Raw genomic sequence first — 57,671 nt, 5'->3', positions numbered from 1 at the left:
CTTTGAATGCCTGAAATCCCCTATGTCCGTGCTGGTTACCTCAGTGCACCCAGACGGCAATCGTCCTGATTTATTGAAGACGAGAAACTTGCCCGCTTTATTATGATTGGACATCCAGAAGTAGTACCAAAGTTCGTTTGTGTTGTTTTTAGATGTTTCGGACTCGAAACCACAACTTATGCAACGAAGTGATACTAAGAGGTCAAAGTATTTTTGATGTCGGGAAGACGTTATGATTCCTTGCTCTATAGCTTTATTTATTGGTAGCCTGCTGGACTTCCACGCTTGAACATAGTCAGGCTCGACTGCCTGAAGCGATCTGTCGCGAGCAAGCATATCTGCAAGTTCTGCCAATTTATTCTTTTGGTCACGATATAAGGTCCTTAACCATTCGTCAGATGGGCTGTACTCATCCGGTGTGCCTAATGGATTGGCGCGATAACCGCGCACGATATACCAATTTGTATTAATGGGCACAGCAACCCATCTGTGGTTTTTATCTCTAGGTACAAATGAGTCTATGCTACCTTGTTTAAGCGAATTTTTCGGAATGGAACCATCTTTGGAGTACACAATCCATTCTGCTAGCTGCTGACCAGTTAACGATTGCCACATTTGAAACCAAATCTCATTACCGGAAGTTGGTAGACGGCGCCCTATTTCAGAACCGTACGATACAGACACGCACTGACATTGATCAAGTAGCGTTAGGTACTCGTTGTAGCGCTTTGTAGGCAAAATTGTATCTTTTCGCGATGGTAGTTCTGGATAGTCCGGTATCCAAATATCATTGATATGACAGAAGCTCACTCTATTAATGGCTTTTTCCGATGCAAGCATTTCTTTGACTTTTTCAAAGATCGATTCGTTCTGTTGGAAAATCTGCTTGAGCTCAGATGCATTCTTCATGCTCGTGAGTTGAGGTTCGGCTCGACGTGCAATTTTGAACAGTTTTATTGACGCATAACCAGGCACTAGGTCGGCAGCAAAAGCTGGCTCTTCCACTATCATCTTTGAATTCACAAATTTAGTAATGCGTAAATCTGTCTTACCACCATGTACCTCTGTGATGCCTTGTGATAATAGCTTGGTCTTGTCGAATAAATATACCCAAGGGTAACAGGCATTTTTATACGGGTCGATATAGGGCTTGAGTAGCCTGTGTTCAATGTGCGTAGAATTTGAGTGACCAAAGTATTTCAACAAGCTGGCATTCAAAGCCGACTCGTCAATGTTGGTTTGAACATTATTGGATTGATTAAAATCGTTTTCGGATTCGGAATCAAGCCTGCTCAACTGCCAGAAGCCTATGGAAGTACAGCAAGTAAAGCAAAGCGCAACGATTGCTGCAAAAACGCCATATAAAAAAATTTGTGCATTACTCATTTGAAGTGTTGTTTCAGATGAGTCAAGGTATTGAGGTGACATGTTTAGTCCTATTGCGCAGTAATTATCGAATCTTCCAAAAATACGCCATCGTCAGTGGGACATATGTGGCATCTGAGTTGTAGTTTGTCTATGGGATCCAGTTCAACATCGGCTGCTCCATATTCGTAGCGTTCGCCTACTGAATGTTTAATTCCTGGCAAAATAAAGCGCTGTCGCATTATATCCACTCCAAAGTTCGTTGTAGCACCACCGTTAGTCCTATAGGCGGCGATTCTACTGGAGCCAAGCGGTACTGAACAAATGAACTCATCTGATGGGTCAACCCTATCCCGAAGGATAGTTCTAATATCAGGACCGGTCATGAGCAGTCCTAGAAGAAAAACCAATGAAACCGGCAAAAGAACACAGCAGCCAATGACTTTCAGAACTTTTGGTAGTGTTGAGGCAGCAAAGAAAATAAAGAGTATCGTTGGACAAAGGAACAGGGAGTAGTATAAAAACGAATTAAAAGCCGGGTTGATGAAACTGTAACCAGAGCTTAGAGCGATAACTAGTGTTAGCAATGCTGACGTCCATCCCAAGATCCCAATTGTTGCAATTTTGGATATGTGTCTTGCGATTTGAGCAGCATTGATAGGTTTCATGACTCTTTAAACATCTCCAATTAGCGTGTTATGTGGCTAAAACTGAATTGTGCGACATAGATACCAACCATCTTGAATTTCTCGGTACGCTGGTCCACCACCGAGACTAGGATTGTCGTGCCAAAAACCAAACAACGATGAATCCTTCAGGCTGGAAACCAACCGTTTTGGAGGGTGCGAAAGATGAGCGTATCCTTTCGCATCACCAGCTAGATTAGTGGCTACTACGAAAAGAACATCGTCATTATCAAAGCGCTCTACTCCATAGCGCAGTCCTAATGAGTCGAACAGCTCGCGGTAAGTTTGCCATCTATCCTTGGGCATGCCTCCAACCCAAGCAGGGCCAAGATATTCTCTAGTAATTTTGCCAAAATCTTCATCTTCGTTGGACATTTCGAGAAGTTTGAGAAGAACAGGCTTTTTCTTTTGAAACTGTGAAATAAGGTCACTGTCCGATGGAAGGGAACAAAGAGAAAACGAGCATGTGATTAACAGTACCACTGCAACGATGACACTCATTGCACCTAGCCAACCAAAGAAAAACATTCTCCAACCGTACATAAGTTTTTCTTTGAATTGCTCTGAATTAAATTTGTTCATGGTGACGCTTCTATTGTTCCGAGCTGTTGAGGGTCCATTAGATGCTATATTCTAAGTGCATAATCTTCATGGCATCAAATGATAAATCAAATAAAACACTCATTACCATTTGGCGCCGCTTTGGCAAGCACATTTGAGCCGTCCCAATTTCAATTCGTCTCCAAATCTGGATGGCTTCGGAAGGTTGAGTGATGTGAGACGACTGAATCGCAAAGTTAATATGGTTTTGTGGCTTTTACTGTGTGGTATCACGACACTGCTGTTGTTACGAGTCCTAGGACTGCCACTATTGTCAACATATCTGAAGGTACCGCCCGCTGATCTATCGACCATAGAGTCTGAGTCGCATGGTTCTGGTCTTAGGAATGCGAGGCTTGAAAAGATATCAAAGTGGATGCAATTGGCGGTGTTAGCTGCAGAGGATCATCGATTTTATGAACACCGTGGAATTGATTCGCTAGGATTGATCAGAGCAGGAATTGACAATATAAAAGCCGGAAACATGATCGAGGGTGCGTCAACGATTAGCCAGCAGTTGGCAAAGATCGGCTTCTTGGACCAAGAAGAGCGCACAGCAAGGAGAAAATTCAGTCAGTTGATTTTGGCGGTGGAGCTCGAAGATAGGTATACAAAAAAACAAATTCTGGAAGCATATCTCAATACCATCTATTTTGGTCGTGGCGCTTACGGAATTGAAGCTGCTTCAAAGTCATATTTTGGGGTGCCAGCAGCGAATCTGTCTATAGCTCAGTCAGCATTTTTGGCTGGATTGATCCGATCTCCTTCAATACTCAGTCTCAAGGAGAATCTTCCTGCTGCGAGAGCCCGACAGCATCAAGTTATACGAATGATGACCGAATACGGATACATAAATAAAGAGCAAGCAACGCAGGCAAATCGCGAGGTTCTTTTCTCAAAACGACTACAGGCTGAGGTTAACTATGTGCTCTCAAACGCGCTCGCCACCGCCAATGGCGCCTAGACATGTTCAGAATCTATTCCTAAAGATCCTCATTGTCCAATTTGCTAATATACTGAAATTCGGTAAACACGCTCGGTCCATACTTGTTGAGCGGATCAAATTTCTTTGCCAAACACCAAGGAGAAGCTACTTAAATGACGACAAGCACCATTGTGGCAGCAAAGACACCTTGCTTCTTTCCTGTTTCAAGATTTAAATTGACCGTTATGTCGGTCTGCACCCTCAACTTTTATTTGTTGTGGTGGACGTTTAAAAATTGGTTGTATGTCAGCAACATCAAGAAAAAGAAAGTTCTGCCTTTCATGCGATCTTGGTTTAGTCCGCTGTATTTGCATTCGTTGCTGCTAGAAATTCGTGATACTGGCACATCGATGGGATTTGCGGAAAGCTTTTCTCCTATTCGTATCTATGTAAGTTGGCTTATCATTTTTTTGGCTGGAGTAATTGCAGAATACTTGGAAAAGATGCCGACTGTGATGGCTGACACCAAGTTAAATACGATGCTTAGTCACTCGACAATGATTTTAGATTTTGTGGGGTTGCTTGCTTTTGTCCCACTATTATTCGTTCAGAAGTACATTAACGATCTCAATCTCACGGCAGATCCTAATTGTGAAATCAACAGTAAATTCACTAAAGGGAATTGGGTGCTGATTACCATTGGTTGCTTATCTATAATTCTGAGTCTGCTCAGCTCATGCTTTCCAGAGAGCCAATGTCCGTAACCCTAACTCGGAAAACAAGCACGTCAAACTCGGCAGAATCCGATCAGGCGAGGAGTCTATCTGTGAATCGTATTTCGTTCGTATTTATGCTGATAGGAATAGGTGTGCTACTCCTGCTAGCGAAGCTTGTCTTCGTCCGACAATTTATCGAGGCACGTGTGATTTCAACAGACAGAATGCGACCGGCCCTAATGCGGAATGACCGGGTTGTCTTTGAAAAGATGTCGCGGATATTTGGCTATGCGCACACTCGTGGAGAAATTGTAAGTTACTATGTGGATGAGCCATCGCAAAGCCCCATATATGTGCCTGGCCGCCTTACGGGCTTGCCCATGCTACCCCACGAGGCAGTTTATGCGCTAAGAGTAGTAGGACTGCCGGGAGACGAAATAGAATTCGTCGGCGGTAAAGGCGTTGTACTAAATGGAAAGAACTTCGTCGAAAACCAATATGGCAATGAGGCTAGGCAACCTGCTAATAAGTTCGAAGAATACGGAACCGGCTCTTCCATCAAAACAGGGGAGAAGAAAAGCATTCGCGTCCCTACCGGAAAGCTTTTGGTCTTGGCCGACAATTCAAAACTCGACGAGGACACTCGGTTATTTAGTCTTGTGAAGGAGGAACGAGTGATCGGTAGAGGTTGGTACAGGTGGTGGCCCAGTTTCAAACCACTATCAAACGGATGGCTCGACTTCAATGAGGACGATGCAACTGAATCGGAGGATAGCATGAAGCTGGCTGGCTTTGCGGCTGCCCATGCTATCTATTGTGTTGCTGACGGGGAGGACTTGATTCCATTTGTCATGTCTGAATCCAAGAAAGGCAAAAAGATGGATCGCTTAGCATGTCCCACCATGGAGGAGGGCATAAAAAAGGGAGAGCAGTGGCTGATTCAAAACCCCTCTCGCGCAACAAATGCAGTGTTAGCGTTCAATGCGTTTATCACGTTAGATAACAAGAAAAGGGATACCGTCGTGGTTAGAGTGCGGGAATATGCCAGCAAAAATAAAAACAGCGCAAATGGCGTTGAGATAATTATTCCGTTTCAGCGAAAAACAGCCAAACAAGAGTTTGTCGTATTTGCACCAGTTGTGGATAGTGGTCAAAACAGACAAGATCTACAGATTCTCATGGAAAGATTCGGTTCGGGAATCGAACAGCACACGAAAGCCGCAGAGATATGGGTGTCTCATCTGGATAAGTCAGCGAAATGAGCCATGTACGTCTGTAATTTCTTCGTAATTACCACATGTCTGTTTCATTAGCATTTTGCTAGGCTGCTCCCATCTGGAGTAGCAATGTATCCCTTCGAATCAAGCGACTGCCCAACCGATGTGGAAAAAGGCTTGCTGGAAGTAAACCAGCGGGCTAATCACGAGTTTCTTCTTGCGGATTCGCTGGACAAACCAGCGGCAAAGCCTGAGCACAAGCCCAATTTGCTTGAGCGAATTGCTGCAGCTAAGAATCGCTTCTTTGAAAAATTGGCCGGTATTCCTGACGTTAGGGTCTCCGAAGACCATACCGCCCAAATTCATACCAGCATGGAGTATGCAGTCTTGGTCGACAAGACAACTGGTCCTTTATGCACTTTCTTTTATCGCGAAACGGATGACAACGACAAGAAAATGAAAGGCGAGATGGTCGAGCTTGCACGCTCTCTCGGTGGCGGCGCGACTTTTGCCCTGGTCAGCAGCGAAGAAGGCAAAGACTTTATCAAAGCGTGTGCCCTAATGGATAAGCTGCCTGCATTTGCAATAGCTGACAAGAAATTTCCGTACATTCACCTATACATGAGCAGGAAAGATACAACTAGCTTCAAAGAGCTAATTGATAGATATGAGCGTGGAGAGCTGAAGCTCGAGGACTAACTATCTCTTTTCAGAGCTGTCGCCTTTTCCTTCAGACTTATCATCACCAGCTGCAACCTTTTCGGCTTTCGGTTTCTTCGCCGGCGTCTTATCAAAGTGGACTTCTTCACCATCAAGAATGGTCGTGATGGTGTCGCCTTCTTTGAACTTGCCTTGCAAGACTTGCTCAGCAAGCGCATCTTCCAGATAACGCTGGATAGAGCGACGCAACGGACGAGCACCGTAAGTCGGGTTGTAACCGTCTTTGGCAATGAAGTCCTTGCACTCGTCGGTGACGACAAGTTCCATGCCTTGCGACTTGATGCGGCTTTGTAGGTCTGCCGACATAAGGTCGACGATGCGACGGATTTCTTCCTTGGTGAGCTGTTGGAATACGATTATCTCGTCGATACGGTTTAAGAATTCCGGACGGAATGTCTTCTTCATCGAATCCATTACCAATTCCTTGATCTTCTTATAACGCTCGGTGTGCTCGATGTCCTTAGCAGCTTGCTGGAAGCCAACTTGCAGAGCAGTCTTATCAATAAACTGAGCTCCAACGTTGGAGGTCATGATGATAATTGTGTTCTTGAAGTCAACCGTGCGTCCCTTACTGTCGGACAAGCGTCCGTCATCAAGGATTTGCAGCAATACGTTGAATACATCCGGATGGGCTTTTTCAATTTCATCGAAAAGAACCACGCTGTACGGCTTGCGACGTACGGCTTCGGTTAGCTGGCCACCTTCCTGGTAGCCGACGTATCCTGGAGGAGAACCGATCAATTTAGATGTGGTGTGATGCTCCATGAATTCGGACATGTCTATACGAATGAGAGCATCTTCGGAGCCGAAGAAATAGCCGGCAAGAGCCTTAGCCAATTCGGTTTTACCGACCCCTGTCGGACCGGAGAAGATGAAGCTACCAATAGGACGCATTGGATTTTTCAGTCCGACGCGAGCTCTGCGGATAGCCTTACAAACAGCTTCAACAGCCTCGTTCTGACCAATTACGCGCTGGTGCAGAACATCGGACATATGAAGTAGTTTCTCGGATTCGCCTTCTGTTAGCTTCAACAGAGGAATGCCTGTCCAGGAGCTTACAACGTAAGCAACTTCTTCGCCGTTAACAGTTGGTTTTTCTGTCTCTTGCTTGGCCTTCCATTGTGTTTGGATATCGCGAATCTTTTCAGAAAGTTTGGTTTCTGATTCACGCAACGAAGCGGCCTTTTCAAACTCTTGGTTGCGAATAGCCATTTCCTTATCACGACGAACTTTACGCAATTCGCGCTCAACTTCCTTACCTTCAGGCGGCAAAGAGCTGGCACGCAAACGCACGCGGGAAGAAGCTTCGTCAACTAAGTCGATAGCTTTATCCGGCAAGAATCTGTCGCTTATGTATCTGTCGGAGAGCTTAGCTGCTTGATCAATTGCCTCGTCGGAAATGATTAAGCGGTGGTGCTCTTCATATTTAGGACGTAATCCGCGCAGAATTTCAATTGTTTCGTCCACAGACGGCGGATCGATGATTACCGGCTGGAAGCGGCGCTCAAGAGCAGCATCGCGCTCAATGTGCTTACGGTACTCGTCCATTGTTGTGGCACCGATACATTGTAGTTCGCCACGGGCAAGTGCCGGCTTCAAGATATTTGCCGCATCAATTGCACCTTCGGCAGCTCCTGCGCCAATTAATGTATGCAATTCGTCGATGACCAGCATTACATTGCCGGCCGAGCGAATCTCATCCATTATCTTCTTCAAGCGTTCTTCGAATTCACCACGGTATTTTGTACCGGCAACCAGAAGTCCGATATCCAGCATGACGATTTTCTTGTCCATGAGAATATCCGGCACATCAGCATTGGTGATGCGAATTGCCAGTCCCTCAGCGATAGCTGTTTTACCAACACCTGGCTCACCAATTAGAACCGGGTTGTTTTTGGTGCGGCGTCCCAAAATTTGGATAACGCGCTCAATTTCCTTTTCACGTCCAACAACCGGGTCCAGCCTATTTTCGCTGGCAGCCTGGGTCAGGTTCATGCCGAATTCATCTAATGTTGGGGTCTTCGAGCGTCCAGTGCCGGTTTGTGCTCCACCACCGCCGCCGCCTGTTGTGGCAGCGCTTGTTTCACCCAAAAGTCTAATGACGTGGCTGCGGACTTTAGTAAGGTCGACGCCGAGATTTTCCAAGACGCGGGCGGCAACGCCTTCGCCTTCACGAATTAGTCCGAGTAGTAGGTGCTCTGTACCTATGTAATTGTGACCAAGTTGTCTGGCTTCATCCCAGGACAACTCCAAAACTCTCTTTGCTCGAGGTGTAAATGGAATTTCGACAGCTACAAATCCGGAGCCGCGACCGATTATCTTCTCGACTTCGACGCGAGCGTCCTTTAAATTGACGCCCATCGACTTCAAAGTCTTGGCGGCAATTCCTGTGCCTTCGCCGATCAGCCCTAAAAGAATCTGCTCGGTGCCCACAAAATTGTGGCCTAACCGGCGCGCTTCTTCTTGCGCGAGCATGATGACCTTAATGGCCTTTTCGGTAAACCTCTCAAACATGTTGGGCAGAGCCTCCCTAACGTCCTCTAATGTGATTCCATTCTAACAGACAGTCTCTCTCGTCAACTGTTCGGCAATCCGCTTGGAATAAGCGTCTTACTCACGGCATTTAGCAACTTGGAAATCATGAAAACCTGTTTCAAAGCGATCTTCATTTTTCCTATCCACAACGCTGAATTTGACACTGGAAGGCGTGTTTCGCGAGCCGCGCTAATTGGAGAATGATTATCAAGTACTCACATCAGGACACATCCAATCGAATTTTGCCGCCGTTGCGTGGTCGAAAAGACCGCCCCTCTTAGCTTTATATTTAATTTTCCTTGACAATTAGATCTAATAATTCGTAAGTTCAAATACCAGATCCACAACTAATTCAATAAGAACTTCTAGAACAACCCGAAAGAAGTAACCACCCAAGTTTTCAAACAAGCGACAAGCATTTTGCGTGTTGCTTGTTTTGCCGTGGTCTGGAACAGCTTTTTATTTTTACGGAGGTCAACCTATGAATAATGGGTTAAGAGATTCATCTGTGACATTTATCACAGTGGTGTTCGCTGCTGTTTTCGGTCTTGCCTGTTTCACACTGGAAGCAACACCCACAATTACTTCATACAGCTTGCCGGCATGCGTGCAATACGACATGACTCGCGGCGAGAACATTACCTCCGCATGGGATGAACACATGATGGAATACCCTGAACGGGTACAACCACAAGTGGTGTTGCTGCTGAGGGAGACATCAAAAGAGCGCGGACTGGAAAGCGATCTGAGAGAACTGGCCGGCAGCGTTGCCAACGAAATGAAAAATCAAGGCAAGTACAAAGGCGCCGTTGAAATTTTCCAGGAGCTACTCAACACACAAAAAGCTCTCGGCAAAAGCGGCATCTCTCTTGTCGACACGTACAACGATTTGGCCGACACATACACCGCGGCTAAAGATTTCGCCCACGCAGAGGAAGCTCTACAGACGGCTCTTAAGTTGACAGAAGAATTCGGTCCGCCGGATCTTCCTACAAAAGTAACCGTCAAGGTCGAAACCCAATCGTCGGACAATTACGAAGTTGCTCGCTGCTTGGACAGACTTGCTGACTTGCAAAAAATCCAAAAGAACTACCAGAAAGAATTGGAGTTGCGAGAAAGAGCACACAACATCCGAGTATCCATCTATGGCAAAAACAGTTATTTCCTTGTCGAGTCGTATTACAACTTGGCAGATTTAGCTTTTCGACTCGGAGACAAGACCAAAGCGGTAACGCTATACGTTGAAGGTCTGAAAATAGTCGATCGCAATCATCCCGCAGGCTCTCAAGCGCGACAGCTCCGCCAACAAATCAGGGACCTCTGTCAAGAAACTACAAAAAATCCTGAGACTCCGAAAAAATAGTCTCAACGATATAACTCTATGAGGCGCGGCTTTGGCTGCGCCTTTTTAATTGGAGAAATAGCTATGAGAAGCTTGGTTAAAAAATCAGGCATCGCGCGCGCTTTGGCGTTCGCATTGGCGATGCTTACACTAACAAATTTGTCTCCTGCGTTTGCCGAAGACCCAATGTTGTTTGATAACAACCAAGCTTCTCAGATAATTGCTGACGAACGCACGGTTGATTATGCGGCAATGCGCGCAGACCTGGACGAACGCGCCAAGGCTCTTGCCGATTCAATTCAAACAGCACAACAGCTAAATCTAGATGTGCCGATGGCTGAAGTGAAGAAAACACAGCAGCAAGCTCAAGCACACCAGAAAGCATTCAACGATGCGGCTGCTGCAAATCAAGCCGACAAAGCCCGCAACGAATACAGACAAGCGCGCAGCACATTTGCTCTGTCCTACGGCATGTCTATGCCGAGCAGAGCGGTTGAAGCTCGCTGCATTTGGCTTGACCGCGGCACAATTGTCGGCACCAAAGACGCCAAAGGCATGACCGACTTGTTCAACACAATGGAACAAGCGCACTTCAATGTTGTGTATTTCGAATACAACAACGGCGGATATGCCATGTGCGACAGCGACTTACTGCCCAAGTATCCCAAGCTTGCCGCCGGATACGACCCGCTTGCATGTGCTCTGCAAGAAGCACGCAAGCGTGGCATGGAATTCCATGTCTGGGCAAGAGTTTTTGCTGTAGGCAATCGAGGTCTCAACCCCATGCTCGGCAAACCAGGTGATTATCCTGGTCCTGTCATTGAAAAGCATCCGGATTGGGCCTTGCGTGCTTCCAACGGTTCTGTCTTTCCTCCTCAGGCTGACAAGGAAACTTGGATAAGCCCTGCCAACATTCCCGGTTGCGAATTTCTCAAGGCGATGATTCTCGAAGTATCCCGCAAGGATATCGATGGACTTCAACTCGACTACATTCGCTTTCCTTTCCAGAAAGTCGGCACAGAAGTTGGATACGACAAAGCCAGCCGAGCTGCGTTTGAAAAAGAAACGGGTTTGAACTTGTCCAATCTCGATGATCAGACAAGAAAAGCCTGGCAAGCCTGGAAAACTTCCAAGGTCAACAAATTTGTGCAAGACATTTCTTTGACTCTCAAAAGAGCCAAGCCGGGTCTTGTTGTTTCCGCTGCTGTTTATGCATTCAGACGTGAATTGCGCCTGAGCATCATTCAGCAAGACTGGGAACCATGGACTCAAAATGGCTGGATTGACACCCTCAATCCAATGACTTACGACGAGTCATTAGATGTCTTCGTTGCTGATTCCAAGTTTGTCAAACGCTCCGTTGGCAGTGGTTGCTTTGTCTACCCAAGTGTTCCCTACTTCCGTATTGCAGACGGAGTAGGCGTAATCGATCGCATAGACGAATCACGCAAAATGGGTGCACTCGGTACGACAGGTTTTGCGACGGCCCAGTTGGATGTTGAGAAAATCAAATATCTCAAACTGGGACCTTATCGCAAACCGGCAATTGCTTCGCCGCATTTGCAGCCAGTCCGAGGCACACAACTGATGTTTGATGAATTCGCCGCGTGCATTTACAAATGCTCCGGCGGAACTTGCAAACAAGTTTTGGCCACCCAAGAAGAGGACAGCCAGATTCTTACGCAAGTCGAAGAAGTTCGACAAGCACTCTTGCAAGTCAACGACTCCAGCAAATCCCAAGACTTGGATGCCGTTATGGACAAAGTCGAAGAGTTGCAAAAGTCCGTCAACAAATGGTTGAGCCTGGAATCAATGGTAAAGCGCAGCCTGCGAGTTGACTACTTGACCAACTCGCTTAATGACGTCAAATCGGTCCTTACCTTTGCCATCCAAAAAGCAAAGCTAAGGGAGCAATTGACACCGACGACAGCGCTACCGGATCAAGACTAAGTCAATGCAGCAGAGTAAATACTCTGCTGCATTTCCCTAACTAGCCGCTATTGCAACGTGCGTGGCGGCAATTCGCTTCCACAGGAGTAAAAAACACTAAGCCGACTCTTCGGTTAAACACCGATCTGCAAAACCACTTTGGAGAACATCAAAATGTCAAAGAGAAAAACACTTTCCAAGTCTCGACATATGATGCCCACACCAAGGCAAGTAGAAGGACCATATTTCCTTCTAGATTCGCCAAGGCAATCACACATGGCTCCGCAAGGAGTAATGGGCATTCTTCATAGATTATCCGGACAAATTTTTTCCACCGATGGATCAATTGTCCCGAACCCAACCGTGCATGTATGGCTAGCCGATCCCGACGGCATCTACGACAATCAAGACGCAAGTGGCAATCCGGTAGACATACCGCCATCACAACACACTTATCGAGGACGCGTAAAAGCTGATTCACTTTTACTGAGCAATTCCTATTCGTTTACTTTCCTTCGTCCCGGCAATTATCCTATTCCCGAGGAAGGACTGGAGGCACGACCAGCTCACGTACATATCCTTGTCGAAGCAGAAGGATACTCGGAGCTAATCACACAACTTTACTTCCAGGACGACCCGTACAATCAATTGGACATCAAACGACCGGGCTTCTTCAAGCCGGAACTCCTAGTCCATTATTTACCGGTAGTTAGCTTCTTATTCGCCGACGCTCAAGTTGGTGTTTTCAATTTTGTCATGCGCAAGCTGATGCCAAAACCAAATCTCAAGCGCGCACGAGAAATGAACATCGATAGACTTGTCGACCAAACGATGATTCTAGCTGCTTGCGAAGTTGGCACTTTGCCGGAAAACATGAAGAAAATCGCGCAAGCCTATGAAGACGCCGCCTACCTCGGCGTCGGCATGGACAGATTCACCCAGATGATAAACAAGAAGCTGGGCAACAGCAGACTGCACATTCATCTGGAAAGCAAAAAGATCTCAGGACGCGACACCAACTTACGAAGCGGCCATTGGCGATTCCACAAGGCCAAATTTGTCGTAACGGTGAAGGAGAAGAATGAAGCGCCCGTTGTAGAAAGCGCTTTGCTTCGATTCTCCACACTGGAATCCCTGTAGGAAGACTTTGCATGTCTTTCATACTTACAGACTCAGAGTATCTCGCTGCTAAAAGGGAATTGACCAAACTAAGCAGCCAGGTCATCAAACAGAGTCAAAAATACAAACGAGACGGCATCAATCGCAAAGAACGCAAGCGGCTGATGACTCCTGATATGAGAAAGCTAAAAACAGCAAGAAAAGATATTGCTGTTTACGAGCAACTCAAAGAAGGAAAGCTGCCAAAACTTTTCGAGTTCGTCGGACTCGGACAACAACTAGTCTGCCTGCGAATAGCCCACGGCTTATCACAGGTGGATTTGGCAGCACTTCTAGGCGAAGAAGCTCGCAAAATTCAAAGCGACGAGCAAACGGCATACCAAAACGTAACCGTTGCCTACATGCAACGCGTAATGGGTGCCCTAAATGCAAAAGCTCGCCTTTCTGCGAAGCCGCCTAAGAAATCGAAAAAACAATAGCAACAACGAATTTGCAAGGAGTCAAATTATGAACATTGCAAAACTACTTCTACCTCTGACAATGATTTTTGCCTTGAACGTTGGCAGCGTTGAACCCGCATCGGCTGATAACGGCTGTTACAACAACTCTGGTTGTTACGACAACTATTCCTGCCCTGGTTCATATCGACGCTATCCATACTGGACTCAGCGTGGATACTACCAGCCAATTCAATGCGGCCAACGTCGCCGCCATCGTCAATTCCGAATGAAGCGATACCGTCACTTCAATTACAGACGACATCGCCACAGCCATTGTCGCTAACGACATTTGTCGGCATCGCCACACACATTGTCGCTAATCCTGGTCCTTGTAGGGGCGCATTGCATGCGCCCCTATTCACTTTTCCCACTTAGGAGACCCCGATGAACAATAACCTTAAACCCATACAGATTGAAGCGCTGAAACGCGCCTGCATGAGTTCAGCAAAAGCGCAAGCTGCCGAACATGGATTTGAGTCATGCAAAACGCTTTGGGAAGCAATACTAAATGCATTCTTCGGCAAGTACTCGATTAAATTCGATGACTTGTTTGCAGAAGACATAGAATTTCTAGAGCTCTACCGGAAATATCTCAAGGAAGATGGTGATTCTGTCATTTGGACTGACGTAGTTGACCAAATAATTGTCCGCCGCGAGTTCCTCAGACACAATGGCAAAATGAAGATCTTAGAAGACTGTTTAACGCTCAGCCGCCACTACTTGAACGCGGCTAATTACGATCAGGCAATTAAGTTCTCGTCCCAGATAATTCTCAACGAGTTGTCGTGGCTATTGCAATCATCTTTTTCCAAACTAGATCGTGCAGAACCAGCAATAGACCTGTTGCTTACCGCTCACGAAAGAAAAAAACAAGCTGCGCCCAAATTCTATGAAGGTAACTATCACATCGACGGCATACCGCCAGCACAAACCCTGCTCGAAAGGAGTTTCCAGGGATACAACAACTTACGTCACTCATACGATGCGTATGACTTGTTAAAAACAACACGCCATCTCGCCAGACTGCACCACCTAACGGGCAACCCTAAAAAAGCAGTTGAATGCCTGGCGTCTACGTGCAATGCACTTAACGACCCTTCCAATGAAAATGCTGTTCTCCCCGATAATTTGAGGGGCCATAGAGCAGGAATAAAAGATCCAAGTGAATTGCCGGCATTGTGGTTGTACTTGGCCAATATTCAACTTGAATTACGGAAGCCCACAGATGCAGCTGATTCTTGCCGCCATGCGGTGAGGATCTGTGAAAAATACATGACTATTCTCACTGCCTGGTTTGAAACAAATATGATTAGCAAAGAATGGAAGAAATACCTGGAAGGCAAACGAGATGGTCTTGATGACTATCGATTCAAAGATTTTCCAGTACACGAACGGCTGCAAGGTCTTAAATCGGAGGCCGAGACGCTCATACAAAATATCAAAGACACGGGTGAAAACGATGCATGATCTCATACTCACACCAATGCAGCATATGCTTTGGTTCGGTAATTTGTTCGACAACTACTGCAAGAAAAACGGAAAGATAACTTCTACCTGGGTGCCTGTCGGGACAATGCGAGGAATACTGGTCGCTTTTCTTCGCGAAAATCAACAACCCATACCCCGAAAAATCCATAGACAAATACTTTCCAACCAAGCAACACTTGTCTCAATACGCACCAAGAAGGAAACGGAACACAAACGCTACACCGTGTTTTTCAAAGATCTGCCACCGTATCTAAAATTGCAAACAACGCAAGATACTGAAGCAGACTTTCTCACATTCGTCGCCTTCAAAAGCTATCTCTACACTAAATTCAGCAAAATATTCACCAGCGGATTGATAAGCGATATTAGCGGCAAGGAATTTCCACTCTGCAATATTCGCTGCCATCCTGATATTGTCCCTTTCCTGCAAGGACTGGACATTGTTGATTCAGTAATAGAAGACAGCGTGCTTGAAGATGCAACCAGCAAAATCAAAAAAGGTTTTCTCGATGTCTACTGCGAGACAGGCTCCGAAGGCTTTCACTGGATTGTCACCGAATATGCACACCGGCAAAATCCATATGCAGATCAAGTGCATCTAAAAGACGGCGACCACTTAACCATTCTCGATGACTCCGATGCCATTGTCTGGCAAGGACAAATCAAATACGACTGGGAAGTTGGTTACAAACCATACCCACGCAATCCCAAAAACGGACAACAACAAGCACTCGGCTGTTGGGTAAATGGCATTCAAAAAGATTTCGCTCCCGATGACTGGGCAAATCTATTCTTCCGCGGACAAGGTCCTCAATCAGGCAAACGTCCTTACCGGGCAATTGTCGTCACAACATAAATCACGGAACGATTAACAGAAAGCCTCCGGACATTCTTCGGGGGCTTTTTTCGCTCCGCCTGCGCCTATCTTGCTTTAAAAATCCTGTCAACAACAGCACTACGATCTATTTTGAAATGCTCGGCCACTCCATTAACTATGGACAAGAGAGTACCAATTCGTAAGTTACTATGCGCAGGAATCGTAATATGATGCTCGCCACTCTGAGTCATAGTTAGCCGAATGTGGCTGCCGGTTTGTCGTGTAACAGTGTAACCAAAGACACTAAGAGCTGCAGATCCTTACCGGAAACGTCACGCGGCAGCCTCATACGGCAAGCAATTCTTCTCTTACAAAATGCAAGCGAATCAGTTTAGGCAACTTATCGCTTTCAAAATGGCAGTGCACAGCATCTAGAATGCTGGATTTCAGATCAGTCAAATTTTCCGATTCCGTGAATATGGATTCACCTATGGCTTTGGCCGTATAGCCGCCTTCTGGAGCTTCTTCGATTAGGAAAGTTATTTCTATCATTTTATTCGACCGTTCTATCTATTTTCAGCATACCCCTATTGTTTTTTTGTACAGACTTACTATTTCTTTTAGTATAAACCACGGGTGCTAATTTCGCATAATGCGAAACACAACTTGCGAAATAAAACAGGTACTTTACAACCAAGCTTTGTTGTTCACTTGATGTCATCTACGATATTTAGTCAGAATTGATGTATAAGTAAATAATGGCAAAGATACTATTGGTTGAAGACGAAGCCGACCTTTCGGGTCCGATAAATGACACACTGACACGCGAAAAGCATGTCGTTGAAGTTGTGGCCAATGGCGACGAAGCACTGGAGTGCTTACGCTTGTATCAATACGACCTAATAATTCTTGATTGGATGCTACCCGGCGCCAGTGGATTGGATATTTGTCGCAAGTTTCGTTCTAACAAAGGGACAACTCCAATTTTGATGCTTACAGCTCGGGCATCGCTGGAAGACAAAGAAGCTGGTCTCGATTGCGGCGCTGATGATTATCTGACTAAGCCGTTTCATTTGCGAGAGTTAGTCGCACGCGTGAGAGCCTTGTTGCGCAGACCGGCGCAAACAGCAGGGACAATAATTACTATTGGCTATTTGACTCTTGATCCTCTTGCAAAAACCATCACCAAAAACGACAAACCATTACACTTGCTGCCTAAAGAATATGCACTACTTGAATTTTTCATGCGGCACAGCAATCAAGTATTTAGTGCGGAGGCTCTCGTTGACAGAGTATGGCCGTCTGATTCACTGATGTTGCCGGACACAGTACGTACCTACATCAAAAATTTGCGCAAGAAAATTGATATGCCAACGGGCGAATCAATGATTAGCACTGTTCACGGCATGGGTTATAAATTCGAGGCGCGGTAATGTTTAAGAGCCTTAGATTTAGACTAACGTTGCTGTTTGTGTTGTTGTCCACAGTTATCTATGGTCTTTTAACAACCCTTGGATTTGTCTATTTCAACAACAAACTGGATGAAGCTCTCACCAGAGAACTTGTGTTGCTAAGCACTGAAATAAGACCTGGTATTGACCTCAGCGGACCCACACCAAAAATTATGCGCTGGGAAAAACATGTCTTGGATGAGCCATTCGAAAGATCGGCAACCATACAATTATTCGATGCCAATGAAAAATTAGTCTATGACTACGGTTTGCACGGCACACCCATTCTTATAAAAGATCAGGGAGAGATTGTCGATCAAGCACAAAAGATGAAGGTCTATTCGCGCGCGCTCTTCAACGATCGCGGAAAACTCTGCGGCTATTTGCAGGTGCAGTTACCCACCACAGAGAGAGACAGACCGGTCACCCACTTCCTATTCATGTTATCGTGGGTTGCACCCTTACTTCTAGCCAGCCTTGCTTTTGCCGGTTATGCGTACGCAGGGCGAGCTGTCGCACCAATTGAGAAAAGCTTCGACGTGCTCAAGCGATTCTTGCTTTATGCCGGACATGAATTGGCTACTCCTGTAAGTATTATTCAAATCAATAGCGAGACACTAGAGGAAGAGTTGTCCGAGAAATCCATTGCTCCCAAGCAGATTCCAGTTATTCACCGCGCAACCGAACGTATGGACTCAATCATCAAAACACTGACACTTTTGGCAAAAATGGAAAGCCCTGAATATAGACCGACTATCGAAAAATTCAAATTCGATGAATTAGTTCGTCAGACAATCGCAGAGTTTGAGGCACTCTACAACGAAAAGGGTATTATCCTACAGTGCGGTGAACTCAATGCGCTTTACTTTGAGGGTGATGTTGTTGCTCTTCGATTGCTCGTGTCTAACTTGCTCAAGAACGCGCTCAAATATTCCAAGCCGGGGTCTGTCGTAACTGTCAGTCTTACATCGCGCGAGCGCAAAGTGGTTTTAACCGTAGCTGATACCGGCATAGGCATTCCCAAGAATGAGCTGCCTTACGTGTTCGATCACTTCTATAGAGTAAACAGCTCTCTTGGATCAGGAGATGGATCAGGTCTTGGATTAGCAATCGTCAAATCAATAGCTCAAGCACACAATGGCGAGGTAACCGTGGCCAGCACGGAAGGTGAAGGATCTGCGTTTACTGTTACCCTTCCCGGTCGTGCAATCTTGCCGCCATTTGTTATTGCCTCGACATCTAAATAAGTAGAAGAAGCAGAATAACCCCATTCACTCAAAGCCTTCCAAGTGCCGCCTGGTGGCGCTTTCGGGATTTAATCTTGGTTTTTGAAGACTTCCACAAAACTTCCACACATCAACGATAAATTGAAAACACGAAGCAAGGGGAGGCAACAAAGAAAAAACTAAAGGTCAAGGGACGTTAGGGTAGTTTTTAAGAAGGAGGCTTAAAATGTTTTTTTTGAGAGACGTGCTAATTCTTAGCGGAAAGCATCCGTTTGTACCGGATGTAACGTCATGGGGGCATCAGGAAAGATACATCCTGGCCGGTAACTCCACCACTTCCCTCAAAGAACTGGCCCAACTTTCTACTGATACCTCGGTGAAAGTCCGCAAGCAAGTAGCAGAAAATCCCAATACTCCAGTGGATATATTAGAAAGATTAGCCGTTGATCCACATTGGGATGTGCGTCTAAGTGTTGCAGAAAATCCTAACGTTCCTTCACCCTTAGTGTTAGCTCTTTCACTAGATCAACATGATGATGTCCGTTATGCCCTAGCCGAGAGCTATACAACTCCGGCCAACATACTCCAATCTTTAACCGCAGACGATAATCCATACGTTGCCAGCCGCGCGGCCCAAACGCTGTCTGTGGTAGCCCAACCAGCTTTGGGGTGCGCGGCATAAGTTTGGGTTCCGGCAGCCAAGCCTGGATTACGCGACGAACTGGCCCGTGCGTCGCTAACCCGCCCCCCCTGGCAGAAGCTGCAGAAACCAATCCCAAGAGAACCACCTTCCCTAAGGGTGGTTCTCTTCTTTTTTGTGTGTTAGGCTAACCTTCCACATTTTCAAAATTCAGTTCGCAAGAGGAAGTCTCAGTGCCAGCGCAATACAATTTGTTTTCGCCACTTACTATTCGTTCAGTCACACTTCCTAATCGCGTAGCAGTTTCACCGATGTGCCAGTACTCATCGGAAGACGGCAAAGCAACTGACTGGCACCTTGTCCATCTAGGTAGCCGCGCTGTAGGCGGTGCCGGCATGGTGATGGTTGAAGCAACAGCAGTAGAAGCACGTGGTCGCATAAGTCCAGCCGATATGGGAATTTGGGACGACATGCACATTGAGCCGTTGGCGCGTGTAGCGAAATTCATCACCGAACAAGGATCTGTTCCTGCAATTCAAATAGCTCACGCTGGACGCAAAGCATCAACGCCAGTGCCTTGGGAAGGTAACACTCCGCTGTCGCCTAACAATGGTGGATGGCAAACGATTGGACCAAGCGCAATTCCATTTTCCGAACAGTACTCCACTCCGCAAGAGTTGAGTTTGGAAGGAATCAACACCATCAAGAAAGCATTTGTGGCGGCAGCAAAGCGGTCGACTAAAGCGGGTTTCAAAATTATTGAAATTCACTCAGCACACGGCTATCTATTGCATTCATTTCTTTCGCCGTTGAGCAACCAGCGGACGGACTCATATGGCGGCGGATTGCAAGACAGAATGCGTTTGTTACTGGAAATCGCCACTGAAATTCGTCAAGTAATACCTGCCGATATGCCGCTGTTTACGCGCATTTCCGCTACCGACTGGGCCGATGGTGGCTGGAATATTGATGAGGCGGTTTTATTGGCAAAAGAGTTAAAGGACAGAGGAGTTGATCTTGTCGACTGCTCATCAGGTGGTCTAGTTTCCTATGCAAAAGTTCCTGTTGAGCCAGGCTATCAGGTACCTTTTGCCGAACGGATAAGACACGAGGCAAAGATACTTACAGGAGCTGTTGGTTTAATCACGACTGCGCAACAAGCAGATGACATCATCAAAGATGGTAAAGCCGATTTAGTTCTTCTAGCACGTGAAATGTTGCGCGATCCGTACTGGCCGCTACACGCTGCTTCCACTCTCAAACAAAAAGGAAATTGGCCCAAGCAATACTTGCGAGCCACATAAATTACAGGTATAACAAGTTGAAGTTAAGGAGTCACTACAAATGTCATTTACAAAAGTTGCAAAAACAAGCGATGTTGCTGAAGGTCAAGGCAAGTGCGTTGTTGTGGGCGGAAAAAACATTGCCCTCTTCAATGTAGGCGGAACATACTACGCCATCGACGACGCCTGCCCACACAAAGGCGGTCCGCTGTCTGAAGGTACATTGAACGGCAACAACGTCACCTGCCCGTGGCACGCAGCTGTTTTTGATGTAACAACTGGCGCGCACTTAAGCGGACCAGGCGCAAGCAACGTCAATGAATACAAATGCCGCGTAGAAGGCGATGATGTCGAAGTCGACGCTTAGTTCGCGATAGAGCCGTGAGCAGTGGTTTCTTGAACATCACTAGCCGTGGTGTATATTTCCGGCTTTTCCAAATGCATATTCAGCCATCTGTCAACGACGACTTCCAAATCCGGCTGCACGTGCGACGTCATAAATAGGATATGTCCGCGGTTTTCCGCCCAATGCAAAGTTCTATCATTGCACTTTATGCGGGACATAAATTCTTCTGCTGCCGTAGCTTGAACCATTTTGTCCAATGTTCCTTGAATTACAAGAATAGGCACATTGTTCTTGATCTCATCAGCATACGGTAGAGTTGTCTTAATCACTTTCCTGCAGGATAAAAGTTCTTGCGGACTCAACGACTTGCGCATTAGCGGATCTGCCAGATAATCCGATGTGATTTTTGGATCGTCGGCAAGATAGTTAATAGCATACTTCTTTAACGATAATTGCTTACTCGGATTGACGACTGTGTTTATGCACATCTCGGTCATCAGTTTTGCCGGTGCAGAATGATGACGACGAATTGTCGGAGCAGACAAGATAAGTCCATCTACCAGTTCAGGACGCTTTGCCGCCATGCGTACAGCATAGTTCGATCCCAAGCTTTCACCGAACCAGAAAATCTTCGTGGTCGGATACTCAGAGCGAATTTCTTTCATCGTTTGAAGTAAATCAACCTCTGCTTTTTCATAGTCAGCTACAGGGTCAAAGTCCGGAACATCTTTATCGTAATAACGACGTCCATGTCCAACTAAATCAGGTGACAATACTATGTAGCCTTCTGAAGCCAAATATCTCGCAACGGCATCAAACACACCACCGTGCAAGCTGACGCCATGAATGGTTACCACTACCCCTTTGGGGGATAGGTTGGCGTCGCGCCATTCATATATAGGGCGATGATCTTCATTGCCCAGTTTCACAAAATCCTGGCGAACAACTTCAGCCTTACAAGGAATACCAGACAAGCTGAACGTTGCGGCCAAGCATGTAGCGAAGACTCCATTTAACGCTTTAGTGAACACTTCCCGGTCCTCTCAAAGATAGTCGAACCTATCTCTTGAATACCCTATTCAGCTATACAAAACCGGGTTTCAAAGTGGAATTTTAAGATATGTGTCTACCGGGCTCCCGAAAGCAGGCGCCCGTTTGAAGATGGCTTGGGGACCACCCCTTGACTACCAAGCAATTATCTGACGATCTCTGAGCAATTTGCCCCTCGGTCCGTTATCTGGCAATGTGGCCAAATATACCATTGTGTCCACACCCTCTTCGACATTGCGCGTGGCATTTGGTCCGCCCATTTCTGTTTTCACCCAACCTGGGCACACAGAGTTGATCAAAATATTGGTGTCCTTAACCTCATAGGCAAGAATGGCGGTCAAGCTATTGAGTGCTGTTTTGGAAACCCGATAAGCCGGCCAACCACCACTCATGTAAGACAGCTGCCCCATTCCCGACGAGACGTTGACTATGCGTCCGTAATTGTTCTTTTTCATGAGCGGAATGAATACCTGACAAAGCCTGAGCACACCAAAGACATTGCTCTCCATGGTCTGTCTGAAAGTTTCTAATTCTGCCTTTAAAACAGATGGGTATTCATCACCGTTGTTCTTGCGATCAATCATGACACCGGCATTGTTCACAAGAATATCCAGCTTGCCATGCTCCTTCTCAATGAAGTTTTTCAGGGCTGAAATACTCTCTTCAGAATTAACATCCAATTGATGAAACGTCACCGGCAAACCGGCAGACTTTAATTCGTCGGCGGCGGCTTGTCCTTTCTTGGCGTCCCTACTTGTAAGGATTACATCGATGCCTTTTTTCGCCAGTTGACGGCAAGCTTCAAAGCCTAACCCGCGATTGCCACCGGTTACTACAGCTAGGCGCTTCATTTGCATTCCCTTTCAAATCAGTTGTATTTATTCTATTACTTCTTTTGCAGAGAGCAATCAGTGGTTAACTCATAATACAAATGATTTGTGCCGGGCACTTCCTTCATGCACATGCCGTCGGACATGTCATTTTCACGATTATTTGTAATCTTGGCAATGACAGCTCCCGGCGGAAAATGGCTTACATAATAAGCTGCCCAGCGCCTGGGATCATATCCTTTCGGCGGCTGAATTGCCGACCCGTAATTTATAAAGCGAACATGCTGTAGTTGCTTATGGTATTTCATTACGTCTGCCGGTGAAGCCATTCCCAAGGGGAGTTCACCACCATGGGCCAGCTTAGACAGCCATAGAGCTTTGTCATTGGGATTAACAGCAGCTGAAAGCTCGTCTGTATTTTCAGCAACTTTGTCAGCCATGAGAGCGAATGTGCGCAAACCATAGTCGGAGGCACAAAGAACAATCTTATTGAACTTTTCCTGCGGCTTTGTCTGACAGCTATTCAACATTCCGCGAATCCACATGGACTCGATTTCCGGCTCGGCAAATTTACTGTGAACAATTACGTTCATGGATTTCGGCCCGCCGAGGATTTTTTCACCACGTAGTTGAAGCTCGTTGCGCCAGGTACCAAATAGACTGTACTTCACATTGCGATCATCGGCAGGATACCCAAGCATGTGTCCATTGGATGCCCAGGAAAACAATTCCACCGGATGAGCGCCGTGTCCAGCTACGTCACAAGCCTGTTCGATATCGGTGTTAAAATCGCCACGCTTCCTTGATTTCAATTCGCCGACTTCGATCTCTGAAGCCTGTCCAACACCACCTGTAAATCTAATGCTGTATCCAGGCGCGAAAAGATCAATTTTGTCGGTGTAGCCATTGGCCAGCGACGCGTTCAATTCAGCGAAGTACTTCTCTTCGCTTAACGTCTGAATTTCGTCTGTTTTCATACCCATGCATTGTGGGCCTGTTCTCCAGCCGATACTTTCGACTTCGCCCCTGGTCGCCCGGCAACCTCTATCAACCTTGAAGCGCTTGTATATTTTGCCGCGGGTCACTTCAACTTCTACGGAGCCGTCTTTTTCCACATAGTTAGGCTCGTCTGCAAACCCGGTAACTCGTCCTTGTTTGTCCAAAACAGGCTTACGTTCGGTAGTAAAAAAAACAGGCACCACCACTTCACCCTGACAGACTTCGCTCTGCAGACCGGCAGAATTCACCGACTTCTTCTCCAGATTATCTTTGGCAGAGCCGGTATCGCCTTGAGTCTTGGTTTTGGCGCCGTGGCAACCACAACCGTCTTTAGCATGCGCTAGAAGTCCGGGAGCGCGATACTCTGCTAAATCGGCAGAGCCGGCGTCTTTTGCAGAAACTTCCTGCGTTGCCGGCACATTTTCCAACGGAACTTGATTTGACATGGATTAAAACCCGCATCTGATGTAGCTTTTCAGACGCTCATAATTTAATCTGCCCGCCTCTAATCGGCAATGGTGGAACCACTAGTTCGCCATTTAATACGGGCGCATGCAATGCGCCCGTATTAAATTACGTCAAAGCGGGATGAGAGAATCCTTTTTCTCGCTCTTTAAAAAATCGAAGAACATTGCCTTTAAATCAAGCCCATTGCGCTCATTGAGCGGTTCGAAAGGACCAACTCGCGTGGCTATTGCTTCCACCTTGCTGCGCCTTAGAGGATGACCTTCAATGTCATAAACCTTAATGGAATCCCTCACGCGCATGAGGTTTTCACCAGCCGGCAGTCTGGTTGAAATGCTTTCTTGTTGATAGGCAGAGACTATCTCCGAACCAGCCCGACTAACAAGAGTGACGACTGATCTGACACGCATCACCATGCCATCGTCGCCCACGTAGAGGTATTCGATGTTGGTTATGTGGTGGTAGCTAACAAAATCCTTGCTCAGGGCCTTGTTTATCAGCGGAGTCAACGGCAAATCCCAAATGCCGCCTTGACTGTCCTTTTGTTTGCCGAATCTTTCTTCGGCAAGGTAGTAAGAAAATCTGTTTTTTGCTTCCCACTCTTTTTTTGTCTTGTAGTTAAATTGGTAAATCAACGAATGTTGTTTGCTTTGCCAAACACCCGCCAACCAATCGGGAATGTGATACCACTTGTTAAGCGGCTGAACTTTAGCCGGTGCAACGTCATCAAACCTGGCTCCGGGACGGTATTGTGCATCCAGAGGCGGCAATCCGGAACTGTGGTCGGATATTCCTTCCAGCACTTTAGCTGATGAGGACCAACCAAAAGACGCCGTGTAAACAAGCACAGCGAAACAAATAACAGCGTTACGAATTTTCACTTGCGTCCATTCTTAGATACTAGGTGTACGATCGCGCCCAAAATTGCACCCAGTAAAATAGCCACCGGAACACTGATTGCTAAGGCGATGAGCGCTCCTTTGATACCGTGAATTTCGCGCTTCAATCCTCTTACTTCAGATTGAAGCAAATCGACCTGTCCGGCCAGATTGGTAACCGGAGTTGAAAGGGAAGTGACACCGTTGTTCAAATTGGCAACTTTGTCGTAAAGCTGGTTAACGCCACCCTCTAATCCTTTGACGTTGGCGTGCAACTTGTCTATCGGCTGGGCAATAATTCCAGCCTTCGTCGAAAGCACCGTTAGGGGCTGGTTAAGACTGGCTGTCGATGCCTTTACACCGGCTAACGATGATTGTAGAGAAGCTAACTCTGAATTCACGCCAGCCATTGGTCCAACGAGGTTCTTAATCTCCACATCCAAATTAGCAATTGGTGCTTGTAAATCAACAATTGGTCTTTGTAGTTTATCGACGTGCAACTGCAATCCGACAATTGGGTCGCGCAAGGAAGCCACATCATGTTCTAACTCGGTCATGTCGACAGACATTTGTTTTAAGGGTGCGTGAAGATCTCTTATAGGATCTTTCAATTCCAATAGCGGCCCTTTCAAGCGCTCGACAGGCTTGTAAAATGTTGCCAATAGTACATTTCTCTTTTTGGTTGGTTTTACGTTGCTATCGTTTAAAAAATTGACCGGACTAGTGGCATCGTTTGAACTGGTATCAACTTCAGCTTGGGCAATTTTTCGTTTGTGCCAGAACAAGTGTTTTTTGGTATTTTTTTGAACTTGCCTTGGTATGTCACTGGAAGAAATCAAATTTTCTTTGCGCTGAACTTCGGCATAAGCAAATTCGGAATAAGCGATGGTACTACCGATACTTAATGACACTGACGACATCAATGCAAATACTTTCGGCGCAGAGGCAAATCTTCTTGATATCCAAATCATTTCGCGAAGCGAGTTACTTATCATGCACCAGTTGCCTCAAGTGACCTATCATGTACAAGTCAATAGTCTATATACTTAGAAACCTTATTGGTAGCTCATTTTGATGTCAGGCGGCTGGCAATTCTTCGTTGATCGTGGTGGCACATTCACCGATGTCGTGGCAGTGGCGCCAGACGGGGCTGTGCACGTCCGCAAATTGCTTAGCGACAATCCGGATCATTACAGAGATGCAACAGTTGCTGCCGTCCAGCAACTAAGCGGACAAGACAAAGTATCCATGGTTAAGGTCGGAACGACAATTGCCACCAACGCCTTACTTGAGCGTAAAGGTGAAAAGACCGTATTTGTCACGACAAAAGGATTCGCCGACGCTCTGCGCATAGGTTATCAGAACCGCCCGAATATATTTGCTCGCCATATCGTCATGCCCGATGTGCTTTATTCGCGTGTAATTGAGGTCAGCGAAAGAGTTGGTGCCGATGGCGAAATACTTGTGTCGCTCAATCCAGACATTGCCTTTCAAGATTTGCAACAAGCATACGCGGACGGATTTCGCTCATGCGCCATTGTCTTAATGCATGGCTATCGATATCCAGCGCATGAAGACAAGCTGAAACAACTGGCAAAGCAAATTGGTTTCACCAACATTTCTGTCTCCAATGAAGTAAGTCCGCTCATCAAATTTGTTTCCCGAGGAGACACCACCGTTGCCGACGCCTATTTGTCTCCCGTATTAGGCCGGTATGTTGACGAACTGACTAAAGATCTTCCGGAGTGCAAGCTTGTCTTTATGCAATCAAACGGCGGACTTGTAGAGGGGAAATCCTTCCGTGGCAAAGATAGTCTGTTATCCGGGCCGGCTGGCGGAATTGTTGGAGCAGTCAAGACAAGTCAAAAGGCCGGCTTCGATAAAATCATCGCTTTCGATATGGGCGGCACATCAACAGACGTATCTCACTTTGATGGATCGCTTGAACGAACTCAAGAAACAGAAATTGCCGGAACACGAATTCGTGTACCAATGCTTGCCATACACACGGTGGCTGCCGGTGGTGGATCCATTCTTAGCTTTGACGGACAACGATATCGCGTTGGTCCACAATCTGCCGGCGCTAATCCAGGCCCAGCTTGTTATCGCAAGGGCGGTCCGTTGACCGTCACAGACTGTAATGTCCTTTTGGGCAAGATACAACCTGATCATTTCCCGCACATATTCGGCACGGGCAACGAGCCTTTAGACAAAGCTGTCGTGCAAACAAAATTCGCCGAACTCGGAATTGATTCGCCACTTGAACAAATAGCGGAGGGCTTCCTCACCATTGCTGTACAGAAGATGTCCAACGCAATTAAAAAGATATCCATTGAGCGCGGGCATGATGTTAGCGAATATGCCCTTTGTTGTTTCGGTGGTGCAGGTGGGCAGCATGCTTGTCTCATTGCCCAGTCTCTAGGAATAAAGACGGTATTTATTCACAACTACGCAGGAGTCCTTTCCGCCTACGGTATTGGACTTGCGGATATGAGTGTCATTAGACAACAAACAGTTGAGCTTCCTCTATCAAAGGAAAATCTGCAAACAGTTGAAAATTATTTTGCAAGACTGATTAATGAGGCAAGGGGAGGCCTGGAAACACAAGCTATTCCTGTTGAATCAATAGATGTAAAACGCACAGTACAGATGCGCTATCAGGGCTCTGACAGCACGATAGAGATTGATTTTGCCGTCCAGGAAGAGATGGCGAAGAGTTTCACCGAAAAACATCAGCGGCTTTTTGGCTTCGCGTTGCTAGGCAAGCAATTAATAGTTGAGTCAATTGCTGTCGATGCGACAGGCAAAATGAAACAACCAGCAACCAAGAGTGAATCAACAATCACCCCCGCGCAACAAATCAGCACAACCAAGTTTTTCTCCGGCAATGCATGGCATTCAGCCCCTGTTTACGAGCGAAATCGACTACAGGCAAAGCAAAGCATAATCGGCCCGGCAATCATAGTTGAAGATACCGGCACAAACATCGTCGAGCCCGGCTGGCAAGCAACCACAAATCCGGAAGGTCACCTTGTATTGACTGCCATCGCAAATCAACAGCAACAAATGGCTATTGACGATTCTTCCAAAAAGGTAGATCCAATTAAATTGGAATTGTTCAATAACCTATTCATGTCCATAGCTGAAAATATGGGCGTCACACTGCAAAGCACCAGTCATTCAGTTAACATCAAAGAACGTCTCGACTTCTCTTGCGCGATTTTTGACAGCGAGGGAAATCTCATAGCAAATGCGCCACATATCCCGGTGCATCTGGGCTCAATGGGAGACAGTATCCGTAGCGTTATTGAAACCAACAAAGACTCGATTAAACCAAGAAATATCTACGCGCTAAACAATCCCTACAACGGTGGCACCCACCTACCGGACATCACCGTTGTAACTCCCGTATTTACCACTTCAGCAAACAAGCCTGTTTTCTTTGTAGCATCGCGAGCCCATCACGCCGACATTGGAGGCATAACTCCGGGCTCAATGCCGCCGTCAAGCAAAACAATTGAAGAGGAAGGCGTACTAATAGATAACTTCCTACTGGTCAGTGACGGCACATTCCACGAACACGAGTTTCGTTCGCTATTAACCAAAGGAAAATATCCAGCGCGCAACCCAGCTCAAAATATTGCCGATATCCAGGCGCAAATCGCAGCAAACGAAAAAGGCTTACGCGAATTAGAACAGCTAATTGCGCGTTATGGGCAACAAACCGTAATTGACTACATGCATTACGTCCAAGAAAACGCCGAAGAATCCGTACGACGCGCGATAAGCAATCTAAAAGACGGAAGCTTTACCACTTCGCTTGATGATGGCAGCCAGATAACTGTTAAGCTCTCGATAGATCAAAAAAACCGCTCAGCAAAAATTGATTTCACCGGCACATCCGCTCAACAGGCAACTAACTTCAACGCACCGGCGGCAATCACAAAAGCGGCTGTCCTCTATGTTTTCCGCACACTCGTTAACGATGATATTCCCCTCAACGAAGGATGCCTGAAACCTTTAACACTGGTAATCCCAGAATGTTCACTTCTAAGCCCTAAATATCCAGCAGCTATCGTAGCAGGCAATGTGGAAACGTCACAGGCAATTGTTGATTGTCTGTATGCCGCTATGGGGGTTTTGGCCGCCTCGCAAGGCACCATGAACAACTTCACCTTCGGCAACGATAATTACCAGTACTACGAAACAATTTGCGGCGGCTCCGGGGCTGGTCCATCATTCAATGGCACCGATGCCGTACAGACACACATGACCAATTCGCGACTAACAGATCCGGAAGTTTTGGAAAATCGTTATCCTGTAGTCCTTGAATCATTCGCCATTCGGCAAAATAGCGGTGGCAAAGGAAAGTTTCATGGGGGCAATGGTGTAATTCGCCGCCTACGATTTAAAGAAAAAATGACCGCATCCATTCTTTCAAACCGACGCAGAATAGCTCCGTTTGGCATTCACGGGGGACAAGAAGCTCTGCCAGGCAAGAATTACATAGAGCGCAGCAGAGGCTGCAAGGACGACTTTGCAGCAACAGCATCGTCCACTGTCGAACCAGGCGATGTCTTTACCATCGAAACACCAGGCGGAGGCGGCTGGGGTTAAGGCTTACGCAACAAGCGACCGACATGATCGGCGATGGATTGAGCGTTGATGTCTTCCGACTTGAAACCCAAATCACGCATGGTTCTTACAGCAAATACGTCTTTGTAACTAGTCCTTGCTTCGAGGTGTTTCAAGGCAAGTGCCAAGTCAACAATGAGCTGGTTCTGTTTGGTATCAAGCAGTTCTTTCAGTACTTTGGCGCCTGTCTCAGCAACACCTTTTTTCATCAATTGCTCCTCGCTCATGCCGTTACTTCTAGCACAGTTAATAAGCAAATCGGCTGCTTCGACATTAGCCTTGCCAACCTGTCCGGCGAGTTTGCAGAGAAGCTTGTGGGTTTTTGTGGCATCTCGCATTATTCCGCTTGAAACTAGATTATCTACGGCTGACAGAACCTGTCCTTCAAACCAATGATGTGGAAAATATTGCGGATCAAATTCCGCCATGCGCTTGGTTATGAGGTCAATTTGTAGAGGGGTGAGTTCTCTAGATAGTTTTTCCAATCCGGCATTTCTATCTGCATTGGACAAACCTGTACTTATTGGATGTCCTTTTAGATAATAAGAAACAGCTCTAACGGCTTCTTTCTTTTGCGCTTCGTCCATTCCTTGGATAAGCTTGTTTTTCGCTGCAGCCAAGTTAAACTCATTTTGCTGCATACCCAAACCGGCTAGGTTTTCACTGGCTACGCGATGGGTTATGACATCAGTCGGCTCTGCCACAGAAACGTTAACAACTAGACTTCTTGCTTCAGCATCCTTCTTACCCGACCACGGACCAAGAGCTTTGCGCAAGTATTCCGTGTAATCATTTCCTTGAGTCTTACGAAGATAAGCTTCGCTACCCTCAATCGAGTATCTTTGAGCACCCTGTAGTTTTCTTAGTTGACCAACTTGCGAGTCAGCAAAAGCAACTCCTTCAGCGGCTGCGCGCTCTAAATCATAGGGGCGAGGAGCATGATAGTTAGCTTTCTCAGCACCTTCCATGGCGATGCGAAATGCTGATTTATCGAGACCAATTTTGTCAGCCAAAGAACCAACCATGACGTGCCTTTGAATATCTTCGGCGCTAGCGCCTTTTCGAATGAAGATATTGGAAATGCGATTGTCTTTGTCAAAGATAAATGTCTTTGTTTGCTCAGCGGCCTTTGCCACATGAACATCGCCATGACTTACTTTATTCACAAAGCTTTTGAGATCACGATTGAAGGGCGTACCACTAACCGACTGTCGTGCCAAAGACGCAACCTTGTCTCCACGCACTTTGCCAAACATATATTCACCAACAGCAGGCGCATATTTTTTAGTCAAGCCTGGCGCAAATTTCATTCCAGCGACAAGACCGGCAGATCCTGTTAGTCCGGCAAATCCGGCATCAAAGCCTTCCTTGCCCAAAATCTTTTCTGCTGTTTTTGTTTGCTTATCAAAAGTCTTCCAATCACGCTTTTTATAAACCGAATCCAGCGCTTTGGACAATTCTTTGTTCTTGCTGTACTGATCGAATTTGCAAGCTGTATATGCCATGCCGCCTAATGTGCCAATTGCACCGATGGCCAATTTCAAACCATTTTGCTTGCTTACTAATACCGCGCCCAGAACACTCCCAGCGCCTGCCGAAACAGCCGCTTCGCCGCCAAGATTCCAAAGGTTGTCAACCCGTAACTCTTTGCCGGCATCCTTTATGCCACCGGCGACCAAGCCTTCACCAATTAGAGCTAATTGAAAACCGCGTCCTGCAATTTCTTCGAGTAATCGCTTATTCGCATCTATTGTCTTTGGCGAATGATCGTCTAGGGGGCGATCGTTGCTCTTATTTCCGTCTGCCACTGTCCAATCCTCTCTAGATTGTGGTCTGGGTCGTGGCTCAATCATAGTCCTGGCCAGGAATGCAGTCAGTGGGGAAATTCCCATGGCGCATAATATTTGCCACTCAAACCAAATGCCCAAAACACAAGCCTAGGCTCGGTTTTGGGCATCGGATCAAGCACGCTTGCCAGACAAATCGTCAGATTTAATGACGGAAACACCGTTGGCCAGTGAATAGCATGACGATTCCAGCCTTATTACAGGCACCGATTACCTCGTCATCTTTGATGCTGCCACCTGGTTGGATAATCACTGAAATACCCGCTTTTGCTGCTGATTCAATGTTGTCCGTAGCCGGAAAAAACGCATCGCTTGCCAGAACGGCTCCTTTTGCGTTTGCTCCTGCTTGAGTCAAGGCGTGATTGACACTGGCAATGCGGCTTGTTTGTCCGATACCGAATCCTAGAGACAAACCATGGCGAGCAACAAATATTGCATTTGAAGTTAAGTGCTTAACAATGGACCAGGTGAAGGCGATGTCTTGTTCATAACCTGCATCCAGTTTCTTTTCGGTGACGCATTTGAAATCAGCTGCTTTTACAGGCGCTTCCATATCTTGCTCAACCAAGACACCGACATCTTTCAAATCACGAATTTGCCATGGACGTGCGCCGATTTGTGATTTTGCTTCCGGATTCAATTTCAGGACGCGAATGTTTTTCTTCTTGCTGAAGATATCCATTGCTTCTTTGTCGAATTCAGGAGCGAGAACAATTTCTACAAAGTTCTCTGTTATCTTTGTCGCAAGCTTCGCGCCGACCTTGCCATTAAACCCAAAGACACCACCAAAAGCGGAAAGTGGATCACAGGCATAAGCCTTGTCAAAAGCTTCGTCTATATTTTTACCTAATGCAATTCCGCATGGGTTGTTGTGCTTTATCAAACAAGCAACAGGTTCCTCAAATTCGCGCAGATAACGCAACAAGCAGTAAGTATCGATGATGTTATTGGAGGACATGTCCTTACCCTGCGATTGCAGGAACGGCACCTTCCAGGCATCTTTGCCCATCGGAGAATACCAAGCTGCTGCTTGGTGTGGGTTTTCGCCGTAGCGTAAATCTTGATACTTCACGAGATTGAATGAAACCGACTCAGGCATCGTGAAACTAGTGTGATCGCACTTGTCGCACGAATTCTTCTCTACTTGTTCATGCAAATAAGCTGAGATGCTGGCGTCATACGCAGCTGTCCGACTCAAAGCGGCATATGCGAGTTTCCGTCTCAATTCAAGAGTAAACTTGCCACCAGCTGCATCAAGTTCTTCGATAACCATATCGTATTGCTCGGGACTGCTTATTACAGCAACGCGCTCGAAGTTTTTAGCAGCAGCACGCAACAGAGCTACACCACCGACATCAATCTCCTCGATCATCTTCGCTTCCGGCAATCCTTCGCTCAATTTCTTTTCAAAGGCGTAGAGATTTACGATGACCAGATCAATTTCTTGAATGTCCATCTCGGACAAGCAGTCGCGATCTTCTTTTGACGGACGGGCAAGAATTCCGGCAAACACGCGTGGATGCAGTGTCTTCACTCGACCAGAAAGAATCTCCGGGAAATTGGTCAACTCTTCAACCTTAGTGCAGGCAAAATTATTGCCGGTCAAAAATTTGTGTGTGCTGGTTGTTCCGATAAGCTTGAGTTCGTCGAATCGCTCAAGTCTTTTCAAAAATCTGTCTAGACCGGTTTTGTCCGTAACACTAACAAGGACTGTTTTCACTTTTGTATTCTCCCTTGCCACTACACCGGTGGACCCTTCACCTGCACCTAGAGCCATTTCTATTCCTCCTTGATGACAATTTGAGAACCGGCAATGGTGATCACTCCCGGCTTATCTGTAACTGAACCAACCACTTGCGCTGTAAAACCAGCTTCTTTAAGGCATTCCAGAACCAGTTGTTGATGGGAATCATCGGTGATTATTCCCAATCCCATGCCCATGTTGAATGTCTTGTACATTTCTTCTTCCGGTACTGTCCGACCAATTTTTTGCAGAATGTCCGGCACCGGTAGTCTGTTTTCAAAATGGAAACCAACAGTGTCATTCAACCGGAAAAGGTTTCGCCAGCCGCCGCCAGTTATATGCGCCATGCCCTTAATTGCTTCGGGACGTCTGCCGAGAATTTCATTGACTGGTTCAACATAAATTAGAGTGGGCGTTAAAAGATCATGCCAACTTGCTTTGTCGTCAGCAAGGACTTTACGAGCCAAAGACAAGCCATTGGAGTGTATGCCGCTTGATGCGACACCAATTAGTTTTTGACCTGGGCGTATTTCACCGCCTGTAATTAGTTTGCTTTTGGATACAAGCCCTAGAGCGAAACCAGCTAAGTCGAAGTGACCTGGTGCATAGAGTCCCGGCATTTCCGCCGTCTCACCGCCTGCCAATAGCATGCCTGCTTGATCGCAGCCTTTGACTATGCCGGCAATTACTTCATCAGCGACGTTGTCTTCCAGTTTTCCAATAGCAAAGTAATCAAGGAAAATAGTCGGCTGCGCGCCCACACAAATGAGGTCATTGGCGCACATCGCAACAAGGTCGATACCTATCGTGTCAAATTTACTCAACTCATTGGCAACAAGCAACTTCGTGCCGACACCATCTGTAGTAACAGCGACGGCTCTACTTGCCGATACTGGATAAACAGCAGCGTAACCACCGGCAGCTTCCCAGAGAGTTTCGTGTCCTTGCCTTAACGACTGATTCTTCAGGCGCTTGACGAACTCTTCTGCTCGTTTAACGTCTACTCCAGCTTTTGCGTATGTGTCTGCCGCCATTATTTCCTTCCTGCTTAACCAAGTGCCTTGCGGGCGTTTTGTAAAATGACCAAACCATGAGGTGTCTCACTGGGTTCTTTTTTAGAGTCTGTCCAACTTGGGTGTTGTGACCAACGAATAAATGCTTCCGGATGCGGCATCAGTCCAAGAACATTTCCTTGTTCGTTGGTGAGAGCTGCTGCCTTTTCGTAGCTGCCGTTTACGTCATCGCGATAACGCAGCACGGTATGTTTACTGACCAACTCAGAAACCTCCTTACCTGGGTTGACACCTAAAGTAAGTCGTCCTTCTCCGTGGCGAATCGGCAAATCAATTTCTTTCAATCCGGCAAAAAATGGACTTTGATGTTCGTTAACTACAGACAAGTTGACCCAGCGATTGATAAATTTACCGCCACTGTTGCGAGCAAGGCTGACGACTTTCTGTGCACCACTTTTTGAAACCGGCAAAATACCAAGCTGAACAAGTATTTGAAAGCCATTACAAATGCCTATTACTAAGCCCTTTTTGTCAATAAACTCATGCAGCGCCGCGCTTATTCTTTGCTTCAACTCAATGCTCAAAACTTTGCCGCTGGCGATTTCGTCTCCAAAAGAAAACCCACCAGGCAAGACAAGCATTTGGCATTCGCTTAATTTTCCTGGTGTTTTCAATAATTCCGTGGCATGAATTCTCTCAGGAGAAAATCCGGCAATCGACAAGCCATATTCCGTTTCAAGATCGCAATTAATGCCGTCTCCATAAAGTACTAATGCTTTTGCTATCATGCTCGCCACCTCCTTTTTAATCAATGGGCAAAGCCGTCTGCCACGACGACTGCAACTTATCGACATTCACGCGCATAATGTTATTCATTTTCGAATCCAAAATGCGCAACTCTTTGGTGGATGTTACTTCACCAAGCTTGATACAAAAAACATCAGTTACATTCTGCCACTGTTTTTCCCATGCAGACTCATTTTCTTTTGCAATTGAAACAAGCATCCTGCCTGGACCTTCGGCAAACAAAGCCAAATCCATACGGCTCAATTCTTGTCCTTTGCTGGAGCCTGAGAATGCCGCTTCCTGAATTGCATATCCAGATACTGTCGCCCCACAGTTACCGCCGATTATTGACTCAGCTATTGCGACAGCTAATCCACCATCTGATATATCGTGGCAACTGCGTATCATCGACTGCATAATCAGCTTATGAAGTACGCGGTACATACCAGCGGCCGTTTCTGGTTTAAATTCTGCTTTGATGCTCGACTTAATTCCTTGTAGTCGTCCATAGAGACTGCCGGAAATTCCCAATCCTGCGCAACCCAATAGGTAAATCGTATCGCCGGCTTCTTTGAAGTGCATGGTCACTGCTTTTTCAGCATCGGGCATAATAGCCATTGCCGACACAAGCAACGTCGGCGGTATAGACAACCGTACAACGCCATCATCAAAGTCGTTTTTCATGCTGTCCTTGCCGGAAATAAGCGGTGCTCGAAAGGCAATTGCCGCCTCGTAAAGTCCAACACAGGTATCTACAAGTTGCGCGAGTTTAGCTTTGCCTTCTTTGTTCTTTTCAGAGACTACAGGATCGGGCCAGCAGAAATTATCGAGGATATAAATCTGTTCCGGATCTGCGCCAACAGCGACGGCATTACGAACAGCCTCATCGACTGCCGATACGGCCATCAAGTGAGCATCGACTTCGCTCAGTTGTGGACAAAGTCCATTGGAGACTACAAGTCCCAATTTATCGCCGTAGATCGGTTTTATGACCGCACCATCACAAGGCGCTTGCTGCTGAGGACCCATCAAGGGTTTAACAACGCTGCCACCCTGAACTTCGTGGTCATACTGCCTGATTATTTGTTCTCTGCTGCTGACATTTGGGTGGGCTAATAAATCCTGCAAAATGGGAGTTAAATCTGTTGGCTCCTTGCTCAAAGATTCGCTGATTTTTGTGGTTATTCTCTCGGCTACCAACTCTAGTTTCGGGCAGCCATCGTGGAGAAATTCAAGATTCAAACAAGCAACCGGCTTGCCTTTTCTTCTAATTACAAAATAGCCATTCTTGTCGAACGTACCAATATTCGTCACTTCGACGTGATGCTTATCAGCTAACTTCCGCAAAGCATCGAAATCACGAGTTGAAATAGTCATGCGTTCCTGTGATTCCGAAACAACTATTTCCCAATCAGCCAACCCTGGATACTTGAGTGGAACATTATCCAGATCAATTGTCGCGCCACCGGTGATACGAGCCATTTCACCAACTGATGAAGAAAGTCCGCCTGCGCCATTGTCTGTTATACCAGTTATTAACCCGGCATCACGCGCGTCTAAAACAAAGTCCAATAGTCGCTTCTGAGTAAACGGATCTCCTATCTGCACCGCTGACACTGGTGAATCTTCGTGCAGAGCTTCTGATGAGAACGTCGCTCCATGAATGCCGTCTTTGCCGACTCTGCCACCGGCCATAACAATTACATCGCCTACTTGTGTATGTTTTTCATAAGCGACTTTGCCGGCTACGTTCAACGGCATAATGCCGACCGTGCCACAAAAGACCAAAGGTTTTGCTCGATACCCAGGGTGGAAGTAGACTGCGCCATTTACTGTTGGGATGCCGCTCTTGTTGCCACCATCCTCAACGCCTTTGCGAACGCCTTTTATGATTGTTTCTGCAGGTAACATCGTAGGTCTGTCGGCCAATTCTTTTGATGGATACGCAAAACAGAAGATATCTGTATTAGCAATCGGCTTTGCGCCAAGTCCGGTGCCAAGAATATCCCTGTTAACTCCAAGAATTCCTGTGAGCGCTCCACCATATGGCTCAAGTGCCGACGGGGAGTTGTGTGTTTCGACCTTGAAACAGACTGCGGTTTTATCGTTGAAACGAACTACACCTGCATTGTCTTCAAAAACTGATAAAAGGCGCTCACCAATAGATGGATGATCTTCCGCCAGCTTTTTGGTTGCCGCTTGTATATAAGTCTTGTACAAGCTTTTGATTTGTACGGGTTCTTTGTCCGCAGACGTATAGGTAATATTGGCGCCGAAAATCTTATGCTTACAATGTTCGGACCAGGTCTGCGCAATTACTTCCAATTCAACATCAGTCGGCCACTCTGGCATTCCTAGAGCTTTTCTTTCCTTGCGAACTGCGGCATTTTGAAAATGTCCGGCAATTGCTTTCATCTCATCAAGATTGAGGGCTAGAATGCCGTCTTTGCTAATGCGCATTAATTCCGTATCGCTTACATCAAGACAAACAACTTGAACTTGTTTGGGCTCCGGCAAATTGACTTCAGGAAAATCAAGGAAATCGGCTTCCTTACCACTGACGTCATGCACCACAAACTTGTCCGTAAGTGGGTGGAAAAACTTGTAACGGCATAGATTTGCATCAACCTTGCCGGCATCTTTGGTAAAGAGAAATCCGTGACCTGATGCTACTCGAATATCTCCAATGCCCTTTAACTTCAATGCCTCTTCAACTGTTTTGCCTAAGTTGTCGGTGACGCCCGGCAAAAATTGTCTTTCGGCAAAATAGACAAAACCTTCTCCACGCCAGATATCCAGCCACTTGCTTTTGTCTTGTACGTTGGCTGTCCAAACATCTTCTAAAAGTTCATCAGCCAAAACTTCTTTTAGATTCTCCAGCAGCCCAGCATCTTTGCCGTCAAAGCCAGAAATCCAATAAAGAGGGAAGTTGTGGTTGTCTACAAATCCACCCTTAGGAATAACAGCTACGCAAACGACTGCGTCTGAATTTCTTGTTTTGCCGTTTAGCTTTTCCTGCAACGAAGTTTCCATCACTGTTTTATCAACTCCTCGTTGGGCAAAAGACGAATGCCATTCTTTGCGATAGACTGCAATACTCTTGGATACAGCTTGTGTTCCACAGATAGTCCGCGGGACTTGAACGACTCTAGTGTGTCATTTTCCAGGCGAGAGAATGTCTCTTGAGCCAGAATAGGTCCATGATCAACCTTTTCGTCAGCCAAGTGAACCGTTATGCCTGACACAAGCACCCCGTATTTGAAAGCATCTTCGTACGCATTTGCCCCTGGAAATGCGGGCAACAGCGACGGGTGAATATTTATCACTTTGAAGTAGCCATCCTTGTGTTTGAATTGCTGAAGGAAATTGCTCGTGAGAATGCGCATGTAACCGGCGAGCACAACCAAATCTATTTCGTAGTTAGCCAATTCGCTAAGCACTCTTTTCTCATGCTCTTCGCGCGACAATCCTTTGTTGTCCACGGCAATTGCATGGACGCCATATTTGCGAGCTGTAACCAATGCCAATGCTTCTGAGTTGTTAGACAGGACTAATTCAACCTTTGCGTCCAATTCGCCATCCTTTATCGCGCGCAAAATTGACTCCATATTGGAGCCGCGTCCCGATACAAGTATTGCTAGACGGATGGACAAGCTGACGCCCTCCTGGCAATATCGCGGCGATAAGCCATGCCGGTAAACTTTATCGATGGAATTGCATTGTAAGCGGCGGCGATGGCCTCAGACATTGTGGGAGCCACACCAACAACGTTTAAAACTCGTCCACCGTTTGTTACTAACTTACCATCAGCTAATTTCGTGCCTGCATGAAACACAACAGCATCTTCAATATCCGACGATATTTCAATTCGCTGTCCTTTGGACGAGCCTTCCGGGTAGTTGTCTGCAACCAAACAAACACAACAACTTGAGTTACTAGACCATTCTAGTTTTACTTTATCCAGCGTCTTTTCAGTGCAAGCCCAAAGAGCCTCTAACAGATCGGATTTCAACAATGGCAATATCGTCTGTGTTTCCGGATCGCCAAATCTTGTATTGAATTCCAAAACATACGGCTTGTCACTGATCATAAGACCAATGAAAAGCACTCCTTTGAAAACAAGTTTGCCTTCTTTTAGAGCTTTGCGAATTGGGTTTAACACATGTTCCTCAATAGCCTTTTCATGGCGCTTGTAGAGTTCAACTGGAGCATATGCACCCATGCCGCCAGTGTTTGGTCCTCTGTCGTTTTCAAAACGACGCTTGTGGTCCTGACTGGCAAGCATCGGCACAAGGTTTGTGCCGTCACACAAAGCTAAAAGTGACAGCTCGTCACCGGATAGTTTTTCTTCAATTACTACCTTGTTGCCTGCATCGCCAAATGCTCTTTGTTTGAATATTTTTTCGGCTGCTTCTTGAGCTTCCTTTTCATCAGCACAAACAAAAACGCCTTTGCCGGCTGCCAAACCATCAACCTTTATGACTCTCGCCCAATGGTTTTTGATTACGGCTTCGGTCTTAGTAAGTGAATCGACGACCTCAAACTTTGCATTCGGGATGCCGGCGTTTTCCATGAATTCCTTGGCGTAAGCTTTGCTCCACTCGAGGCAAGCACCTTGTCTGTTAGGGCCAAAGACACGAATGCCGTCCGCCTCAAGCACATCAACGATGCTTTGAGACAGAGGTAATTCCGGTCCCACCACGACAAGATCAATAGGCTCGTCTTTGCAGAACTTCTTTACCGTGTTGAAATCGAGGATGTCGATATCGAGGTTTTTTACTTTATCGAGACTTGCCGTGCCGCCGTTGCCTGGTGCGCAATAGATCTCTTCGCACACAGGACTTTGCGCGAGCTTCCAACAAAGAGCATTTTCACGCCCCCCTCCGCCCAGGACCAGAATTTTCACAGGCTTCTTCATGAATTCACCATAACGACAAATTCATCGAGCGTCGGCTGGTTGGCAAAAATTTCTTCGCCCACCAACTGATTGACGATGACTCCATAGAGTTGATCAATCATAGCTTTGGCTGGAGCCGGCAAATGCTTAGGTTCCTCTTTCAGTTCAATGCGGCAAATTTCTTTCCAGTCAGTGCGTCCCTTCTGCTTGGCGATAGTTTGCGCTTCTTTAATTGCTTTCTCCCAGCTTGATCCACGATAGACCTGACGGATCATCTCTTTAGAGAGGTGAACGCCTTTGTAGATAAGACGCAACTCGTCCGGACCAATGCTGTCTACGAGCAACAAGCCATTTTTGTCGACAGCAAATTCAAATTTGCCATCCCAGAGCTCAATGCCTCTTTCAGCGAATAAGACATAGAGTCCAATAGCCAGATCGCGAGCCAGTTCAACCAATTCTTCAAAGCGCTCTGGACTCAGACCGGAAATTAGCAAAGCTTCTTGCGCCGTAAGTAGTCTGTCCTTGTCTTCCAGCTTTGTGAAAAACTCAATGACTGGTTTATCAAACCAACTATTTTCAGCAGGAACGCCTTCAAGACCAAGAATTTTTGCGTATGAAGGATCCTTTTCCAAGCGTCCTTTAAGCGAACTTCCCGCCGGCATGCCAAAGCGGAAAATCACTTCCAATGGAACCAAACGCGGCTTAGCTGGTTCTGATTCAGTTAGTGGCTCATAGTGATATACGTTTTGATTAGCAAGCACAACCGGTTTCGGTCTGATGACGGAAGCTTCAACGACGGACAAATATGGCAATTCTTCAGCGGCAGCCTTCAGTGTCATTTCTCTGTTCTGCTCGTCGACGAGTCCCTTGTAGTGGCTTCTGACACCGTGCTTACTCAAGAGTGTCGAGTAGACTTTATGCCCGAAGCGTTCTTTCAACCAAGGTTGGTTGAATCTCTTTAGATGCAGACTATTCGGCAAGGAAGACCAATTTTTTGCATCTGCCAAATGGTTGAAGAAATGCGCTCCCATAATTGCCAATGCTCGTCCCTTGTTGGCAATAGTGTCAGGCATTTTGCCCCAATCAAAAACAGAATAGTCATCTGTATATTGAAACAACAGGTTACCGTCAGCGTTTTTGAAAACGCGTTTTACTGATCCTTCGTATATCAATTTTTTGTCTTGTAATTTAACGGACACTTTGTTTCACGCCTCCCTTGAGTTCTTTGAGAAGATCTTTTTCTTTTATAGAAATTGGAAAGAGTTCCAATAGGGCAATTTGTAAGTTCGTAATATTGTTGATTCCTACCCACACACCACCTTGCGCAGTAATTGTCGATATGCCGCGTGGGTCTCCTTGAAATGGTGTTGATTCAATTACCGGCAAGGCAATAAATGTCTCGCATTTTTTGTTGACCTGCACAGAAGCTGTTGCTAAATCTGCAAGAACAACATCAAGCACATTAGGCGCTGAACTACTTTCAGCAAGATAGTCAATAAACTGCCATCCAATCGCTTGCAGAGGAATTTTGAATTGCTCGATTTGTTTGTTTGCCCATTGTGGAGCATTGATTCGCAAAGTCGGCGCTGTGCCGATATTGCGAACATACCAAGTGACAAATGCAACTACGTGATCGACGGCACTTACACCGACTGCCAACGCGGGCACCCCTTTAGGCATCTGAATAATCGATAGCAAGGCATCATGACCAAGCAATATGTCATTACAGGGAATGCCGATTACAGGCGTAGTTGTTTGCGAGGCGACTACTCCCGGTAAATGCGCCGCTAATCCAGCGCCTGTTATATATAGATCGCAAGGCTTTTCGCTGATTATTGCGCGAAGGCGTTCAGGGTCCCGGTGCGCCGAACAAACCTCGAAGAATACGTCAACTCCGCCAATTGCCCGCAGCCCATTACACAGCGGCTCGAAGATTCCCTTATCCGATTCGCTGCCAAACAACACATTGATGCGCATTATTGTTTTGCTCCCTGATTAGCTAGTTTTTTGCGGTCATTCAGTCGCCTGGTTTCAAACTCCTGTCCAAACGAAATATCGGTTGGATATTGTCCTGTCAAACAACCTGTACAAAGAGATCTTTGGTTGAGCGCATTTTTGAGCCCTTCCATAGATTGGTAGACGACCAAGTCCGCTCCCAACTCGTCAGCTACATCCTTGTCGCTGTGACCACATGCGACTAACTCGGCTTTGCTGGGGAAGTCGATTCCGTAATAGCAAGGATGCGCAATCGGCGGACAAGTCGATACAAGTATTACTTCTTTGGCTCCAGCCTGACGCAATAATTCAATTATTTGCTTGGCGGTGTTGCCGCGCACAATACTGTCATCGACAACTAGACAACGCTTGCCGGCCACTTCTTGGGCAATCGGGAAAAGTTTTCTCTTAATTGCTTCCTGTCGGGACTCTTGATCTTCCAGAATGAAGGTTCTGTTGACATAACGGTTTTTGATCAGCAATTCGCGGAAAGGCAAATCCATTGATTCGGCGATAGCAATTGCCGCCGCTCGGCTTGTCTCCGGCACAGGCACAACGACATCGGCTTTAATACCACGGTCTTTCAATTGGTCAGCCAACAAGACTCCTAATTTGAATCTTGCCTGGTAAATACTCAAATCGCCTGTCTCTGATTCGACACGCGAGAAATAGACCCACTCAAACATACATGGCGAATATGATGCGGACTCGATAACTTGTCGCTTGAGTTCGCCGTTGCTGCTAATCCAAACTGCTTCACCCGGCTTCACTTCAGAAATATCCGTATAGCCAAGATAGCTCAAGGCAACCGTTTCACTGGCAAGAGCGTAAGTAACTTTGCCGTCACCATTTACGCGCTTACCTAATTCAAGCGGTCTAATGCCGTGCGGATCGCGGAAGCCAAACAAGTTGCCGTCGCGATCAACACCAATAACGGCATAACTCCCGACCAATTTACTCATCACTGTCTTTATCGCAGAAAAAAGATTGTCGGAATTAAACTCGCCCGGCTTCATATACTTTGCCAGCAAGTGCAAAATTACTTCCGAATCGGAATTTGTGCGCATGGGTGTTATGCCTTCTTTGCTGATTAGTTCGTCAGCAAGCGCATAACAATTGACGATATTGCCGTTGTGCCCAATGCCTATTCCCGACTCGTAGTCCAGGAATGGCTGCAATAGATTGGGGTCTTTGCGACCGATGGTTGCATAACGAGTGTGCCCAACTGCTGACGAGCCGCGCAAACTCTTAAAGGCGCGTTCCGAAAATACGTTTTCGACGAGCCCGCTGCCATGTTGCAAATTGAAAAGGGAATTTCCCGGTGCGCCCGCAGTTAATATTCCGGCGCCGTCCTGCCCGCGATGTTGCAGGTTCATCAGACCGATAAAGACTTCTCTAGCTGCATCGGCGTTTCCAGCGACACCAATTACACCGCACATGCCAGAGCGTTCTCCTTACTCGACAAGGTCAAGTGAAGCATACTTCAAAATTGATTTAGATCCAATAGCATTTCTGACCTAAAATGGTTGAGTAACCCCCAAAAGGCAAGATTTAATTCGCATGGACGGCGATCTTTCAAACGAGATTCAGCAGCTACGCAGTGCTCTTGAAGAAATAGCAACGCGTTTGACTAACTTGGAAAAAAGAATTGGGCAACAATCGTTAACACCCGATATACCGGCAGCACCTCCGGCAACTAAAACCGAAGCTGTTGCTAAAGCGCCGGAACCTGTTCTGGAGCCTGCGGCTAAACCTCTTGCAAAGAAACAAAGCCTGGAAGCCAAGATCGGACTGTATTGGCTTAACCGTCTTGGCATTGGTCTACTTGTTTTGGGCGTGGTCTTCCTCATTCTCTTTTCCTTTCAATTCTTTGGACCGTTTGCCAAGATCGCAACAGGCTATGTAGTCGGCGCCGCAATGCTGGCCGGCGGACACTGGTTGTCTACAAAAGAAGGCAAAGGAAATAAGTGGATAGGCAACAACCTTATGGGTGGCGGCTGGGCGCTTACGTATTTCACGACGTATGCAATGTATTACTTTGATTCGGTCAGAATCCTCAATAATCCAATTGTTGATTTGACTCTACTTTCTATAGTCTCAGCAGCAATTGTTGCCCATTCATTGAAATGCCAATCGGAAAATCTCGGACTCCTGGCGATTATTCTCGGCTTTATTACGGTTGCAACAAGTACAGCCGATGCTTTCACCGCGCTCAGCCTGACTCTCTTACTTGGTGCACTGTCCTGGCTCGTCGCTAAAACAGGCTGGAGCCGACTCTACTTCTACGGCGTAGCTGCAGCCTACGGTATCTACATCTTTAGACTGGCCGACAGCTTCCAAGTAAGCCTTTCTGAACAAGAGGGATTCTTTGCTCGTGCGGTAGTCCTGGCAATTTACTGGCTAGTGTTCAATGCGCTTGCTCTCACTCTTTCTGAGGAAAAAACAAGCAGTCGCAAGCACCTAGTCGGTGGCATCCTTATCAACAATGCATCCTTTACCAACTGGTCAATGGAAAACATGGAGACAAAGTATGCCGACTTGCGTTATTTGTACTTGTTCTTCTCCGGACTGCTTCTTACCGGATGGGCGTCTCTTTCAAGATCCAGAAATCTTTTGACGACAAGCCGAGTGCATATGCTCTCAGCTCTTGCCCTGATAACCGCTGCTCTAACAATGAAACTAAGCGGCGAATGGGCAAGCATTGTTTGGGCTGCTGAAATTCCTATCGTAGTAGCTATCGGTCTGAAAAACAATTTCCGCAGCTTCCGCTGGTTTGCCATGATTTTGTCCGTCGCTATCTTATTGCGATTTCTTTCCGTTGATTTGGACAACCAGACAAGTCTGGTGCTTGGTCCCTGGAATATCCCATGGACTCAATTCATTGGTTATTTCATCGCGCTTTGTCTGACAATAGCCGGCTGTTATTACAAAATGCCTTTGTTCTATTCGTATCAAGGACGGATAGAACACAAATACACCCACTACGTCTACTTTGCCATTGCTTCAGCAATTGCTTGGGGAATGCCTTTGGATGCAAACGTAAAATCCCTACTGGCGATTGCCTGGGCATATCAGGGATTAGCTTATCTTTTACTCGGTGCATGGCTTAACAGCAAATTCTTGCGCATCATTGCAGCGCTGCTGTACCTCTGGGCATTTTTTGCCGAGATTGGTACTTGTGATCGCAACAGCTGGTGGATTTCTCTTTTAACGATCATGTCATTTTTTGTGGCAAGTTATGTCTACAAGTCCGTGCGACGAGCATCGAAATTGCACGCTTATTACACAGGTGGTGCCGTTGCATTGTTCACCACATTCCTGGCAATTCACATAGACAAGCAATTCGTATCACTGTGCTGGGGACTGGAAGGGCTGGCACTCTTAGCTTTAGGATTCAAATTTACCGACAAGATATATCGTGTATTTGGATTGGCTGTTTTTGGTGCACTCTTATTCAAACTCCTCTTCTTTGATATGGCTAAAGCTGAGTTTATCTATCGCGTTCTGTCATTCATTGCCGCCGGCATAATTATCCTCATCGGCAATTTCGCCTATTGGAAATTCAGCAGCAAAGACACAAGAGAGGGTTCGTGAAGTCAACGTCACACAGTATTGGTAAAAAAGTGTTATCCCTTTTCAAAGAAAAGGAACATCTAGCCATCTTTCAAGCTTGCATAATTGGGCTAGCAGCAGGACTTGCCGCCGGTGTTGTGAAATGGGGTATTGATTGGCTCGGAACAATTAGAGTCAATTACTCATTCGCGTTGCCGGCCTATTACATTCTTCCTGGATTTGGTTTGTTGGGCGGTCTTATCGCCGGATTTATGGTTGAGCACTTTGCACCGGAAGCTTCCGGCAGCGGCATTCCTCAGGTAAAAGCTCTTGTTAAAGGAATAAATGTACCTCTTGGGTTTCGAGTAGCCGCCACCAAGTTAGTAAGTGGCATAATCGCCATTGGCTCAGGTTTAGCGCTAGGACGAGAAGGACCAACGGTTCAAGTCGGCGCATCACTGGCTGTTGAACTCAATAAAATGTTACCGGGTGCACCGGAACACAAGAAGCATTTGATTGCCGCAGGAGCCGGAGCAGGACTTGCTGCCGCTTTCGGCGCACCTTTGGCTGGAGTTTTATTCATCATCGAAGAGTTATTGAAAGACATTTCTTCTGTGACTTTAGGAACAGCAACTATCGCTTGCTTCATCGGAGCTATAGTTTCACGTTCAGCAAACGCACAGACACTCAACTTGAATCTTCTAGAAGAGACTTTGCGAACATCGTTTTCCGGATGGGAAATTCCATATTATGTTTTGCTGGGAATACTTGCGGGCATTTTGGGAAGTTTGTTTAACAGTGCTGTTCTTCAATGTCTCGCCTTCAACAATCACCTTCCTCTTCGCCTAACTTATCGTGTCGGATTAGCGGGGCTAATGACTGGCCTAATCATCTATTACCTGCCGCCATTCTTTCGCGATAATGCCGGGCTGAGAGAAATGCTTATTTCGGGACAAGCTGACTGGCAGATGGCTGCAGTTGCTTTTGCCGCTCAATTTATTTTGACTATACTTGCCTATGGCTCAGGCGCACCAGGCGGACTATTCGCACCAAGCCTGGTGCTTGGAGCTGCATTAGGCTATTTGGTCGGTCTTGTTGAACAATCAACTTTGGGTTACGGAGCCGCTACAACTTACGCACTTGCAGGCATGGGCGCATTTTTCTCTGCTGTTGTGCGTGTGCCCATTACGGCAATTGTTATTGTCTTTGAAATGAGCAACGATTTGAATCTAGTCTCACCGCTTATGATTTCCTGTATTGTTGCATTCATAGTCGGCGAGCGCATTTCGAAAGGCTCTATCTACGACAAGCTTTTGGACCTGTCTTTCAAGAAACAGTTAGCCAAACAACACGCTGCTGAGTCGTAACTAATCGCGACCAACCAAGGCGGCTTCTGGTAAAGCCTCGATAGTTTGACTAGGAACAGCTTCCTTTTTGATGCGTCTTACGTGAGCCATATAAATACCGAGCATCACCATAGCAATGCCGGCAATTTGCATAATGGTCAACGGCTCTTTCAAAATCATCGACGCCGCAACAATAACAACTGGTGGCTGCAACATAGTGATGATTGAAATGCGTGTAGAGCCTACAAGAAAGAGTGCCATCAAAAATGCTACGTTAGCAATTGCGCCGGCTAAGCCCATCCACATACCGATAGGCCATGCCGTCTGCGGCAAATTGCCTATCAGTGGCAAAAGGAAAACAGCCGTAACACAAGCATTAATCAAGAAAATGTAGTTGGATACAACCAAGGGGCTGTACTTCGCCGTCACATCTTCCATCCGCACGCGATATAGCGCAGAGCAAAGAATTGCCAGAGCGATATAGCCAATACCTGCTGTAGCAAACCCAATCGAATTAACTTCAACCGTGAACGCAACGCCTGTTAAGCACAGAACAAACCCAACCCAGAATTTGAAATCGAGTTTGTCGCGACCGAGCCACTGATTAATGAATGCCACCAATGCCGGTGTCGATGCCAACAATGTGACTACCATTACAGCAGGCAATGATTGCAGTCCTAAAAGAACAAACAAGTTATTCAACAAAAGTAGAGTCGAGACTCCGGCAATTTTGCTAATTCCTTTCAGCCCCACCCATCGCCATACGCGAGTTACAGGCAAAACAACAATTGCCGCCACTATGTTCTTGATGGCCAGCAACTGAAAAGGAGTGCAAGACGCACTGTAGCCTAGTTTTACGATAATTGGTTCAATCGATGCTGCCAAAAGTACAAGTGACACCCAGGCAGTAACGATAAAACCCTGATTACTCATTGATGAGCCTGATTATATCCTTGTGCGATTTACCAGCCCAACCAAGTTTTTCAAGAGTGCGGCCAGACTGGCTCAAATCATCACCTGAAAGTATGGTTGCGATGTTAACCACTGAGTCTATCATAGGAGTCTTCACTCCGGCTTTCTGCGCCAATTGCTGAAGCGGTACTAACGTACAGGCAACGTCTTCGCTGATATAGCGGTGGTCAAGCGTGCTCGGCGCAGTAATTGATTGATAAGCAGGCACAGTGCGAATTGCGTTGTACAAGCAGCAATCTTCGCAACCGTAATAACGCTTGAGAAGTTCATGCATCGGTATGAGAGTTGTGTCATACGCTTCTGCAACCGAACGGAAATCTCTTTCCATCTGTTCCAGCAATAAAACTGTCTTTTCAGTAAATCCATCAACGTAAAAGAGAAACGGCTCTTTGCGATCAATGGGATTCATATTGACCAGCATCGTCACAGGGTGCGCGACGGCCCCGAAGTCGGTGATTCCCCTCTGAATTACATTCTGCGCCGCTTCCAAGTCAGGGAAGAACTGATTGATGAGGTTTTCCAAGCGGGTGGTCTCTGATTTTTTCGGGGCAGAGAAGAGTGTCCATTGCTTGATGCCTTTGATGGCTACATAATCATCGGCTTGTGCGCGACAAGCAAACAGCGCGTCTGTTTCTAAAACAGAAACACCTTTTACGCCGGCATCGGCAATCATCTTCGAGACTTCAAGACTGCCGCCGAATTTACTCGAGAAAAGAACGATCTGATGCCCAGGGCGCAAATGAGGAATGAGCTTGGCTACGACTTGCCTGTAGGCAGTGGCAACAGTTGCTACAAAAATGATTTCAGACGTCGCACAAAATTCTTGCGGATCAGCTGTAATTCCTTGGATTGGAAAAGAGCCTTCCAGGCGGCCTTCCGCACCAATGTGCTTGAACTTACTAAGGGCTTCGACTTTCTGTTGGTCTCTGGTCAAAATGGAGACCGAATGTTGCTGATTGGACAAATAACAAGCGAGAGCCAGTCCGGTGTTTCCTGAACCAATAACACCGATCGAAGCAGCCGCTACTGCGGATGGCAATGGACTTTCCGGCTTATTGTCAACAAGAAACAGTCCTCGATGCGTTTCAGCGTGCTTGCGACGCACCGGCTGAAGCCTTCTGGCTGTTGGGGGTTTCATCAATAGTTTCCTGTTCTAGATCAAAGAATCCAAGAGAAGGTGGAATGAGTCAGGCCACGTGCCTAATACCACTTGATAAGTATTCCGTCTCTCGATGTGTAGATAATACAGGCAATGGTGTTATTGAGAATCTTTTGCAACAAAGTTGTAACCATCAACCCCCGCTTGTCATCTACTCTTTTTGGCTTCGTCTAAAGCGTTTTGAATAAGTTCTGCTCTGGTGGCAAGCGTCAAAATTGGAACGGCACCTTTCGAGCGACAATAACGAGCAAAACAAATTGCAACAACTTTGGAATTTTTGTCAAGAACAGGCGATCCGGAATTTCCTAATTCAATGTGGTTGGTGAGTTTCAAAAATTTGTTCTGAACTACATCAGGCCTTATGGATGCAATTTGTCTTGATGTTTCTCCATCAAGTGTTGCTACTTTTCCAGGTGAAATAAACAAATCGATTCTCGCCAACGGATGACCGACAATGTTCAATTCATCACCTGGTTGCAAATTTTCCGAAGAACCTAATTTCAGCGCGAAAAATTTTTCGCTATCAGCTTTCTTTTGTACTCGCAAAATTGCAATATCGTTTTGCGCATCAGCGTAAATTGTTTCGGTTGGATAAAGTGTACCGTCGGCAACACGAGCAAAGATTTTCTTTTTGTCTCTAACGAAATGACTGTTGGTAGCGATTAGTCCATTCTTGTCTACAAAAAATCCAGTGGCGGCAGACGGTCCGGCGCTCTCCCAGATATTTCTCCCCCAGCAGGATACTTGCCCGGAAGCAGCAGCTGCCATATCCGGACCTTCTTTGATAAGGAGCACACTGGCATTGACTGCGTGACAGTAATTTACGGCGGCCTGTGACTGTCCTTTGTAGACAGTCAGGTTATCGTCAAGAGCCGGTCTGCCTTCGCTAAGAGTTGGGATAAAACGGTCCTTCTTACTTTCCGACAAAACATCAAAATGCTTACCCGGCTTAGCGACAGGAGAGGCTATCTCGCAGTCAATCGAAGACCCAGTCTGGGGACCAGAGCCAAATAACGCAGCAACCATGAGCATTTCAACTATCATGGCGAGAGAATAACCAATTTAATATCAGCCCTCAATGGGGCTTATACGCAGCGCCAGTGGGGTTTCGTAGAATCCGCAGGCGGGCGCATGCAATGCGCCCCTACGGAGGCAGGGCACGATGGGAGGCAAGTTACGAACAGCTTTACGCGTGCTTTTCCAGACCGGTGGCTTGTTCAGCAAAACCGCATTCCTTGACGGAGCAAGCAATCTGGTCGCCGCGCTTAAGTGTCTTGTAGATGAGCAAATGGGCACACTTAGGACACTTGTTGTCGCCTTTTGGTCCGCCGGAAATAACAGGCGGGTACCAAAATGCTGTTTCGCATTTCTTGGCAGAATAATGGCTGCATCCGTAGAACATTTTGCCGCGCCACGACTTCTTCTCAATTATCTGGCCGCCACAACCCTCGCGAGGGCAGGCAACGCCTGTGTATTTGAGAATCGGACGTTGTTCTTTGCAGTCTTCTGCTGCGCAAGCAAGATAATCACCGTATCTACCATAGCGAATAAGCATCGGTCCTTTACAGGTCGTGCACTTCTCTTCAGAAGGACGATCTTCTGGAACCGGCTGTCCATCCTTGGTCAAGGCAATTTTGGTTTTGCATTCCGGATAACCGACGCAGCCCAAGAACTGACCAAATCGTGATGAACGCACTGCCATGGCTTGACCGCATGTTGGACACTTGTGGTCAGAGAGAATAAGGACTTTGTCCATGTTCTCTTGTGCCTTCTTCAGAGTTGCACCGAAAGGCGTGTAGAAGTCTTTCAGCATGCCGTGCCATTCGACTTTGTCTTCTTCTATTTGGTCGAGTTTGGCTTCCATGTCGGCCGTAAAGCGAACATCAACGATATCGCCGAAGTGCTCAACGAGAAGCAAATTGACGGCCTGACCTAATTTGGTAGGAGACAATTGCTTTTGCAAACGCTCAACATATTTACGATCAACAATTGTGGCAACTGTTGCTGCGTATGTTGATGGTCGGCCGATACCGAGTTCTTCAAGCGTCTTAACCAAGCTGGCTTCTGAATAGCGTGGTGGCGGTTGAGTGAAGTGCTGCTTGGGATCAAGCTTCTTCAAATTGACCGCTTCGCCTTTTTTCAATTCGGGCAAGCTTGTCTTTTCTTCTTCCTCGTCATCGCTGTCACTAGCCATTCTGTTATAGACGAGTGTGAAACCGGCGAATTTGACTTTGGTGTCCGAAGCGCGGAATACAGCATCACCAGCTTCTATCTCAACAGATGTTGTAACCAATTCAGCAGGCGTCATTTGGCTGGCTAAAAAGCGTTCCCAAATCAGCTTGTACAACTTGAACTGGTCGTTGTTTAAATGTCCCTTGAGAGACTCCGGTGTATGGGAAGCTGCAGTTGGACGAATTGCTTCGTGGGCATCCTGCACGTTGTTAGCTTTACGCGTATATTGTTTCGGTTTGTCCGGAATGTACTGCTTGCCGTAGGTGGCCTTGATGTAAGCACGCGCTTCATCTTGTGCCTCACTGGCAATACGTGTCGAGTCGGTACGCATGTAGGTGATAAGACCCACTGGTCCTTGCGAGCCAAGCTCGACACCTTCATATAGTGATTGGGCAACTTGCATGGTTTTCTTTACCGGATAACCAAGTTGAGTTGCTGCTTCACGCTGCAGTGTTGATGTAATGAAAGGCGGCGGTGTTTGACGCTGACTTTCCTTGTCCGTAACTGAAGAGACTTTGAAATCCTTGCCTTCTGTAGCCTTGAGGATTTCTTTTGCCTTTTTCTCGGTTGAAATAATCATCGAGGTGGCTGTTTGCTTATCAGTTGCAGCAATAACACGCTTACCTTGCCACTTGGACAAAGCAGCCGTGAATGCTTGCTTAGAACGAGCACGCGAAAATTCACCTTTAATAGACCAATATTCTTGTGGATCGAACGCATCAATTTCTGCTTCACGCTCACAGATCAAACGAACGGCAACGCTTTGTACGCGACCAGCCGAACGTCCATTGACCTTGCGCCAGAGAAGTGGGCTTATCTTGTAGCCGACCAATCTATCCAAAACGCGACGCGCTTGTTGAGCATCAACTAGACGCTTATCGATTTGGCGAGGAGACTTGATCGCTTTTAAAACAGCTTCTTTTGTAATTTCGTTGAACTCAATACGATGCAATTTGCTCTTCGGCAAGTTCAACAACTCAGACAAGTGCCAGGCAATGGCTTCACCTTCACGGTCAGGGTCTGGTGCCAGGTAAACTTTATCTGCTTCCTTCGCTGCTTCTTTTAATTCTTTTACGATTGGTTCTTTTTCGCGGAGAACTTCGTACTCCGGTTCAAAATTCTTACGAACGTTCACTCCCAGCTTATTGCGCGGTAGATCGCGAACGTGACCGATTGATGCCTTGACCTGAAAATCTTTGCCGAGGATCTTACTTATTGTTTTCGCTTTGGCTGGCGACTCAACAATTACTAGTGATTTTGCCATTGGAACTTGTTGCTTCCTTATAATGTATGTCAAGTATTCGAACGAAGCGAGAGTATAGCATGGTCGTCTAAACAACCAGCGAACCCTCTCTACATATATTGATTATTACCCCGACTAAACTATAACAATTATTAGGAAGAAATAACTTTGTCAGGAAGTCTTTCTAGAATTTTGCCGGAGTTGGCGCCGTTGGCGAACAGTGTGGCAATCCTGCCAAGACGATCTTCCGTGTAATTTAGCTTAACGACCAAGTGATCATCGGGAAGATACTGTTTCAGATAGTTGGCCCATTCCAAAACTACGATGCCTTTAGTTTGCTGAATTTCATTCAATTCGGCTAGGAATAATTCAAGTCCGGTTTGCCCAAAGGTTAACTCGGGATCTTCGGAAAAGCGATAAAGATCTAAATGATAGAGCGGTAGTCTGCCCGAATGATATTCATTTAGCATCGTGAAAGTAGGGCTATTTATAGTCTCGGTGACGTCCAAGCCTTCTCCTAAGCCTTGAACGAGGGTTGTCTTGCCGGCACCCAGTTCGCCCAACAAGGCAATGACAGCTCGTTCCTCGATAGCCTTTCCCAGCTCGCGACCCAGAGCCTTGCTAGCCTCCGTGTCAATCAAAAAAGTGGTAGCTTCGAATTGCATATTTGGTTTATTTCAAAAATTGGTCTCAGCCGAGGACCAGCTGTCGAGTTTTGACCCAGGATTTCCCAGGTGGGGGACCGCCTTAACGCTTAACCGTTTCCTACTCCTTTTGTATCCGACGAACAAGGTTCATAGGTATACGTCATCGTCTCGAGTTGGAACCCCGTTTTCTCGATATTTGTAGGACAAAACTTTTATGCATTGCCCTAGACCGAGACTAAAAAAATCATAGCGGGTTTTTCGAAGCGGTGTCAATGCAAAATTAATGCAAAACTTTTCCACGAACCATCTTAATAATTCGAGAATTTGCCGTACCGCCCTGCTCATCGTTCACGAATTTGCCGGTGGCGCGCTGTCCACGAAGTTCCAGACGGCTGTTTATTCCCTGCGGGCGGGCACCGTTGGCAGTGCCTGATTTTCCGTAATTGCCATAGTAACGAACATATAAATCTGTTCCGACCGGCTGCAACTTGACACCACTTGGTCCGGCCGGCTGTTCCATTTGGCTTCTGAGATTAACAGCCACTTCGTCCAAAACTTTTTGTTTGTCCGCTGACAATTTGGTATATTCTGCCGCCTTCATTTCGCCAAACCTGCGTGCTTTCTTTTCCGCTTCTTCGGCATTCCTTCTAATTTCGTCAGCTCGTAAGCGTGCAAGTTCCGGATTGTAGATGTAGTTGCTCGTTAGCATATTACGTATCACTGTGGGCACCGCTGTCCAAGATTCATTGGCGGCCCGTTCAATATCCGCCTCTGCCTGCTCTTTAATTTGGCGCGCAGCATGTTCGGCTGATGCGATTGCTGCTTTTTTGCCGGCTTCGGCCTGCAATTTGTGTTTGTCTTTTTCGTATTCGACTTCACGTCGAATTACAAACATTGCCCTATTTATATCAGGGTGTTTGCTTAAGCGTGAAGTGTTGCTTTCTGTCCTCGTGGTACCACTATCAGATATATCCTCTGAGGCGTCAGCCAAGTGCTGCACCTGTTTGTCTTGCGCCGCAATTGCCTGTACCGCTTGTTTGCAATAGCCGGCAACTGGTCCTGTAGGGTCCAACCGCTTACAAATTTGGTACTCGATTAAAGCTTCTTGTGCTTGGTTAAGCCTGGTCAGCGTATTAGCTAAATAGTAGTGCCCGAGCGAATTTGTCGGATCGAGGCTAACTGCTTGGCTTAGAAAAACAACGGCATGCTTATACCGCCCGGCATGATAACTGCGAACGCCTTGTTCAAAGGCGGTTTCGGCCAATACCGGATTCGCGCCCAAAAGGGCCATGATCGCAAACGTAAAAGCTAGTTTCTTCATTAGTTGCTACCCCAACCAGCTTACGGACCTACCGACGATACTGGTCAACTAATGTTCCCTATTTAACGCTCCGGTTCCGGCTCACGCCTCCACCTTCGCTTGCTATCCAGCAACCCGTCTTCGCTCCGCCGCGCATTGCTATGTCGCAACGCTTGCTTCGCTTCTTGCTGTCGTCTCTTATTGTACTCCCGCAACAGCCTTTGGCTTGTTCAGGTTGTTCAAAAGCAAGACCGCTAAGTCTTCTTTCGGGTTTAATTCAAGAGCTTTATTAACTTCCTTGATAGCCTCTTCCTTGTTGCCGCGGGCAGCTAGGGAGAGTCCCAAGCCGGCGTGGGCGGAGGCGTTTGCCGGAGCCAATTTTACGGCTTCGGAGAAGGCTTCTTCGGCGCCTTTGAAGTCACCGTTTTTGGAAAGGGAAAGACCCAAGCCAATTTGGCACTCAGCGTTGCCGGCAGATCTGGAAACTAGTTCCTTGTAGCGAGCAGCAGCCGATGACCAATCACCTTTACCAAGCTCAAGAGCGGCCAGACGCTCGCTTGCTTCCATGTTGGAAGGCTCAAGCTCCAAGGCTTGCTTGAAGAGCTTAATTGCTTCGTCCAAATTGCCTCTGTCGAGTCTAACGGTGCCCATTGCGATGTAAGGCAATGGAGACTTTGGTGACTCATCACATAATTGCTTGAGTAGTGCCACTGCTTCGTTTTGGCGGCCGCGCTTAGCTAAAGCAATTCCTTGACCAACTTTGGCTTCCAGGCAAGTTGTATCCAGGGTTTCGGCATGCTTGTAGGCACGATACGAATCCATCCAGTTGCCGGTACGCGCTTGTGCCCAACCAAGATTGACGTAAGCAATTGCATCAGCACCGTTTAGCGTAATTGCTTTTTTCTCTTCGCGGATTTGTCCGGCGTAATCACCAAGGCTGCCTAAGATGACACCAAGATTGCCGTGAGCCGTGCTGTTGTTTGGTGCAAGCTTGATTGCTTTCTCAGTTTCTTCTTTTGCCTTCATCAAATTGCCGCGCTTGTAATAGGTCAAAGCGAGAGCCAGTCTCGCCTCAACATTTTTATCGTCGACATTTACCTTTTCTTGTGCATCGCTAAGAGCTTTATCGAGATTCGCTTGCTCCTGAGCGCTTGGTTTAGCTGTTGCGCAACTTGTAATTCGCAAATTCTCAGTTGTGGCAACTTCCGGTTTTGCTTTTGCTTCAAGAGCGGATTTTCTTTCTACAATTGCTGCCAAATTTGTTTTGGCTGTGGAACTTTCCGGGTTAATCGCAATTGCCTTTTGTGCTGCTGCCAAAGCGTCATCTAATTTGTCTTGCTTGTTCAAAACCCATGCGAGTTCAACGTAAGCGTCAACATAATCTTGCTTCAGCATGATTGCGGTGTTCAAAGCGTTGATTGCTTTTTCATAATTGCCCAAGTGAGCTGCGGCAACACCCAAATTGTAATGACCAACTGGATTGTTGACATTGGCTGTAATTGCCTTCTCAAATTGTGCCTGAGCGTTTGTCCAATCGCCCAGTTGAGCGAACTTCTCACCGACGGAAATCAAATTCGCCGGCGTCTCTGGAACTTGCATCGCAATTCGCGGTCTGTGACTGTAAGCTCGTCTCGTAACTCTTTTGTACTGAGTGGCGGCTTCCAGGCAACCACAATTGACCACTGTCGCTAAAACTAGCGTGAGAGGAAGCGCAAAATAGATTTTCTTAGCCATAACGATCTTACCTCGATTGCCAATACTTGGCAGGCTGCACTAAGCACAGAGCTATATTTTAGTTCTCTTGGCAAAATTATCTTCTACTTACAACAATATGTTTCTAAAGCTTTCCCGTACAATTTAGTAACTCCTGCTAATCTTCCAATCGTGAAATCCGAAATTGTTGCCAATACCTGCCGAATTCTTCTGGGATTAACTCTCAGTAGCTGCGCATTTACTGGTGTTTCCGCGCAGGAATTGCCGGCGACTTTGCCGGCTGAAACCACAGAAACCACCGGGACCTCTGTTATGCCTCCCCCTGTGCCGGATCGTTCGTTGTTGCCCACAATGCAACAGGAACAAATGCTTCCACCACGAGGGACTGGTATTCCAAAACCACCGCTTGCATGGCGTGCGGGTGTTGTGAAGAAAAACAGTTTTGTTTCAAGCACATTTTCCATGCCGCCCTTTGCGCCACCTATACAACAGCGCTTTATTCCCAGCATGAATGTTGACGCTAAGCGCGTTTATCTAAGCAGCAAAGACGACACTTTTTTTGCGTTGTTGTCGACATGCCCAAAGAAGGGCTTGATGGTGCTCTTTATGGACAGTATTGCCGGCCGACTTGTAGCACAATTAAATTCGGCGACTATTTCATTCAATGTTAGAGCGGTACCGGGAAATCGGTCGGTTGTCGAAGCGAATGTTGAGCGCGGCGACAAGCAGGCGCTTGCCGGTATTTTAGATGACTTGTTGTTAGCCACCGGATCATCAATGTCCAACGGGGGCACATTTTAGTGTCAAAACTGCTGGGGATTACGGGCACTATTGGCTCCGGTAAATCCACGATCGGCGCAATTCTTCAAAGCAAGGGAATTACTGTTGTCGATACGGATGCGATCGTTCATGATCTTTTGGCGAATTCAGAGAGCGTGAGAGAGAAAGTTGTTGCGCGGTTCGGGACGGTTGATCGCGTTGAATTAGGCAAACTCGTCTTTAGTGACAAGAAAGCGAAAGCGGATCTTGAGGCGATATTGCATCCGGATGCGATAATTGCTTGTCGCAAGATTGCTGATGAATCCACTGCGCCGCTTGTGGCGTATCTCGTGCCACTTTTATTCGAAGCAAATCTCGAAGGTGAGTACGACCAAATTTGGTCTGTGCATGTCGATGCGCAGAAGTTGCGTGAGCGATTGAAGCTGCGGAACGGTTTTACCGACGCGGAAATAGACGCGCGGCTGGCTAATCAACTTTCACAAGAAGCTAAAGCGAGTAAAGCACATCACCTGATCGATAACTCGGGCTCGGTCGAAGAGACGCGAGCGCAGGTTGAGAAGTTGTTGGGGGAACTAATTTAGCTTTGTCATTTCGGGCCCCTCCATTTTGTCATCTTGTACGGTAATAAATAACGTCAAGTCAAATAGGGGCTTGACGTTGAATGAAAATCGGGCTATTCCTCG

The 57,671-nt window shown here is 46.6% G+C and carries 48 protein-coding genes and 1 pseudogene (1 of these 49 running past the window's edge); 20 read left to right on the top strand and 29 right to left on the bottom strand.

The window, feature by feature from the left end:
• The 3 genes in view from K2Y22_15535 to K2Y22_15525 are tightly spaced (at most 36 nt apart) and all read right to left on the bottom strand, a layout consistent with a single transcriptional unit that may run on beyond the window.
• Positions 1 to 1,428: the 5' portion of a hypothetical protein gene (locus K2Y22_15535; protein ID MBX9879869.1), read on the bottom strand. Its footprint begins 69 nt before the window's first position; 1,428 of the gene's 1,497 nt are visible here — the first part of the coding sequence; the start codon lies at positions 1,426 to 1,428; its stop codon lies off the left edge, out of view.
• Positions 1,429 to 1,436: 8 nt separating this feature from the next.
• Entirely contained in the window at positions 1,437 to 2,033 is a 597-nt protein-coding gene (locus K2Y22_15530; protein ID MBX9879868.1) for a hypothetical protein, read from the bottom strand.
• 36 nt (positions 2,034 to 2,069) lie between these two features.
• Positions 2,070 to 2,633, bottom strand: coding sequence for a hypothetical protein (locus K2Y22_15525; protein MBX9879867.1), 564 nt, complete (start codon positions 2,631 to 2,633; stop codon positions 2,070 to 2,072).
• Between the two features lie 289 nt (positions 2,634 to 2,922).
• Between K2Y22_15525 and K2Y22_15520 the strand changes: the two genes are divergently transcribed.
• The 4 genes from K2Y22_15520 (at position 2,923) to K2Y22_15505 (ending at position 6,208) form a co-directional block, all read left to right on the top strand.
• The gene (locus K2Y22_15520) at positions 2,923 to 3,615 is read left to right on the top strand and encodes a transglycosylase domain-containing protein (GenBank protein ID MBX9879866.1); all 693 of its coding nucleotides are present in this window, start codon (positions 2,923 to 2,925) and stop codon (positions 3,613 to 3,615) included.
• A gap of 134 nt (positions 3,616 to 3,749) precedes the next feature.
• Positions 3,750 to 4,340: a hypothetical protein gene (locus K2Y22_15515; protein ID MBX9879865.1), complete on the top strand. Its 591-nt coding sequence runs from the start codon at positions 3,750 to 3,752 to the stop codon at positions 4,338 to 4,340.
• Between the two features lie 62 nt (positions 4,341 to 4,402).
• Positions 4,403 to 5,554, top strand: a complete 1,152-nt coding sequence (gene lepB, locus K2Y22_15510; GenBank protein MBX9879864.1) for a signal peptidase I — start codon at positions 4,403 to 4,405, stop codon at positions 5,552 to 5,554.
• A gap of 84 nt (positions 5,555 to 5,638) precedes the next feature.
• Complete coding sequence (locus tag K2Y22_15505) at positions 5,639 to 6,208, top strand: hypothetical protein (GenBank protein MBX9879863.1); 570 nt, start codon at positions 5,639 to 5,641, stop codon at positions 6,206 to 6,208.
• On the opposite strand, the gene K2Y22_15500 is transcribed toward K2Y22_15505, so the two are convergent.
• Positions 6,209 to 8,743 (bottom strand): ATP-dependent Clp protease ATP-binding subunit, encoded by a 2,535-nt coding sequence (locus K2Y22_15500; GenBank protein ID MBX9879862.1) that lies wholly within the window; start codon positions 8,741 to 8,743, stop codon positions 6,209 to 6,211.
• A 502-nt stretch (positions 8,744 to 9,245) separates the two neighbouring features.
• Here K2Y22_15500 and K2Y22_15495 point away from each other — a divergent pair.
• The 4 genes from K2Y22_15495 (at position 9,246) to K2Y22_15480 (ending at position 13,633) form a co-directional block, all read left to right on the top strand.
• On the top strand, positions 9,246 to 10,127 hold the full coding sequence (locus K2Y22_15495; protein ID MBX9879861.1) for a tetratricopeptide repeat protein: 882 nt from the start codon (positions 9,246 to 9,248) through the stop codon (positions 10,125 to 10,127).
• Positions 10,128 to 10,190: 63 nt separating this feature from the next.
• Positions 10,191 to 12,056 (top strand): family 10 glycosylhydrolase, encoded by a 1,866-nt coding sequence (locus K2Y22_15490; GenBank protein MBX9879860.1) that lies wholly within the window; start codon positions 10,191 to 10,193, stop codon positions 12,054 to 12,056.
• Between the two features lie 153 nt (positions 12,057 to 12,209).
• A complete protein-coding gene (locus tag K2Y22_15485; protein ID MBX9879859.1) occupies positions 12,210 to 13,175 on the top strand; it encodes a hypothetical protein in 966 nt (321 codons plus the stop codon).
• Positions 13,176 to 13,186: 11 nt separating this feature from the next.
• Positions 13,187 to 13,633, top strand: coding sequence for a hypothetical protein (locus K2Y22_15480; protein ID MBX9879858.1), 447 nt, complete (start codon positions 13,187 to 13,189; stop codon positions 13,631 to 13,633).
• 160 nt (positions 13,634 to 13,793) lie between these two features.
• On the opposite strand, the gene K2Y22_15475 is transcribed toward K2Y22_15480, so the two are convergent.
• Positions 13,794 to 13,943 (bottom strand): hypothetical protein, encoded by a 150-nt coding sequence (locus K2Y22_15475; protein ID MBX9879857.1) that lies wholly within the window; start codon positions 13,941 to 13,943, stop codon positions 13,794 to 13,796.
• A 95-nt stretch (positions 13,944 to 14,038) separates the two neighbouring features.
• Here K2Y22_15475 and K2Y22_15470 point away from each other — a divergent pair, with 95 nt between their 5' ends.
• Together K2Y22_15470 and K2Y22_15465 are read left to right on the top strand one after the other, a co-directional pair.
• Complete coding sequence (locus tag K2Y22_15470; GenBank protein ID MBX9879856.1) at positions 14,039 to 15,121, top strand: hypothetical protein; 1,083 nt, start codon at positions 14,039 to 14,041, stop codon at positions 15,119 to 15,121.
• Positions 15,114 to 15,998 carry a hypothetical protein gene (locus tag K2Y22_15465; protein MBX9879855.1) on the top strand — a complete coding sequence of 295 codons (885 nt, stop codon included), beginning with the start codon at positions 15,114 to 15,116 and terminating at the stop codon, positions 15,996 to 15,998. The genes K2Y22_15470 and K2Y22_15465 overlap by 8 nt, the downstream gene beginning before the upstream one ends.
• A gap of 65 nt (positions 15,999 to 16,063) precedes the next feature.
• Here the strand turns inward: K2Y22_15465 and K2Y22_15460 are convergent.
• Both K2Y22_15460 and K2Y22_15455 read right to left on the bottom strand, forming a co-directional pair.
• Positions 16,064 to 16,273, bottom strand: a pseudogene (locus K2Y22_15460) (type II toxin-antitoxin system HicA family toxin).
• Between the two features lie 31 nt (positions 16,274 to 16,304).
• Positions 16,305 to 16,511, bottom strand: a complete 207-nt coding sequence (locus K2Y22_15455; protein MBX9879854.1) for a hypothetical protein — start codon at positions 16,509 to 16,511, stop codon at positions 16,305 to 16,307.
• Positions 16,512 to 16,717: 206 nt separating this feature from the next.
• Here K2Y22_15455 and K2Y22_15450 point away from each other — a divergent pair, with 206 nt between their 5' ends.
• The 5 genes from K2Y22_15450 to K2Y22_15430 all read left to right on the top strand — a co-directional run bounded on the left by K2Y22_15450 (position 16,718) and on the right by K2Y22_15430 (position 20,926).
• Positions 16,718 to 17,392, top strand: a complete 675-nt coding sequence (locus tag K2Y22_15450; GenBank protein ID MBX9879853.1) for a response regulator transcription factor — start codon at positions 16,718 to 16,720, stop codon at positions 17,390 to 17,392.
• Positions 17,392 to 18,657 carry a HAMP domain-containing histidine kinase gene (locus K2Y22_15445; protein ID MBX9879852.1) on the top strand — a complete coding sequence of 422 codons (1,266 nt, stop codon included), beginning with the start codon at positions 17,392 to 17,394 and terminating at the stop codon, positions 18,655 to 18,657. Before K2Y22_15450 ends, K2Y22_15445 begins: the two co-directional genes overlap by 1 nt.
• Positions 18,658 to 18,862: 205 nt before the next feature.
• Positions 18,863 to 19,318, top strand: coding sequence for a hypothetical protein (locus K2Y22_15440; GenBank protein ID MBX9879851.1), 456 nt, complete (start codon positions 18,863 to 18,865; stop codon positions 19,316 to 19,318).
• A gap of 191 nt (positions 19,319 to 19,509) precedes the next feature.
• Positions 19,510 to 20,580, top strand: coding sequence for an NADH:flavin oxidoreductase/NADH oxidase (locus tag K2Y22_15435; GenBank protein ID MBX9879850.1), 1,071 nt, complete (start codon positions 19,510 to 19,512; stop codon positions 20,578 to 20,580).
• Positions 20,581 to 20,620: 40 nt separating this feature from the next.
• Positions 20,621 to 20,926, top strand: a complete 306-nt coding sequence (locus tag K2Y22_15430) for a non-heme iron oxygenase ferredoxin subunit (GenBank protein ID MBX9879849.1) — start codon at positions 20,621 to 20,623, stop codon at positions 20,924 to 20,926.
• Here the strand turns inward: K2Y22_15430 and K2Y22_15425 are convergent.
• From K2Y22_15425 to K2Y22_15405, 5 genes are all read right to left on the bottom strand, one after another.
• Positions 20,923 to 21,936 (bottom strand): lysophospholipase, encoded by a 1,014-nt coding sequence (locus K2Y22_15425; GenBank protein MBX9879848.1) that lies wholly within the window; start codon positions 21,934 to 21,936, stop codon positions 20,923 to 20,925. The two genes, K2Y22_15430 and K2Y22_15425, sit on opposite strands and share 4 nt — an antisense overlap.
• A gap of 153 nt (positions 21,937 to 22,089) precedes the next feature.
• On the bottom strand, positions 22,090 to 22,806 hold the full coding sequence (locus K2Y22_15420) for an SDR family oxidoreductase (protein ID MBX9879847.1): 717 nt from the start codon (positions 22,804 to 22,806) through the stop codon (positions 22,090 to 22,092).
• Between the two features lie 35 nt (positions 22,807 to 22,841).
• Positions 22,842 to 24,230 (bottom strand): alpha/beta hydrolase, encoded by a 1,389-nt coding sequence (locus tag K2Y22_15415; GenBank protein MBX9879846.1) that lies wholly within the window; start codon positions 24,228 to 24,230, stop codon positions 22,842 to 22,844.
• Positions 24,231 to 24,362: 132 nt separating this feature from the next.
• Positions 24,363 to 25,130 (bottom strand): hypothetical protein, encoded by a 768-nt coding sequence (locus K2Y22_15410; GenBank protein MBX9879845.1) that lies wholly within the window; start codon positions 25,128 to 25,130, stop codon positions 24,363 to 24,365.
• On the bottom strand, positions 25,127 to 26,122 hold the full coding sequence (locus K2Y22_15405; GenBank protein ID MBX9879844.1) for a hypothetical protein: 996 nt from the start codon (positions 26,120 to 26,122) through the stop codon (positions 25,127 to 25,129). The genes K2Y22_15410 and K2Y22_15405 overlap by 4 nt, the downstream gene beginning before the upstream one ends.
• Positions 26,123 to 26,201: 79 nt before the next feature.
• Here K2Y22_15405 and K2Y22_15400 point away from each other — a divergent pair, with 79 nt between their 5' ends.
• Positions 26,202 to 29,744, top strand: a complete 3,543-nt coding sequence (locus tag K2Y22_15400; protein ID MBX9879843.1) for a hydantoinase B/oxoprolinase family protein — start codon at positions 26,202 to 26,204, stop codon at positions 29,742 to 29,744.
• On the opposite strand, the gene K2Y22_15395 is transcribed toward K2Y22_15400, so the two are convergent.
• The 10 genes from K2Y22_15395 to purF form a co-directional block, all read right to left on the bottom strand.
• Positions 29,741 to 31,570, bottom strand: coding sequence for a hypothetical protein (locus K2Y22_15395; GenBank protein ID MBX9879842.1), 1,830 nt, complete (start codon positions 31,568 to 31,570; stop codon positions 29,741 to 29,743). The two genes, K2Y22_15400 and K2Y22_15395, sit on opposite strands and share 4 nt — an antisense overlap.
• A 184-nt stretch (positions 31,571 to 31,754) precedes the next feature.
• The gene (gene purH, locus K2Y22_15390) at positions 31,755 to 33,386 is read right to left on the bottom strand and encodes a bifunctional phosphoribosylaminoimidazolecarboxamide formyltransferase/IMP cyclohydrolase (GenBank protein ID MBX9879841.1); all 1,632 of its coding nucleotides are present in this window, start codon (positions 33,384 to 33,386) and stop codon (positions 31,755 to 31,757) included.
• A 2-nt stretch (positions 33,387 to 33,388) separates the two neighbouring features.
• Complete coding sequence (gene purM / locus K2Y22_15385) at positions 33,389 to 34,387, bottom strand: phosphoribosylformylglycinamidine cyclo-ligase (protein MBX9879840.1); 999 nt, start codon at positions 34,385 to 34,387, stop codon at positions 33,389 to 33,391.
• A 14-nt stretch (positions 34,388 to 34,401) separates the two neighbouring features.
• On the bottom strand, positions 34,402 to 35,154 hold the full coding sequence (locus tag K2Y22_15380) for a phosphoribosylformylglycinamidine synthase subunit PurQ (GenBank protein ID MBX9879839.1): 753 nt from the start codon (positions 35,152 to 35,154) through the stop codon (positions 34,402 to 34,404).
• A gap of 16 nt (positions 35,155 to 35,170) precedes the next feature.
• A complete protein-coding gene (locus K2Y22_15375; protein MBX9879838.1) occupies positions 35,171 to 38,185 on the bottom strand; it encodes a hypothetical protein in 3,015 nt (1,004 codons plus the stop codon).
• Positions 38,185 to 38,805 (bottom strand): phosphoribosylglycinamide formyltransferase, encoded by a 621-nt coding sequence (purN, locus tag K2Y22_15370; protein MBX9879837.1) that lies wholly within the window; start codon positions 38,803 to 38,805, stop codon positions 38,185 to 38,187. The genes K2Y22_15375 and purN overlap by 1 nt, the downstream gene beginning before the upstream one ends.
• A complete protein-coding gene (purD, locus tag K2Y22_15365; GenBank protein MBX9879836.1) occupies positions 38,790 to 40,070 on the bottom strand; it encodes a phosphoribosylamine--glycine ligase in 1,281 nt (426 codons plus the stop codon). Before purD ends, purN begins: the two co-directional genes overlap by 16 nt.
• Positions 40,067 to 41,248, bottom strand: a complete 1,182-nt coding sequence (locus K2Y22_15360; GenBank protein MBX9879835.1) for a hypothetical protein — start codon at positions 41,246 to 41,248, stop codon at positions 40,067 to 40,069. Before K2Y22_15360 ends, purD begins: the two co-directional genes overlap by 4 nt.
• A complete protein-coding gene (locus tag K2Y22_15355) occupies positions 41,238 to 42,026 on the bottom strand; it encodes an AIR carboxylase family protein (GenBank protein ID MBX9879834.1) in 789 nt (262 codons plus the stop codon). The genes K2Y22_15360 and K2Y22_15355 overlap by 11 nt, the downstream gene beginning before the upstream one ends.
• The gene (purF, locus tag K2Y22_15350) at positions 42,026 to 43,483 is read right to left on the bottom strand and encodes an amidophosphoribosyltransferase (GenBank protein MBX9879833.1); all 1,458 of its coding nucleotides are present in this window, start codon (positions 43,481 to 43,483) and stop codon (positions 42,026 to 42,028) included. The genes K2Y22_15355 and purF overlap by 1 nt, the downstream gene beginning before the upstream one ends.
• A 121-nt stretch (positions 43,484 to 43,604) precedes the next feature.
• Here purF and K2Y22_15345 point away from each other — a divergent pair, with 121 nt between their 5' ends.
• Entirely contained in the window at positions 43,605 to 45,638 is a 2,034-nt protein-coding gene (locus tag K2Y22_15345) for a DUF2339 domain-containing protein (protein ID MBX9879832.1), read from the top strand.
• Positions 45,635 to 46,963 carry a ClC family H(+)/Cl(-) exchange transporter gene (locus K2Y22_15340; protein ID MBX9879831.1) on the top strand — a complete coding sequence of 443 codons (1,329 nt, stop codon included), beginning with the start codon at positions 45,635 to 45,637 and terminating at the stop codon, positions 46,961 to 46,963. Before K2Y22_15345 ends, K2Y22_15340 begins: the two co-directional genes overlap by 4 nt.
• Here K2Y22_15340 and K2Y22_15335 read toward each other — a convergent pair whose 3' ends face one another.
• From K2Y22_15335 to K2Y22_15305, 7 genes are all read right to left on the bottom strand, one after another.
• On the bottom strand, positions 46,964 to 47,875 hold the full coding sequence (locus tag K2Y22_15335) for a DMT family transporter (protein MBX9879830.1): 912 nt from the start codon (positions 47,873 to 47,875) through the stop codon (positions 46,964 to 46,966).
• The gene (locus K2Y22_15330; protein MBX9879829.1) at positions 47,868 to 49,052 is read right to left on the bottom strand and encodes an NAD/NADP octopine/nopaline dehydrogenase family protein; all 1,185 of its coding nucleotides are present in this window, start codon (positions 49,050 to 49,052) and stop codon (positions 47,868 to 47,870) included. Before K2Y22_15330 ends, K2Y22_15335 begins: the two co-directional genes overlap by 8 nt.
• 168 nt (positions 49,053 to 49,220) lie before the next feature.
• Positions 49,221 to 50,117 (bottom strand): serine protease, encoded by an 897-nt coding sequence (locus tag K2Y22_15325; protein ID MBX9879828.1) that lies wholly within the window; start codon positions 50,115 to 50,117, stop codon positions 49,221 to 49,223.
• Positions 50,118 to 50,259: 142 nt separating this feature from the next.
• On the bottom strand, positions 50,260 to 52,569 hold the full coding sequence (gene topA / locus K2Y22_15320; GenBank protein MBX9879827.1) for a type I DNA topoisomerase: 2,310 nt from the start codon (positions 52,567 to 52,569) through the stop codon (positions 50,260 to 50,262).
• 131 nt (positions 52,570 to 52,700) lie between these two features.
• The gene (tsaE, locus tag K2Y22_15315; protein ID MBX9879826.1) at positions 52,701 to 53,189 is read right to left on the bottom strand and encodes a tRNA (adenosine(37)-N6)-threonylcarbamoyltransferase complex ATPase subunit type 1 TsaE; all 489 of its coding nucleotides are present in this window, start codon (positions 53,187 to 53,189) and stop codon (positions 52,701 to 52,703) included.
• Positions 53,190 to 53,475: 286 nt separating this feature from the next.
• Positions 53,476 to 54,516 (bottom strand): hypothetical protein, encoded by a 1,041-nt coding sequence (locus K2Y22_15310; protein MBX9879825.1) that lies wholly within the window; start codon positions 54,514 to 54,516, stop codon positions 53,476 to 53,478.
• A 177-nt stretch (positions 54,517 to 54,693) separates the two neighbouring features.
• Positions 54,694 to 56,229 carry a tetratricopeptide repeat protein gene (locus K2Y22_15305; protein MBX9879824.1) on the bottom strand — a complete coding sequence of 512 codons (1,536 nt, stop codon included), beginning with the start codon at positions 56,227 to 56,229 and terminating at the stop codon, positions 54,694 to 54,696.
• Between the two features lie 150 nt (positions 56,230 to 56,379).
• On the opposite strand from K2Y22_15305, the gene K2Y22_15300 reads away from it, so the two are divergent.
• Complete coding sequence (locus K2Y22_15300) at positions 56,380 to 57,009, top strand: hypothetical protein (GenBank protein MBX9879823.1); 630 nt, start codon at positions 56,380 to 56,382, stop codon at positions 57,007 to 57,009.
• Entirely contained in the window at positions 57,009 to 57,569 is a 561-nt protein-coding gene (gene coaE, locus K2Y22_15295) for a dephospho-CoA kinase (protein ID MBX9879822.1), read from the top strand. Before K2Y22_15300 ends, coaE begins: the two co-directional genes overlap by 1 nt.
• The last annotated feature ends 102 nt before the right edge of the window (positions 57,570 to 57,671 follow it).

This window comes from Candidatus Obscuribacterales bacterium (assembly GCA_019744775.1).
GTDB lineage: Bacteria > Cyanobacteriota > Vampirovibrionia > Obscuribacterales > Obscuribacteraceae > SBAT01.
This window is presented reverse-complemented; position numbering and strand designations above follow the sequence as displayed.

Bases quoted from the DNA above. Each gene is read 5' to 3' on its own strand.
- K2Y22_15530 (MBX9879868.1), bottom strand. From the start codon at position 2,033: ATGAAACCTATCAATGCTGCTCAAATCGCAAGACACATATCCAAAATT.
- K2Y22_15525 (MBX9879867.1), bottom strand. From the start codon at position 2,633: ATGAACAAATTTAATTCAGAGCAATTCAAAGAAAAACTTATGTACGGT.
- K2Y22_15515 (MBX9879865.1), top strand. From the start codon at position 3,750: ATGACGACAAGCACCATTGTGGCAGCAAAGACACCTTGCTTCTTTCCT.
- K2Y22_15505 (MBX9879863.1), top strand. From the start codon at position 5,639: ATGTATCCCTTCGAATCAAGCGACTGCCCAACCGATGTGGAAAAAGGC.
- K2Y22_15500 (MBX9879862.1), bottom strand. From the start codon at position 8,743: ATGTTTGAGAGGTTTACCGAAAAGGCCATTAAGGTCATCATGCTCGCG.
- K2Y22_15495 (MBX9879861.1), top strand. From the start codon at position 9,246: ATGAATAATGGGTTAAGAGATTCATCTGTGACATTTATCACAGTGGTG.
- K2Y22_15490 (MBX9879860.1), top strand. From the start codon at position 10,191: ATGAGAAGCTTGGTTAAAAAATCAGGCATCGCGCGCGCTTTGGCGTTC.
- K2Y22_15485 (MBX9879859.1), top strand. From the start codon at position 12,210: ATGTCAAAGAGAAAAACACTTTCCAAGTCTCGACATATGATGCCCACA.
- K2Y22_15480 (MBX9879858.1), top strand. From the start codon at position 13,187: ATGTCTTTCATACTTACAGACTCAGAGTATCTCGCTGCTAAAAGGGAA.
- K2Y22_15475 (MBX9879857.1), bottom strand. From the start codon at position 13,943: ATGTCGTTAGCGACAATGGCTGTGGCGATGTCGTCTGTAATTGAAGTG.
- K2Y22_15470 (MBX9879856.1), top strand. From the start codon at position 14,039: ATGAACAATAACCTTAAACCCATACAGATTGAAGCGCTGAAACGCGCC.
- K2Y22_15465 (MBX9879855.1), top strand. From the start codon at position 15,114: ATGCATGATCTCATACTCACACCAATGCAGCATATGCTTTGGTTCGGT.
- K2Y22_15455 (MBX9879854.1), bottom strand. From the start codon at position 16,511: ATGATAGAAATAACTTTCCTAATCGAAGAAGCTCCAGAAGGCGGCTAT.
- K2Y22_15450 (MBX9879853.1), top strand. From the start codon at position 16,718: ATGGCAAAGATACTATTGGTTGAAGACGAAGCCGACCTTTCGGGTCCG.
- K2Y22_15445 (MBX9879852.1), top strand. From the start codon at position 17,392: ATGTTTAAGAGCCTTAGATTTAGACTAACGTTGCTGTTTGTGTTGTTG.
- K2Y22_15440 (MBX9879851.1), top strand. From the start codon at position 18,863: ATGTTTTTTTTGAGAGACGTGCTAATTCTTAGCGGAAAGCATCCGTTT.
- K2Y22_15430 (MBX9879849.1), top strand. From the start codon at position 20,621: ATGTCATTTACAAAAGTTGCAAAAACAAGCGATGTTGCTGAAGGTCAA.
- K2Y22_15420 (MBX9879847.1), bottom strand. From the start codon at position 22,806: ATGAAGCGCCTAGCTGTAGTAACCGGTGGCAATCGCGGGTTAGGCTTT.
- K2Y22_15415 (MBX9879846.1), bottom strand. From the start codon at position 24,230: ATGTCAAATCAAGTTCCGTTGGAAAATGTGCCGGCAACGCAGGAAGTT.
- K2Y22_15405 (MBX9879844.1), bottom strand. From the start codon at position 26,122: ATGATAAGTAACTCGCTTCGCGAAATGATTTGGATATCAAGAAGATTT.
- K2Y22_15400 (MBX9879843.1), top strand. From the start codon at position 26,202: ATGTCAGGCGGCTGGCAATTCTTCGTTGATCGTGGTGGCACATTCACC.
- purH (MBX9879841.1), bottom strand. From the start codon at position 33,386: ATGGCTCTAGGTGCAGGTGAAGGGTCCACCGGTGTAGTGGCAAGGGAG.
- purM (MBX9879840.1), bottom strand. From the start codon at position 34,387: ATGGCGGCAGACACATACGCAAAAGCTGGAGTAGACGTTAAACGAGCA.
- K2Y22_15380 (MBX9879839.1), bottom strand. From the start codon at position 35,154: ATGATAGCAAAAGCATTAGTACTTTATGGAGACGGCATTAATTGCGAT.
- K2Y22_15375 (MBX9879838.1), bottom strand. From the start codon at position 38,185: ATGGAAACTTCGTTGCAGGAAAAGCTAAACGGCAAAACAAGAAATTCA.
- purD (MBX9879836.1), bottom strand. From the start codon at position 40,070: ATGAAGAAGCCTGTGAAAATTCTGGTCCTGGGCGGAGGGGGGCGTGAA.
- K2Y22_15355 (MBX9879834.1), bottom strand. From the start codon at position 42,026: ATGCGCATCAATGTGTTGTTTGGCAGCGAATCGGATAAGGGAATCTTC.
- purF (MBX9879833.1), bottom strand. From the start codon at position 43,483: ATGTGCGGTGTAATTGGTGTCGCTGGAAACGCCGATGCAGCTAGAGAA.
- K2Y22_15345 (MBX9879832.1), top strand. From the start codon at position 43,605: ATGGACGGCGATCTTTCAAACGAGATTCAGCAGCTACGCAGTGCTCTT.
- K2Y22_15335 (MBX9879830.1), bottom strand. From the start codon at position 47,875: ATGAGTAATCAGGGTTTTATCGTTACTGCCTGGGTGTCACTTGTACTT.
- K2Y22_15330 (MBX9879829.1), bottom strand. From the start codon at position 49,052: ATGAAACCCCCAACAGCCAGAAGGCTTCAGCCGGTGCGTCGCAAGCAC.
- K2Y22_15325 (MBX9879828.1), bottom strand. From the start codon at position 50,117: ATGATAGTTGAAATGCTCATGGTTGCTGCGTTATTTGGCTCTGGTCCC.
- topA (MBX9879827.1), bottom strand. From the start codon at position 52,569: ATGGCAAAATCACTAGTAATTGTTGAGTCGCCAGCCAAAGCGAAAACA.
- K2Y22_15310 (MBX9879825.1), bottom strand. From the start codon at position 54,516: ATGAAGAAACTAGCTTTTACGTTTGCGATCATGGCCCTTTTGGGCGCG.
- K2Y22_15305 (MBX9879824.1), bottom strand. From the start codon at position 56,229: ATGGCTAAGAAAATCTATTTTGCGCTTCCTCTCACGCTAGTTTTAGCG.